Annotated in this window: 54 protein-coding genes and 2 pseudogenes (1 of these 56 cut by a window edge); 38 read left to right on the forward strand and 18 right to left on the reverse strand. The window is 73.9% G+C overall.

The genetic code is table 11. The annotated features are described in order from the left end of the window. Window positions 1–124: 124 nt before the first annotated feature. Window positions 125–298: a CsbD family protein gene (locus ACZ3YL_RS36610; RefSeq protein ID WP_465661794.1), complete on the reverse strand. Its 174-nt coding sequence runs from the start codon at window positions 296–298 to the stop codon at window positions 125–127. A 125-nt stretch (window positions 299–423) separates the two neighbouring features. Between ACZ3YL_RS36610 and ACZ3YL_RS36615 the strand changes: the two genes are divergently transcribed. Together ACZ3YL_RS36615 and ACZ3YL_RS36620 are read left to right on the forward strand one after the other, a co-directional pair. Then, a complete protein-coding gene (locus ACZ3YL_RS36615) occupies window positions 424–594 on the forward strand; it encodes a hydrophobic protein (RefSeq protein WP_465661796.1) in 171 nt (56 codons plus the stop codon). 215 nt (window positions 595–809) lie between these two features. Beyond that, window positions 810–1,940, forward strand: coding sequence for an AI-2E family transporter (locus tag ACZ3YL_RS36620; protein ID WP_188308168.1), 1,131 nt, complete (start codon window positions 810–812; stop codon window positions 1,938–1,940). Between the two features lie 171 nt (window positions 1,941–2,111). On the opposite strand, the pseudogene ACZ3YL_RS36625 reads toward ACZ3YL_RS36620, so the two are convergent. After that, window positions 2,112–2,909, reverse strand: a pseudogene (locus ACZ3YL_RS36625) (ATP-binding protein); the annotation flags it as partial. Between ACZ3YL_RS36625 and ACZ3YL_RS36630 the strand changes: the two are divergent. Beyond that, window positions 2,908–3,933, forward strand: coding sequence for a YihY/virulence factor BrkB family protein (locus ACZ3YL_RS36630; RefSeq protein WP_188308166.1), 1,026 nt, complete (start codon window positions 2,908–2,910; stop codon window positions 3,931–3,933). The pseudogene ACZ3YL_RS36625 and the gene ACZ3YL_RS36630 overlap by 2 nt on opposite strands. A gap of 171 nt (window positions 3,934–4,104) precedes the next feature. Here the strand turns inward: ACZ3YL_RS36630 and ACZ3YL_RS36635 are convergent, their stop codons facing one another. Both ACZ3YL_RS36635 and ACZ3YL_RS36640 read right to left on the reverse strand, forming a co-directional pair. Beyond that, window positions 4,105–4,755 (reverse strand): response regulator, encoded by a 651-nt coding sequence (locus ACZ3YL_RS36635; RefSeq protein WP_188308165.1) that lies wholly within the window; start codon window positions 4,753–4,755, stop codon window positions 4,105–4,107. Next, window positions 4,752–5,903, reverse strand: a complete 1,152-nt coding sequence (locus tag ACZ3YL_RS36640) for a sensor histidine kinase (RefSeq protein WP_188308179.1) — start codon at window positions 5,901–5,903, stop codon at window positions 4,752–4,754. Before ACZ3YL_RS36640 ends, ACZ3YL_RS36635 begins: the two co-directional genes overlap by 4 nt. Before the next feature lie 134 nt (window positions 5,904–6,037). On the opposite strand from ACZ3YL_RS36640, the gene ACZ3YL_RS36645 reads away from it, so the two are divergent. From ACZ3YL_RS36645 to ACZ3YL_RS36720, 16 genes are all read left to right on the forward strand, one after another. Beyond that, window positions 6,038–6,775, forward strand: coding sequence for a class I SAM-dependent methyltransferase (locus ACZ3YL_RS36645; RefSeq protein ID WP_465661798.1), 738 nt, complete (start codon window positions 6,038–6,040; stop codon window positions 6,773–6,775). After that, window positions 6,776–7,423 (forward strand): DedA family protein, encoded by a 648-nt coding sequence (locus ACZ3YL_RS36650; RefSeq protein ID WP_188308163.1) that lies wholly within the window; start codon window positions 6,776–6,778, stop codon window positions 7,421–7,423. Between the two features lie 181 nt (window positions 7,424–7,604). Beyond that, entirely contained in the window at window positions 7,605–9,389 is a 1,785-nt protein-coding gene (locus ACZ3YL_RS36655; protein ID WP_188308162.1) for a thiamine pyrophosphate-requiring protein, read from the forward strand. Beyond that, complete coding sequence (locus ACZ3YL_RS36660) at window positions 9,386–12,466, forward strand: FAD-binding and (Fe-S)-binding domain-containing protein (RefSeq protein WP_465661876.1); 3,081 nt, start codon at window positions 9,386–9,388, stop codon at window positions 12,464–12,466. Before ACZ3YL_RS36655 ends, ACZ3YL_RS36660 begins: the two co-directional genes overlap by 4 nt. Continuing rightward, complete coding sequence (locus ACZ3YL_RS36665; protein WP_465661800.1) at window positions 12,463–12,978, forward strand: DUF1360 domain-containing protein; 516 nt, start codon at window positions 12,463–12,465, stop codon at window positions 12,976–12,978. Before ACZ3YL_RS36660 ends, ACZ3YL_RS36665 begins: the two co-directional genes overlap by 4 nt. A gap of 11 nt (window positions 12,979–12,989) precedes the next feature. After that, entirely contained in the window at window positions 12,990–14,111 is a 1,122-nt protein-coding gene (locus ACZ3YL_RS36670) for an enolase C-terminal domain-like protein (RefSeq protein ID WP_188308160.1), read from the forward strand. Between the two features lie 56 nt (window positions 14,112–14,167). Further along, window positions 14,168–15,931: a glycoside hydrolase family 15 protein gene (locus ACZ3YL_RS36675; protein ID WP_465661802.1), complete on the forward strand. Its 1,764-nt coding sequence runs from the start codon at window positions 14,168–14,170 to the stop codon at window positions 15,929–15,931. 615 nt (window positions 15,932–16,546) lie between these two features. Further along, entirely contained in the window at window positions 16,547–17,632 is a 1,086-nt protein-coding gene (locus ACZ3YL_RS36680) for an SDR family oxidoreductase (RefSeq protein ID WP_465661804.1), read from the forward strand. Beyond that, window positions 17,632–17,955, forward strand: coding sequence for a plasmid stabilization protein (locus ACZ3YL_RS36685; protein ID WP_188308158.1), 324 nt, complete (start codon window positions 17,632–17,634; stop codon window positions 17,953–17,955). The genes ACZ3YL_RS36680 and ACZ3YL_RS36685 overlap by 1 nt, the downstream gene beginning before the upstream one ends. Before the next feature lie 414 nt (window positions 17,956–18,369). Beyond that, window positions 18,370–18,837 carry a hypothetical protein gene (locus ACZ3YL_RS36690; RefSeq protein WP_465661806.1) on the forward strand — a complete coding sequence of 156 codons (468 nt, stop codon included), beginning with the start codon at window positions 18,370–18,372 and terminating at the stop codon, window positions 18,835–18,837. Further along, window positions 18,834–19,127: a monovalent cation/H+ antiporter complex subunit F gene (locus ACZ3YL_RS36695; RefSeq protein ID WP_465661808.1), complete on the forward strand. Its 294-nt coding sequence runs from the start codon at window positions 18,834–18,836 to the stop codon at window positions 19,125–19,127. Before ACZ3YL_RS36690 ends, ACZ3YL_RS36695 begins: the two co-directional genes overlap by 4 nt. Then, window positions 19,124–19,420 (forward strand): cation:proton antiporter, encoded by a 297-nt coding sequence (locus tag ACZ3YL_RS36700; protein ID WP_188308156.1) that lies wholly within the window; start codon window positions 19,124–19,126, stop codon window positions 19,418–19,420. The genes ACZ3YL_RS36695 and ACZ3YL_RS36700 overlap by 4 nt, the downstream gene beginning before the upstream one ends. Beyond that, on the forward strand, window positions 19,417–19,695 hold the full coding sequence (locus tag ACZ3YL_RS36705; protein ID WP_465661810.1) for a Na(+)/H(+) antiporter subunit B: 279 nt from the start codon (window positions 19,417–19,419) through the stop codon (window positions 19,693–19,695). The genes ACZ3YL_RS36700 and ACZ3YL_RS36705 overlap by 4 nt, the downstream gene beginning before the upstream one ends. After that, window positions 19,692–20,438, forward strand: coding sequence for an MnhB domain-containing protein (locus ACZ3YL_RS36710; protein WP_465661812.1), 747 nt, complete (start codon window positions 19,692–19,694; stop codon window positions 20,436–20,438). The genes ACZ3YL_RS36705 and ACZ3YL_RS36710 overlap by 4 nt, the downstream gene beginning before the upstream one ends. A gap of 2 nt (window positions 20,439–20,440) precedes the next feature. Further along, window positions 20,441–20,788 (forward strand): sodium:proton antiporter, encoded by a 348-nt coding sequence (locus ACZ3YL_RS36715; protein ID WP_188308153.1) that lies wholly within the window; start codon window positions 20,441–20,443, stop codon window positions 20,786–20,788. Between the two features lie 3 nt (window positions 20,789–20,791). Next, the gene (locus tag ACZ3YL_RS36720) at window positions 20,792–22,597 is read left to right on the forward strand and encodes a complex I subunit 5 family protein (protein WP_465661814.1); all 1,806 of its coding nucleotides are present in this window, start codon (window positions 20,792–20,794) and stop codon (window positions 22,595–22,597) included. 46 nt (window positions 22,598–22,643) lie between these two features. Here the strand turns inward: ACZ3YL_RS36720 and ACZ3YL_RS36725 are convergent, their stop codons facing one another. Continuing rightward, a complete protein-coding gene (locus tag ACZ3YL_RS36725) occupies window positions 22,644–23,015 on the reverse strand; it encodes a low affinity iron permease family protein (protein ID WP_188308151.1) in 372 nt (123 codons plus the stop codon). A 117-nt stretch (window positions 23,016–23,132) separates the two neighbouring features. On the opposite strand from ACZ3YL_RS36725, the gene ACZ3YL_RS36730 reads away from it, so the two are divergent. After that, window positions 23,133–23,306, forward strand: a complete 174-nt coding sequence (locus tag ACZ3YL_RS36730; RefSeq protein ID WP_262986087.1) for a hypothetical protein — start codon at window positions 23,133–23,135, stop codon at window positions 23,304–23,306. A 17-nt stretch (window positions 23,307–23,323) separates the two neighbouring features. Here the strand turns inward: ACZ3YL_RS36730 and ACZ3YL_RS36735 are convergent. From ACZ3YL_RS36735 to ACZ3YL_RS36750, 4 genes and pseudogenes are all read right to left on the reverse strand, one after another. Beyond that, window positions 23,324–23,680: pseudogene (locus ACZ3YL_RS36735) on the reverse strand (glutamate-cysteine ligase family protein); the annotation flags it as partial. A gap of 243 nt (window positions 23,681–23,923) precedes the next feature. After that, window positions 23,924–24,142 carry a hypothetical protein gene (locus tag ACZ3YL_RS36740; RefSeq protein WP_188308149.1) on the reverse strand — a complete coding sequence of 73 codons (219 nt, stop codon included), beginning with the start codon at window positions 24,140–24,142 and terminating at the stop codon, window positions 23,924–23,926. A gap of 30 nt (window positions 24,143–24,172) precedes the next feature. After that, window positions 24,173–24,433 carry a DUF4235 domain-containing protein gene (locus ACZ3YL_RS36745; protein ID WP_188308148.1) on the reverse strand — a complete coding sequence of 87 codons (261 nt, stop codon included), beginning with the start codon at window positions 24,431–24,433 and terminating at the stop codon, window positions 24,173–24,175. A gap of 194 nt (window positions 24,434–24,627) precedes the next feature. After that, complete coding sequence (locus tag ACZ3YL_RS36750) at window positions 24,628–25,137, reverse strand: hypothetical protein (RefSeq protein ID WP_465661816.1); 510 nt, start codon at window positions 25,135–25,137, stop codon at window positions 24,628–24,630. Window positions 25,138–25,621: 484 nt separating this feature from the next. Here ACZ3YL_RS36750 and ACZ3YL_RS36755 point away from each other — a divergent pair, with 484 nt between their 5' ends. The 3 genes from ACZ3YL_RS36755 to ACZ3YL_RS36765 are packed head-to-tail and all read left to right on the forward strand — an operon-like array spanning window position 25,622 to window position 26,588. After that, entirely contained in the window at window positions 25,622–25,747 is a 126-nt protein-coding gene (locus ACZ3YL_RS36755) for a hypothetical protein (RefSeq protein WP_262986086.1), read from the forward strand. Between the two features lie 30 nt (window positions 25,748–25,777). Then, window positions 25,778–26,257 (forward strand): flavin reductase family protein, encoded by a 480-nt coding sequence (locus ACZ3YL_RS36760; RefSeq protein ID WP_188308146.1) that lies wholly within the window; start codon window positions 25,778–25,780, stop codon window positions 26,255–26,257. 46 nt (window positions 26,258–26,303) lie between these two features. Next, complete coding sequence (locus tag ACZ3YL_RS36765; protein ID WP_465661818.1) at window positions 26,304–26,588, forward strand: DUF6328 family protein; 285 nt, start codon at window positions 26,304–26,306, stop codon at window positions 26,586–26,588. Here ACZ3YL_RS36765 and ACZ3YL_RS36770 read toward each other — a convergent pair. The 6 genes from ACZ3YL_RS36770 to ACZ3YL_RS36795 all read right to left on the reverse strand — a co-directional run bounded on the left by ACZ3YL_RS36770 (window position 26,563) and on the right by ACZ3YL_RS36795 (window position 30,417). Further along, entirely contained in the window at window positions 26,563–26,730 is a 168-nt protein-coding gene (locus ACZ3YL_RS36770; protein ID WP_465661820.1) for a hypothetical protein, read from the reverse strand. The genes ACZ3YL_RS36765 and ACZ3YL_RS36770 overlap by 26 nt on opposite strands. A gap of 139 nt (window positions 26,731–26,869) precedes the next feature. Continuing rightward, on the reverse strand, window positions 26,870–27,268 hold the full coding sequence (locus tag ACZ3YL_RS36775; protein ID WP_188308144.1) for a hypothetical protein: 399 nt from the start codon (window positions 27,266–27,268) through the stop codon (window positions 26,870–26,872). A 124-nt stretch (window positions 27,269–27,392) separates the two neighbouring features. After that, window positions 27,393–27,968, reverse strand: a complete 576-nt coding sequence (locus ACZ3YL_RS36780) for a DUF6817 domain-containing protein (protein ID WP_465661822.1) — start codon at window positions 27,966–27,968, stop codon at window positions 27,393–27,395. A gap of 141 nt (window positions 27,969–28,109) precedes the next feature. Continuing rightward, entirely contained in the window at window positions 28,110–28,982 is an 873-nt protein-coding gene (locus ACZ3YL_RS36785) for a ketopantoate reductase family protein (protein ID WP_465661824.1), read from the reverse strand. Window positions 28,983–29,125: 143 nt separating this feature from the next. Then, complete coding sequence (locus ACZ3YL_RS36790) at window positions 29,126–29,902, reverse strand: hypothetical protein (protein ID WP_465661826.1); 777 nt, start codon at window positions 29,900–29,902, stop codon at window positions 29,126–29,128. Continuing rightward, window positions 29,899–30,417 carry a hypothetical protein gene (locus ACZ3YL_RS36795; protein WP_465661828.1) on the reverse strand — a complete coding sequence of 173 codons (519 nt, stop codon included), beginning with the start codon at window positions 30,415–30,417 and terminating at the stop codon, window positions 29,899–29,901. Before ACZ3YL_RS36795 ends, ACZ3YL_RS36790 begins: the two co-directional genes overlap by 4 nt. Before the next feature lie 451 nt (window positions 30,418–30,868). On the opposite strand from ACZ3YL_RS36795, the gene ACZ3YL_RS36800 reads away from it, so the two are divergent. From ACZ3YL_RS36800 to ACZ3YL_RS36810, 3 genes are all read left to right on the forward strand, one after another. Further along, window positions 30,869–31,642: an ABC transporter ATP-binding protein gene (locus ACZ3YL_RS36800; protein WP_465661830.1), complete on the forward strand. Its 774-nt coding sequence runs from the start codon at window positions 30,869–30,871 to the stop codon at window positions 31,640–31,642. A 5-nt stretch (window positions 31,643–31,647) separates the two neighbouring features. Then, on the forward strand, window positions 31,648–33,039 hold the full coding sequence (locus ACZ3YL_RS36805; protein WP_465661832.1) for an FtsX-like permease family protein: 1,392 nt from the start codon (window positions 31,648–31,650) through the stop codon (window positions 33,037–33,039). Between the two features lie 130 nt (window positions 33,040–33,169). After that, on the forward strand, window positions 33,170–34,390 hold the full coding sequence (locus ACZ3YL_RS36810; RefSeq protein WP_465661834.1) for a sensor histidine kinase: 1,221 nt from the start codon (window positions 33,170–33,172) through the stop codon (window positions 34,388–34,390). Window positions 34,391–34,490: 100 nt separating this feature from the next. Here ACZ3YL_RS36810 and ACZ3YL_RS36815 read toward each other — a convergent pair whose 3' ends face one another. Further along, the gene (locus tag ACZ3YL_RS36815; protein ID WP_188308139.1) at window positions 34,491–35,156 is read right to left on the reverse strand and encodes a response regulator transcription factor; all 666 of its coding nucleotides are present in this window, start codon (window positions 35,154–35,156) and stop codon (window positions 34,491–34,493) included. An 81-nt stretch (window positions 35,157–35,237) separates the two neighbouring features. Between ACZ3YL_RS36815 and ACZ3YL_RS36820 the strand changes: the two genes are divergently transcribed. Together ACZ3YL_RS36820 and ACZ3YL_RS36825 are read left to right on the forward strand one after the other, a co-directional pair. Then, window positions 35,238–35,780, forward strand: coding sequence for a MarR family transcriptional regulator (locus ACZ3YL_RS36820; protein WP_465661836.1), 543 nt, complete (start codon window positions 35,238–35,240; stop codon window positions 35,778–35,780). Further along, complete coding sequence (locus ACZ3YL_RS36825; protein ID WP_465661838.1) at window positions 35,777–37,270, forward strand: MFS transporter; 1,494 nt, start codon at window positions 35,777–35,779, stop codon at window positions 37,268–37,270. Before ACZ3YL_RS36820 ends, ACZ3YL_RS36825 begins: the two co-directional genes overlap by 4 nt. 491 nt (window positions 37,271–37,761) lie before the next feature. On the opposite strand, the gene ACZ3YL_RS36830 is transcribed toward ACZ3YL_RS36825, so the two are convergent. Continuing rightward, window positions 37,762–38,595, reverse strand: coding sequence for a TioE family transcriptional regulator (locus tag ACZ3YL_RS36830; protein WP_465661840.1), 834 nt, complete (start codon window positions 38,593–38,595; stop codon window positions 37,762–37,764). 93 nt (window positions 38,596–38,688) lie between these two features. Between ACZ3YL_RS36830 and ACZ3YL_RS36835 the strand changes: the two genes are divergently transcribed. Then, window positions 38,689–39,834 (forward strand): erythromycin esterase family protein, encoded by a 1,146-nt coding sequence (locus ACZ3YL_RS36835; RefSeq protein WP_465661842.1) that lies wholly within the window; start codon window positions 38,689–38,691, stop codon window positions 39,832–39,834. A 260-nt stretch (window positions 39,835–40,094) separates the two neighbouring features. Continuing rightward, on the forward strand, window positions 40,095–40,742 hold the full coding sequence (locus ACZ3YL_RS36840) for a maleylpyruvate isomerase family mycothiol-dependent enzyme (RefSeq protein ID WP_188308135.1): 648 nt from the start codon (window positions 40,095–40,097) through the stop codon (window positions 40,740–40,742). A 136-nt stretch (window positions 40,743–40,878) separates the two neighbouring features. Here ACZ3YL_RS36840 and ACZ3YL_RS36845 read toward each other — a convergent pair whose 3' ends face one another. Continuing rightward, on the reverse strand, window positions 40,879–41,331 hold the full coding sequence (locus ACZ3YL_RS36845) for a peptidoglycan-binding domain-containing protein (protein WP_188308134.1): 453 nt from the start codon (window positions 41,329–41,331) through the stop codon (window positions 40,879–40,881). Between the two features lie 397 nt (window positions 41,332–41,728). Between ACZ3YL_RS36845 and ACZ3YL_RS36850 the strand changes: the two genes are divergently transcribed. The 8 genes from ACZ3YL_RS36850 to ACZ3YL_RS36885 form a co-directional block, all read left to right on the forward strand. Next, window positions 41,729–42,853, forward strand: a complete 1,125-nt coding sequence (locus ACZ3YL_RS36850) for a PP2C family protein-serine/threonine phosphatase (protein WP_465661844.1) — start codon at window positions 41,729–41,731, stop codon at window positions 42,851–42,853. Window positions 42,854–43,272: 419 nt separating this feature from the next. After that, window positions 43,273–44,631, forward strand: a complete 1,359-nt coding sequence (locus tag ACZ3YL_RS36855; RefSeq protein ID WP_465661846.1) for an MFS transporter — start codon at window positions 43,273–43,275, stop codon at window positions 44,629–44,631. Between the two features lie 42 nt (window positions 44,632–44,673). Then, window positions 44,674–45,930 (forward strand): condensation domain-containing protein, encoded by a 1,257-nt coding sequence (locus ACZ3YL_RS36860; protein ID WP_465661848.1) that lies wholly within the window; start codon window positions 44,674–44,676, stop codon window positions 45,928–45,930. 249 nt (window positions 45,931–46,179) lie between these two features. Further along, window positions 46,180–49,266 carry a non-ribosomal peptide synthetase gene (locus tag ACZ3YL_RS36865; RefSeq protein ID WP_188305995.1) on the forward strand — a complete coding sequence of 1,029 codons (3,087 nt, stop codon included), beginning with the start codon at window positions 46,180–46,182 and terminating at the stop codon, window positions 49,264–49,266. Continuing rightward, the gene (locus ACZ3YL_RS36870) at window positions 49,263–50,438 is read left to right on the forward strand and encodes an acyl-CoA dehydrogenase family protein (protein ID WP_188305996.1); all 1,176 of its coding nucleotides are present in this window, start codon (window positions 49,263–49,265) and stop codon (window positions 50,436–50,438) included. The genes ACZ3YL_RS36865 and ACZ3YL_RS36870 overlap by 4 nt, the downstream gene beginning before the upstream one ends. Before the next feature lie 29 nt (window positions 50,439–50,467). Then, complete coding sequence (locus ACZ3YL_RS36875) at window positions 50,468–52,261, forward strand: non-ribosomal peptide synthetase (protein WP_465661850.1); 1,794 nt, start codon at window positions 50,468–50,470, stop codon at window positions 52,259–52,261. A gap of 143 nt (window positions 52,262–52,404) precedes the next feature. After that, complete coding sequence (locus tag ACZ3YL_RS36880; RefSeq protein WP_465661852.1) at window positions 52,405–54,189, forward strand: non-ribosomal peptide synthetase; 1,785 nt, start codon at window positions 52,405–52,407, stop codon at window positions 54,187–54,189. Beyond that, window positions 54,186–55,498 carry the start of a condensation domain-containing protein gene (locus ACZ3YL_RS36885; RefSeq protein WP_465661854.1) on the forward strand. It continues 1,540 nt past the right edge of the window, so 1,313 of the gene's 2,853 nt are visible here — the first part of the coding sequence; the start codon lies at window positions 54,186–54,188; the stop codon falls past the right edge of the window. The genes ACZ3YL_RS36880 and ACZ3YL_RS36885 overlap by 4 nt, the downstream gene beginning before the upstream one ends.

The raw sequence follows: 55,498 nt of genomic DNA on the forward strand, positions 1-55,498 counted from the left end.
GGGGGGGGCCCGGCGGGGGGGGGGGGGGGGTGGCTCCCCCGGGGGGGGGGGGGGGGCTTTACAGGGGGGGGGGGGGGCCCCCCCCCCGGGGGGGGCCCCACCGCCACAGGGCCAGGAAGCCGCGTCAGCCCTTGAAGGCGTCCTTGACGTGCTCGCCTGCCTGCTTGACGTCGCCCTTGGCCTTGTCGGCCTTACCCTCGGCCTCCAGGCGCTTGTTGCCGGTCACCTTGCCGGCGCCTTCCTTGACCACGCCCTTGGCCTTGTCGGCGGCGTTCTCGATCTTGTCACTGGCACTCATGTCGGCCTCCGGTTCGTCGAAGCTGTGCTGGCAACCCGTCTGCCCCCGATCGGCCGGAAGATTCACCGGCATATGTGCCGCGGCTGCGGGCAAGCGGATGTCCGACACTGACGACGGAGGTCGAGATGGTTCCCCTTCTTCTTGTGCTGCTGCTGGCCCTGATCCTGTTCGGTGTCGGCTTCGCGCTGAAGGCCCTGTGGTGGGTCGCGGTCGTGGTCCTGGTGGTGTGGCTGCTCGGATTCGTGGCCCGCGGCACCAGCGCCTCCGGCAGCCGCAGCCGCTGGTACCGCTGGTAGGCGCTCCGGCGCGCAGCCGGAAGGGCCGGGACAGCAAGGGGGCACGCACCACGGCGGCGTGCCCCCTCGTCATCTCCGGTCCTGTCACCGGCAGGCCCTGTTCCCGCGGCGCGAGGTTTCTCCCCGGCGGGCACTGCCGTCGATACCAAGAAGGCAGACGGCGCAGAGCGATCCGGAACCGTGGCTACCCCCGTACAAGGGCTGGAGGAGAACCGATGAATCCCGAAACGCCCGCAGGAAGCCCCGGCCGCGACCTGCCCCCGGCCCGCCGGGCCGGCGGCCCCCGCACCCGGATTCAGATCCCCGGCCGCGCCGCGCTTCAGGTCACCTCGTGGTTCCGCGCAGGCTTCGGCCTCAGCGTCGGCGCGCTGCTGGCCTGGCACCTGACGGACGCAGTACTCCAGCTCACCTCGCTGCTCACCCTGTTGCTCCTCGCCGTGTTCATCGCGGTGAGCCTGGAGCCCGTGGTCGCATGGCTGGAACGCCACGGTCTGCGCCGCGCCTGGTCGGTGGCGCTCGTGGTGATGGGGCTGGCCGTGCTGCTGACCGCCCTGCTCGCCGTGGTCGTCCCGCCGGTCGGCATCGAGGTGAGTGCCCTGGTCGGCGCTGTCCCGGGCTGGCTCCAGCAGCTGCACGACCACCAGTCGACACTCGGCCGGATCGAGGACCACTATCACCTGGTCGAGCGCGCCAAGGAGCAGCTGGGCCACGGCGGCTTCGGCGCCGGTGCGTTCGGTGGCGTGCTCGGCGCGGGCCAGCTCCTCCTCAGTACGGTGACGTCGACCGTGATCGTCGTGAGCGTCGCCCTGTACGTCATGGCGGCCCTGCCGGTGATCAAGGCGTTCTGCTACCGCTTCGTGCCGCGCAGCCGGCGCCAGGAAGTGGAGGAGATCACCGAGGAGATCTTGGCCCGGACGGGCCGCTACATGCTGGGCAACGTGCTGACCTCCGCCGTCGCCGGCCTGGCGACCTTCGCCTGGTGCGCGGCCACCGGCGTGCCGTACGCGGGGGCGCTGGGGGTGTTCGTCGCGTTGATGGACCTGGTCCCCATGGTCGGCTCGACCATCGGCGGCGTGGTCGTCAGCCTGGTCGCGTTGTCGGTGTCCCTGCCGGTGGCTCTCGCCACCGCCGGCTTCTACATCGCCTTCCGGCTCCTCGAGGACTACCTGATCATGCCGCGGGCCATGAAATTCGTGGTGGACGTGCACCCGGTCGTCACCGTGGTCGCGGTGCTTCTGGGGGGTGCGCTCCTGGGCCTGGTGGGAGCGCTGGTCGCGGTGCCGGCCGCCGTCGCCCTCGGGCTGGTCCTCGACGCGTACGTCTTCCCCCGCACCGACAACGCCTGAGGCGCAGCCGGCCGGCGCGCACCCGGCAGGGCAGCCCGCTTGGGCGAAACGGCCGGTCCGCTGGTGGGCCTGGCCTGGCCTGGCCGGGGCGTGGCGTCCGTGGCGCGGGTCCGCCGGCAGCTGCGGGGTGCCTCGGCTCCAGGGGCAGGGGGTCATGTGCAGTCGCAGGGGCAGGCCGCCTTCAGTGGCGCGGATTTCGACGAGGTCGCAGAGCTGGTGGATCATCCACAGGCCGCGGCCCCCGTCGGTGGAGGCGAGGCGGGGGCGATGGCGGCCGGTGAGCGGGTCGCTCAGGTGCCCGTCGTCGTGGATCTCCGCGATCACCGCTGCGTTCTCCCCGGTCCACAGGCGCAGGGTGCCGCTGCCGTCGCCGTGGGCCAGGGAGTTGGCGGTCGCTTCGCTGATGGCGAGCAGCAGGTCGCCCTGGCGCGCAGGTGTCAGGGCGGTGCTCCGAGCCCAGGCTTCGGCGTGGTGGCGGACCTGCGCCAACTGCCCGGTGCTGTAGGCGTCCGCGACGACGCTCATCGGCAGCGCGGTGACGTCGTAGGGGCACAGGATACGTGGTAGTGGTTGCGGCGGCCGTGGCGGGTGCGGGTAGCCGGCGTTCTCCAGATCGCTCACAATCGCGCGTACGGCCCGCTCGGTCATCCCGCCCGCCACTGCGACATCCCGCAGGCGCACGTCGGCGTCCCGGGCGACCATCAGCAGCACGCGGGCGTGCTGCGTCAGGAACGTCCAGCTGCTGCGCGGCTCCTGGGCTCCGGCCATAAATTCATCATATGAACCAGAATGCCGGTTTTTGGCAAGCCTGTTTTCCTTCACCTGTCCACCGGTGACCCCCGGGCCCGCGTGTCCGGCCCGTCCGGGGCCGTCGTCCCGGCCGGCAGGCGGTGAGCTGTCCGCTTCCCGGGCACACGCCCCACCAAGGGTGCATACGGCCCGATCCATCGGGCGAAGGGAGCTGAGCATGAATCCCCTCGAGCGGGCACTGCGAGCCGTCGACCGCACGCAGCGGCACCACAGGCTGCCGGCGGCGGCGGTGGGGGTGGTCAAGAAGTACGGCGACGACCGCGGCGGCCTGCTCGCCGCCTTGATCACCTACTACGGGTTCGTCGCGCTGATCCCATTGCTGCTCCTGCTCTCCACCGCGCTCGGGTTCGTCCTGCACGGCCATCCCGGCGCGCAGAAGGCCGTGGTGGACTCCGCGCTCGCCGACTTCCCGATCATCGGCGACCAGCTGCGCCAGAACGTCCACTCCGTGCAGGGCAGCGGCCTCGCCCTGGTCATCGGCGTCCTCGGCCTGCTGTACGGGGCGCTGGGCATCGCGCAGGTCCTGCAGCACGCTATGGCCGAGGTATGGAACGTCCCCGGTGTCCAACGGCCCGGTTACTGGCCGCGCTTGGCCCGCAGCCTACTGCTGTTCGTCGTCCTTGCCGCCGGTATGCTGCTGGCCACCGCCGCCGCCACCCTGGTCGGCACCGCGCTGGCCGGACTGCCCGCCCGTATCGGCGCGCTGGTGCTGTCGGCCCTCATCAACTCGGCTCTGCTCCTGGCCTGCTTCCGCATTCTCACCCCCGCCGAGGTCCCCGTTCGGGCGCTGGTGCCGGGCTGCGTGATCGCCGGACCGCTGTTCACCGTGCTGCAGGCGTTCGGAGCGGTCCTGGTCTCCCACCAGCTGCGGCACGCCACCGCGGTGTACGGGTTCTTCGCAACCGTGATCGGCCTGCTGGGCTGGCTGGCCCTGGCCGCGCAGATCACCCTCTACGCGGCGGAGACGAACGTGGTGCTTCACCGGCGCCTGTGGCCTCGCAGCCTGATGCAGCCGCCGCTGACGGGCGCCGACGAGGAGGTCCTAGCGGCTTTGGCCCGGCAGGAGGAACGCCGCCCCGAGCAGCAGGTCGACGTCGCCTTCACCGACGAGGGCGATGAGGCTCAGCGGCCTGAACGGCGTGATCCGCCCGGCACCGGCGGCGAGTCCGCATCGGACCGCTAAGAAGCCGCGCAGATAGGCATCGAGGGCTGGGTGAACAAGTGGGCGAAGGAGGAGAGTTCCGGGGCCTTCGCGGCTCTGGTCGTCGTCACCCTGTGCTTCGGCGACTGCGAGACCGTCGCCGCCTTTGACGAGGTCCTCGTCCCAACGTCCTTCAGCACGCTGCCCTCTTGGTCAGGTGGGCAGTCCCGCGTCGCGGGCCAGGAGGGCGGCCTGAACGCGGTTGGTGACGCCCAGGGCCGTGAGGATACGGCTGACGTGGGCTTTGACGGTGCTTTCCCGCATCGCGAGGCGGGTGGCGATGTCGGCGTTGGTCTCGCCCTGGGCGAGCAGGGCCAGCACGTCCAGCTCCCGGGGGGTGAGCCGCTCAAGCCGTTCCCGCGCGGCGGTGGCCTTCGGCTGGTTTCCGGCGTGGTAGCGGTCGATGAGTCGGCGGGCCGCGGCGGGGTGGAGCATGGCGGAGCCGGCTGCCACCAGGTGGACGGCACGCAGGATCTCGGCGGGATCGGTGTCCTTGAGCAGGAACCCGTCGGCTCCTGCGGCGAGCGCGTTGTAGACGTACTCGTCGAGGTCGAAGGTGGTGAGGGTGATCACTTTCGGCGGGTGGGGAAGGGCCCGTAGCCGGGCGGTCGCGGTGATGCCGTCCATGCGCGGCATGCGCACGTCGACCAGGGCCACGTCGACGTGGTGGGCGCCGGCCTGCTCGACGGCGTCCAGGCCGTCCACGGCCTGGGCGACGACCTGGATGCCCGGGTCGCCGTCGAGGAGGTCGGTCAGGCCGAGGCGGACCAGGGCGTCGTCGTCGACGATCATGGCGCGGATCATGTGCGGGTGCCGTTCTGTGCGATGCCGGCGGGGTGGGGGATGCGTGCGGCCAGTCGCCATGCGCCTGCGCCGGCGGGTCCTGCGTCCAGGTGGCCGCCCAGCGCGCTGACGCGCTCGCGCAGGCCGACGAGCCCGTATCCGGACTCGACGGCGCCCGTGCCGGAAGTGCCGGGGACGCCGGGGGTGTTGGTGACGTCGATCAGGGTGGCGGGCGGGCGGTAGTCGACCCGTACGGTCACCGCGGCGCCGCCCGCGTGCTTGCGGACGTTGGTCAGTGCCTCCTGGACGATGCGGTACGCGGCCAGCCGGTGGGTCGTGGGAGCCTGCTCGGGAACGCCGTCGACGGTCAGTTCGACGTGCTGCCCGGCGGCGCGTGCCTCCGCGGCCAGCTCCCGTACGTCTCGTATCGCGGGTGCGAGCGCCGCGCCCTGCGCCGCGTCCGGTTCGCGCAGGGCGCCGAGGACGTCGCGCAGGTCGGCCAGGGCCTCGGCGGAGGTGGCACGCAGCAGCGCCAGGCGTTCGACGACCGGCGCGGGCAGGCCGTCGGCCCTGGTGGCCAGCACTCCGGTGTGCAGGGCGATCAGGCTCAGACGGTGGGCCAGCACGTCGTGCATCTCCGCGGCGATGCGGGAGCGTTCGGCGACCCGGGCCGTTTCCTCCCGCAGCCGCGCCTCCGTGCGCAGGTGCTCGACCTCGGAGGCCAGCGCCTTCACCAGCCGCCGCCGGTTGCCCTGCCACAGGCCGACCACGAACCCGAACAGCAGGACGAACAGGGCCGACACCCATCGCCGGTCGGCCCACAGCGACGTGGCCTGGGCACCGAGCAGGTTGGCGCCCAGCGCCACGACGACACAACCGAGGGCGACCCGCATCCGACGGGCCACGGCCAGGTCGAACAGCGAAACGGCCAGCAGCGGAGCCAGCAGCCACCCCCACCACGCCGTGCCCGCCGCGACCACCCACGGCGCGGCAGACCACCGCAGCCGGGGCACCACCAGCGCCACCGCACACACCAGCGCGGCAGCCGTCACCGGCACCACGTATCGGCCGCCGGAGAGCAGCGCAGCATTCACCGCGGCGCCCGCGACCAGGAAGGCCAGCAACCCCGCACGCCCGACCGCCGCCCACACCGGGCCCTTCCACCACATCACCTGGCCATGCTAGGCAGTCCACCGCGATCGCCGGACTGACGAAATGCCATGCCGACCCCCTACTTTCGTCGGCCAAGCCCGTCGCAGAACGGAGGATCTCAAGGGCGACGCCGCTCCGTAGCGTCGAAACCATGAACGACTGGACGACCTCGCACCAGCGCGCCACCGCGCAGCGCCATGCCGAAGGCTGGATGTTCCTCATCGAAGCCGCCCGCGACCTGCGCACCACCGGCGCCATCGCCCCCAGCGGCAAGGCCCTCGCCCACGCCCTGACCGAGCCCGTCCGCGCCCGCTCGCCCCGCCCGCTGGCCGTCCTGGAAGCAGGCGCCGGCACCGGCGCCGTCACCCGCCACCTGATCCCTCGCCTTCCCCGCGGCAGCCGCCTCGACATCGTCGAGGCCAATCCCCGCTTCGCCGACGGGCTACGCGTCCTCGCTGCCACCCACCCCCGCACGACGTCCCGGTCCGCGGACCTCACCGTCCACCAGAGCCTCATCGAGGACCTCGACACCGACCGACGCTACGACGTGATCGTCTCCGGGCTGCCGCTGACCAATTTCGCCCCCCACACCGTGGAACGGATCATGAGCCGCTACATGGAGCTGCTCCACCCCGGCGGAACCCTCACCTACTTCGCCTACCTCGGCACCCGACGCGCCCGCACCCTGCTCGCCTCCCCCTCCGAAGCACGCCGGCACGCCGCCGTGGACCACGTCATGACCGCCTACCAGCGCCGCTACGCCACCGCCCGCTGGAGCGTATGGGCCAACCTGCCACCCGCCCACGTCTGGCACCTGCAACACCCCCCAGTGCCTTCCCAGCCCTGCGCCGACGGTCGGCAGCACCACCCGGACCGGGTGAGTCAGTAGATGCACGTCCTGACCGACCTCCTCGCCCACCTCCCGGCGCCGGCCGCCTACGGGGTGCTGGCCCTGGCCGTGCTGGCCGAGTCGATCCTCCTGGTCGGCGCCTTCATCCCGACCCTCACCCTCATGCTGACCACCGGCGCGCTGGCCCGCACCGGCCACATCAGCCTCCCCCTCGTCATCGCCACCGCGGCCGGCGCCGTCATCGCCGGCGACCTCCTCGCCCACCGCACCGGCCGCATCCTCGGTCAGCGGCTCCGCACCGGCCGCGCGGCCCGCCGCATCCCCGCCCCCCTCTGGCAACGCGCCGAGGCCCTCACCGCCCGCCACGGCGGCCGAGCCATCCTGCTGGCCCGCTTCATTCCCGTCGTACGCACCCTCGCCCCCCACTTCGCAGGCGCCACCCGCCTGTCCTACCGCCGCATCGCCCCCTACAGCGCCACCGCCGCCTGCCTGTGGGCCACCGCCGAAGCCGGCACCGGCTACGGCGCCGCCGCGTCCCTGAAGCGAATCATCACCCTCGGCGGACCCGCCCTTGCCATCGCCGGCCTGGTCACAGCCGGGTGCGCGGCCTTGTGGATGAAGAAGCGCCGCCGCTTCCCGCACCCGAACCCGCACGACGTCAGCCCCGTCCGGCGCGGACGTGACTGACCGACAACCGGTACCTCCAACGCCACACAGAGCACAGGGCCACGACCCACGCACTCAACCGTTGCGCCGAGCAGCTGACGGCGAGCGGGTTTGGCGCCCGCCGCCAGCGGTTAGCCGCGCTTGCGGGAGCGCATCCCGCCCGCGCCCCGACGGCCGGCCTCGGAACCAGGAGGAACAGACCATGAAGGTTGCCGACTACCTGCTGCAGCGCCTGCGGGAGTGGGACATCGAGTACGTCTTCGCCTATCCCGGGGACGGCATCAACGGGTTGCTCGCCGCCTGGGGCCGCGCCGAGGACCAACCTCGCTTCATCCAGGCCCGGCACGAGGAGATGGCCGCTTTCCAGGCCGTCGGCTACGCGAAATTCTCCGGCCGCACCGGCGTGTGTGCGGCCACCTCGGGCCCGGGCGCGATCCATCTCCTGAACGGCCTGTACGACGCCAAGCTCGACCACGTGCCGGTGGTCGCGATCGTCGGGCAGACCGACCGCACCGCTATGGGCGGCTCCTACCAGCAGGAAGTCGACCTCCTGTCGCTGTACAAGGACGTGGCGTCGGAGTTCTGCGAGATGGTCACCGTCCCCGAGCAGTTGCCCAACGTGCTGGACCGGGCGATGCGCATCGCCGCCACCCGCCGTACCGTGACCGCGCTGATCGTTCCCGCCGACGTGCAGGAGCTCGACTACGAGCCACCGGCCCACGCCTTCAAGCAGGTCCCCTCCAGCCTCGGCACCCCCCACTACGCGCCCGTCCCCGTCGACGAGGACCTGGCGCGAGCGGCGGAGATCCTCAACGCGGGCGAGAAGGTCGCCGTGCTGATCGGCCAGGGCGCCCGCCAGGCGCGCGCCGAGGTCGAGCAGATCGCCGACCTGCTCGGTGCCGGCGTCGCGAAGGCCCTGCTCGGCAAGGACGCCCTCCCGGACACCCTGCCGTTCGTGACGGGCTCGATCGGCCTGCTCGGCACCCGGCCGTCGTACGAGATGATGCGCGACTGCGACACCCTGCTCGTGGTGGGATCCAGCTTCCCGTACAGCAACTTCCTGCCCGACTTCGACCAGGCCAGGGCGGTGCAGATCGACCTGGACCCGTCCATGATCGGGCTGCGCTACCCGTTCGAGGTGAACCTCGTCGGCGACGCCGCCCAGACCCTGCGCCGCCTGCTCCCGCTGCTGGAACGCAAGACGGACGGCGCCTGGCGCAAGACGATCGAGGACAACACGGCCCGCTGGTGGGAGGTCATGCAGCGCCGCGCCGAGGTGGCCGCCGAGCCGGTCAACCCCGAGTACGTCGTCCACGCACTGGACGCGCTGCTGCCCGAGGACGTGATGCTGGCCGCCGACTCGGGGTCGGCCGCGAACTGGTACGCCCGCCATCTGCGGATGCGCGGCACCATGCGCGGCTCACTCTCGGGCACGCTGGCCACCATGGGGCCCGGGGTGCCGTATGTGATCGGCGCGAAGTTCGCCCACCCCGACCGGCCGGCGATCGCGATCGTCGGTGACGGCGCGATGCAGATGAACGGCCTGGCGGAATTGATCACTGCCGCGAAGTACTACCGGGAGTGGTCGGATCCGCGCCTGGTGGTGGCGGTGCTGAACAACCAGGACCTGAATCAGGTCACTTGGGAGATGCGGGCGATGCAGGGCGCCCCGCAGTTCGAGCCCTCCCAAGCCCTGCCCGACGTGCGCTACGCCGACATCGCCCAGTCCTTCGGCCTGGACGGCGTGCGGGTCGAGCGGCCCGAGGACGTCGGCCCGGCGTGGACCCGGGCGCTGGCCGCGCAGCGTCCGTTCGTCATCGACTTCCGCACCGACCCGGCGGTGCCACCGATCCCGCCGCACGCCACCTGGGACCAGATCAAGGCCGCCGCCTCCGCTGTGCTGCGCGGCGACAGCGATCGCGGCTCCGTCATCCGCCAAGGCGTGAAAGCCAAGGTCCAGGAGTTCCTGCCCGGCAGCGGGAGCTGACCGTGGCCGCAGACGACAGCAGGGAGGACGTTGACCTCGCGGCCCTGGAACGCGCGCTGCGCGCCGAGGTGGATGGTGAGGTCCGCTTCGACGCGGGCAGCCGCGGCGCGTATGCCACCGACGGCTCCAACTACCGGCAGGTCCCGCTCGGCGTGGTGGTGCCCCGCACGATCGAAGCCGGTGCCGCGGCTGTCGCGGTGTGCTCGCGGTTCGCCGCGCCGGTGCTCTCCCGCGGCGGCGGCACCAGCCTGGGCGGGCAGTGCACCAACACCGCCGTGGTCATCGACTGGACGAAGTACTGCAACCGGCTGCAGTCCGTCGACGCCGAGGGGCGGACCTGTGTCGTCGAGCCGGGCATCGTGCTGGACGAGCTGAACCGGCAACTCGCCCCGCATGGGCTGATGTTCGGGCCCAAGCCCTCCACGCACACCCACTGTGCGCTGGGCGGGATGATCGGGAACAACAGCTGCGGCGCCTCCGCCCAGGCTTACGGCAAGACCGCTGACAACGTCAGCCGGCTGGAAGTACTCACCTACGACGGAACCCGCTTCTGGGCCGGCCCCACCAGCGACGAGGAGTACGCGCAGGTCGTGGCCGACGGCGGGCCCCGGGCCCGCCTGTACCAGGAACTGAAGGGCATCACCGGCCGCCATCTGGCCGAGATCAGGCGCGGTTACCCGAAGATCCCCCGCCGCGTCTCCGGCTACAACCTGGATTCCCTGTTGCCGGAGAACGGTTTCGACGTGGCGAAGGCCCTGGTCGGCAGCGAAGGCACCCTGGTCACCGTCCTGCGCGCCGAACTGAAGCTGGTCGAGGTCCCCGCCGCCGAGGCCCTGCTGGTACTCGGCTTCGACGACATCTACCAGGCGGCCGACGCCGTGCCCGACCTGCTCAAGCACAGCCGGCCCGCCCAACTGGAGGCCATCGACGGGCGCATGGCCCAGCTGATGCGCGAGGAACACGCCTACCTCGACTCCCTGGAACAGTTGCCCGAGGGCGACAGCTGGCTGCTGCTCCAGTTCACCGACGACACCAAGGAACAGGCCGACGCGCAGGCCCGCGAGCTGCTGCGCGCCATCGGCCGCGACGAGGGCGATGCGTCGGTGGCGTTCTCCGACGACCCACCACGCGAGCACGAGATGCTCAAGGCCCGCGAGGCCGGCCTGGGCGTGACCGCGCGCCCGCCGGACGGCTCCGAGACCTGGGAAGGCTGGGAGGACTCCGCCGTCGCACCCGAACGGCTGGGCGACTACCTCCGCGACCTGGAGTGGCTCTTCGATCGCTACGGCTATCAACAGGCCTCCCTCTACGGTCACTTCGGCCAGGGCTGCGTCCACACCCGGATCCCGTTCGAACTGCGCGACGGCAAGGGCATCGAATCCTTCCGGGCGTTCCTGCACGACGCGGCCGACCTGGTCGCCTCCTACGGCGGCTCGCTGTCGGGGGAGCACGGTGATGGGCAGGCCCGCGGCGAACTGCTACCCCGCATGTTCGGCCAACCGCTCGTCGACGCGATGGGCGAGGTCAAGGCGCTGTTCGACCCCGGCAACCGGATGAACCCCGGCAAGGTCGTCCACCCCCACCGGGTCGACCAGAACCTGCGCCTGGGCGCCGGGTGGCGGCCCGAGCCGCAGCAGGCCACACACTTCGCCTACTCCGACGACAACGGCGACTTCGGACAGGCCGTCATGCGCTGCGTCGGAATCGGCAACTGCCGCACCCACCAGGGCGGGGTGATGTGTCCCTCCTACCGCGCCACGCTGGAGGAGGAGCACTCCACCCGCGGCCGGGCCCGCCTGCTGTTCGAGATGCTCGGCGGCCACCAGGACTCGCCCGTCACCCAGGGCTGGCGCTCCACCGAGGTCCGCGACGCCCTCGACCTGTGCCTGGCCTGCAAGGGCTGCAAGTCCGACTGCCCGGTCGGGGTGGACATGGCCACCTACAAGGCCGAGTTCCTCGCTCACCACTACCAGCACCGCTTGCGTCCGGCCGCCCACTACGCGATGGGCTGGCTCCCGCTGTGGGCCCGGCTCGCGGGCCTCGCTCCGGCACTCGCCAACGCCGTCCTGCACGCCCCGGGCCTGGCCCGGCTGGGCAAGCTGATCACCGGGATCGACCCACGCCGCGACGCACCCATATTCGCGCCCGAGAGCTTCCAGGACGCCTGGCGCGGGTCCGGGCGGCCGCAGCCGGACCCGGGTGATCCGCGCACCGTGCTGATCTGGCCTGACACGTTCACCAACCATTTCCATCCCCACATCGCCCGCGCCGCGGTCCGGGTGCTGGAGGATGCCGGCTTCCACGTCGCCGTCCCCGAGGGACCGGTGTGCTGCGGCCTGACCTGGATCTCCACCGGCCAACTCGCGACCGCCCGCCGCGTCCTGAAACGCACCAGCCAGGTGCTGCGCCCCTGGCTGGAGGCCGGCACCCCGATCATCGGACTGGAACCCTCGTGCACGGCCGTGTTCCGCACCGACGCCCCGGACCTGCTTCCCGGTGACCAGGACATCGTCCGGCTGGCCGCGCAGACGCGCACGTTCGCCGAGCAGCTCGTCAACCACGCCCCCGACGGCTGGCAGCCGCCGCAGGCAAACCGGGCGGCGACCGTCCAGACCCACTGCCACCAGCACGCCGTCCTCGGAACCGACCCCGACCGCGAACTGATGCGCCGCGCCGGCCTGGACGCGAACGTACTGGACGAAGGCTGCTGCGGCCTGGCCGGCAACTTCGGCTTCGAGCAAGGCCATTACGACCTGTCGCAGACGATCGCCGAGCAAGGCGTACTGCCCGCCGTCCGCGACACCGCACCAAGCGCCTTCGTCGTGGCGGACGGCTTCAGCTGCCGCACCCAGATCGAACAGGCCGGCACCGGACGCCAGGCCGTGCACCTGGCCGAAGCCCTCGCCATCGCCCTCGACGGGCCGGCACCCGCCGGACGCCCCGAGAAGGCCGTCGCGCGCCCGCGACCCCGACCCGCAGCAGCCCGTCTCCTGACCGCGGCCACCATCGGCGCGCTGACCGGCCTGGCCGCAGGGGCCGTGCTGGCCGTCCGCCACCGCGTGAGGAGAACGCCGTGACCACCCTTCACGAACGAATGCACCGCCAGGCCCGTGCCTACGCCGGTGACGCCGACCGTCCGCTGGCCTCCTACACCGGCCTCATGGCCGTCTACGCCACCACCGTTGCGGGTATCTCCATCACCGCTCGCGCGACTGCCCGTGAACTGCCGGATCCGAAACCATGGGACGTCGCGTTGAACGCGCTGGCCACCCATCAGCTGGGCCGCCTGATCGCCAAGGACCCCGTCACCAGCCCGCTGCGCGCACCGTTCACTCACTTCGAAGGCACCACGGGACCGGCCGAACTCAAGGAGGGGGTCCGCGGCACCGGCGCCCGCAAGGCGATCGGCGAACTGCTCAGCTGCCCCTTCTGCACCGGCCTGTGGATCGCCACCGGCATCACCGCCGGCACCGTGTTCGCACCCCGCGCCACGCGCCTGGCCACCACGACCCTGTCCGCCCTGGCCGCGGCCGACTTCCTGCAGTTCGCCCGAACGGCCCTCCAGCGCGCGGCCGGCGAGACCTCATGACCGTCCGGTCGATGCCGACCGTCGACGGCCTGCGGGTGTGGGTCCTCGACTTCCCCACCGACGTCCCCGAGGCCGACGGCACCGCCACCTGGACCAGCACCACCATGGTCCTCGTCCGGGCACGCTCCGGCGCCTCCCACGGCTACGGCTGGACCTACGGTGCTGCGGCCTGCGCCGGCGTGATCACCGACCTGCTCGCCGAACACGCCATCGGCCGTAGCGTCTTCGACGTGCCCGCCGCCAACGAGGCCATGCACCGTGCGCTGCGCAACGCAGGACGTCCCGGCATCGGCGGCTACGCCCTGTCCGCCGTCGACATCGCCCTGTGGGACCTCAAGTCCCGACTGCTCGGCCTGCCGCTGGCCGACCTGCTCGGACGCGCCCGCGACACGGTCCCGGTCTACGGCAGCGGCGGCTTCACCACCTACACCGACCAGCAGGCGCGCGAGCAGCTGCGCGGATGGACCGAGCAGCAGGCGATCCCCCGCGTGAAGATCAAGATCGGGGAGGAGTGGGGCACCCGCGAGGACCGGGACCTGGCCCGCGTCGAGCAGGCCCGCGCCATCATCGGACCGGGCGTCGAGCTGTACGTGGACGCCAACGGCGGCTACACCGCCAAGCAGGCGATCCGCCTCGCCCGCCGCTTCGAGGAGTACGGCGTGCGCTGGTTCGAGGAACCGGTCTCCTCTGACGACCTTGCCGGCCTCGCCCGGGTCCGCGCCGCCACCGGCATCGAGGTCGCCGCGGGCGAGTACGGGTTCACGCTGCCCTACTTCGCCGCCATGGCCCCGTCCGTGGACTGCCTGCAGGCCGACGCCACCCGCTGCGGCGGAATCACCGTCTGGCTGCGCGCCGCCGCCCTCGCCCAGGCCCACGGCCTGGAACTCTCCGGCCACTGCGCCCCGCACGTCCACGCCCACGCCGCGGCCGCCCTGCCCAACCTGCGCCACCTGGAGTGGTTTCACGACCACATCCGCATCGAGAACCTCCTCTTCGACGGAACCCTCGACCCCACCGGCGGCGCACTGCACCCCGGCCGCAGCGACGCCCCGGGCATGGGACTGACGCCCCGCCCGGACGTCCTCGAACGCCACACACGCACCACCGCCACCGCCCCGGCCGCCAGCCCGTAGCCGTCGGCTGCGGCTTCGGCTGCCACGGACCGTCCCCGAACCGGAGGAGAGACCGAGTGCCGAAGAGCCCCGATCCACCGCCCCCGCACGCGCTGCGCGACTACGCCCTGCTCGCCGACGGACACCGCGGCGCCCTCGTCGGCCCGCGCGGCGACATCGCGTGGATGTGCGCACCCCACTGGAACAGCGACGCCGTCTTCGCGGCTCTGATCGGCGGGCCCGGCTGGTTCACCGTCACCCCCGCCGGACGCTTCGTGTGGGGCGGCTACTACGAGGACGGCACACTGATCTGGCGTAGCCGATGGGTCACCACCACCGGAATCATCGAGTGCCGCGAGGCCCTCGCCTACCCCGGGCAGGCCCACCGCGCCGTTGTGCTGCGCCGCATCACGGCCGTCGACGGCCCGGCCGAAGTGACAGTGCGCCTCCAGGTGGCCCCCGGCTTCGGCGAGCACCGACTGCGGAAGGTCACGCACGAGGAGGACGGAAGCTGGACGGCCCGGGCCGCAGGCTCGCACCTGCGCCTGAGCGGCCTGCCGGACGCGAAGACGAACGATGCCGGTGACCGCCCGCAGCTGAGGGCACGGCTGCGCCTGGAGCCCGGGGAGCAGCACGACCTCGTCCTGGAGATCTCCGACCAACCGCTCACCCGGCTCCACGACCCTGACCGGCTGTGGCGGGCGACCGAGGTGGCCTGGGCAGAGCGGGTACCCGAGCTCGCCGGGGTGCTGGGCCGGCGGGACGCCCGGCACTCGTACGCGGTGCTCCTCGGCATGACCGGCCCCGGTGGCGGAACCGTCGCCGCCGCGACGACGAGCCTGCCGGAGCGAGCGGAGCAGGGCCGCAACTACGACTACCGCTACGTGTGGATCCGCGACCAGGCCTACATCGGCCAGGCCGCGGCCGCCGCAGGCTGCGATGCGCTGCTGGACGACTCGGTCCGTTTCGTCACGGCTCGCCTCCTCGACCACGGCCCCCGCCTGGCGCCCGCCTACACCGCCGCCGGCGGCGCCGTCCCCGACCCGCGCACGCTCGACCTGCCCGGCTACCCGGGGGGCTTCGACGTCATCGGCAACCGGGTCAACCACCAGTTCCAACTCGACGGCTTCGGCGAGAGCCTGCTGCTGCTCGCCGCCGCCGCCCGCCGGGGCAGGCTCGATGCCGACGGCTGGCGCGCCGCCACGGTCGCCGTCGACGCGATCACCGCCCGCCACCGGGAGAAGGACGCCGGCATCTGGGAGCTCCACCCGGGCCGCTGGACGCACAGCCGACTGACGTGCGCGGCCGGACTGCGCGCCATCGCCACCGCCCACCCGGCAGCAGGGTCCGGCCGCGCCGCCGCCTGGGAGGCCCTGGCCGACCAGGTCATCGCCGAGGCCGACCACGACTGCCTGCACCCCGCCGGCCGCTGGCAGCGCTCACCCACCGAGGCGGGCGTGGACGCCGCCCTGCTCCTGCCCGCGCTGCGCGGCGCCGTCCCGGCCGACGACCCCCGCACCCGCGCCACCCTGCACGCCGTCCTCACCGACCTGTGCGAGGACCACTACTGCTACCGCTTCCGCCACGACCAGCGCCCCCTGCAGGACGCGGAAGGCGCGTTCCTGCTGTGCGGATTCGTTGTCGCCCTCGCCCATCACCAGCAGGGCGACGAGCGGGAGGCGCTGCGCTGGTTCGAACGCAACCGCGCCGCCTGCGGACCGCCGGGCCTGTACGCGGAGGAGTTCGACGTCGCCCAGCGCCAGCTGCGCGGCAACCTGCCCCAGGCCTTCGTCCACGCCCTCCTGCTCGAAACCGCCCATCGCCTGGCATCCGGCCACTGATCCGTGGCAGCGACAGCGCGGCGGGTGTCGGGGGCGGCCCAACCGGGCAGCCGCTCAGTGGTCCGCTATCGGGCGGCCGTGAGGTGCGCAGATGTCCGGGAACGACGAACACACGCACCTCCTGTCCTGCGAGGAGTTCACCCCCGCAGAGCTTCTGGACCAGGCCCGGCGCGCGAAGGACACCGGTTTCACCAGGCTGGCGATCTCCGATCACTTCCACCCGTGGAACGACGGCCTCGCCCCACGGCACCGGGCGGGGGCGGCCAGGATGCTGCGGTCCCGGCGGGCCAGAAGGGCGTCTGCGTCGGCGGGTACCTCGATGGCGCCGGCTCTGCGCAGGACTTCTTCTCCGAACCCGGCGGACAGCACCGCCACGCACGGGACGCCTGCGCGCGCTGGCGTGCACGTGCCAGGGGGGTGTCGCCGACGAACACCGCCTCGCCGGGCTCGGCGCGGGCCGCACCGTGGCCGGTGCCGTCGCCCTTCGCCTTCCCCGCCTCGTCGTCCACGGGGTCACCGGCACCCGCCCTGCCTGCCAGGCGGGACGGGGTGTCCGGCCGGCGGACCGGGAGAGCCGGGAGGTTTGCCTCGCCCGGCCGGGGTTAGCCGCAGGATATGAGACGTCAACTCCAGACACCGCGCACCGTGGTGGTCACCGGGGCCAGCGGCGGCATCGGCCGGGCGAGCGCTCTCGCCTTCGCCGCCCGCGGGGACCGGCTCGCGCTGATCGCCCGCGGCCGGGCCGGACTCCAGGGCGCGGTCCGCGAGGCCGAGCAGGCGGGTGCGGAGAAGGTCCTCGCCATCGAGACGGACGTCGCCGACCCGGAGGCGATCGCGGCGGCCGCGCAGCGGGTAGAGGACGAGTTCGGGCCGATCGACGTGTGGGTCAACGACGCGTTCGCGTCCGTGTTCGCGCCGTTCACCGAGATCACCCCGCAGGAGTTCCGGCGGGTCACCGAGGTCTCCTACCTGGGCTACGTGTACGCCACCCGGGCGGCGCTGGCCCGGATGCTGCCCCGCAACCGCGGCGTGCTCGTCCACGTCGGCTCCGCGATCGCCTACCGCGGCATCCCGCTGCAGAGCGCCTACAGCGGCGCCAAGCACGCCATCCAGGGCTGGCACGAAGCACTGCGCTGCGAACTGCTCGCCTCCGGCACCGCCGTGCGCACCACGATGGTGCAGATGCCGGCGGTCAACACCCCGCAGTTCGACTGGGTCCGCTCCCGCCTGCCCGAGCGCGCCCAGCCCGTGCCGCCGATCTACCAGCCGGAGGTGGCCGCCCGCGCCGTACTGTTCGCCGCCGACCACCCCGATCGGCGGGAGTACTGGGTCGGTGCCAGCACGGTGGCCACCCTGCTCGCGAACGCCATCGTGCCCGGGCTGCTGGACCGCTACCTGGCGCGCACCGGCTTCGACTCGCAGCAGAGCGGTGAGCGGCGCCGCTCCGGCGATCCGGACAACCTCTTCGAGCCGGTCGACACCGGGGAGGACTTCGGGGCGCACGGGCGCTTCGACGGTCGGGCCCGCGCCCGCAGCTCCCAGCAGCTGGCCGCCCACGGCCTCGCCTCCGCCGTGGCAGGGGTGCGGCGGGCGGCCGACCGGGTGCGGGCCGGTCTGACGTACGGGCCGTGCGGGTTCGCATCCGGGCGGCGGGGCAGACGCATCCCACCGACCGGAACCCGTGAGACAAGGAGCATGTGATGCCACGCGGATCAAGCCCGAAGCGGGAACGCCAGTACGAGCACATCAAGGACAGCGCGCTGGAGCGCGGGGAGAGCCCGAAGCGGGCCGAGGAGATCGCCGCCCGCACCGTGAACAAGGAACGCGCCCGCCACGGCGAGTCGAAGACCGCCAGCCGCAGCTCCCTCAAGGACATCTCCTCCAGCCGGCGCGGCGGCCTGCGCTCCCACAGCGGCTCGCAGGGCCCGACGAAGGAACAGCTGTACAACGAGGCCAGGCAGCGCAACATCCACGGCCGCTCGAAGATGAACAAGAAGCAGCTCGCCGACGCACTCGGCCACTAGCGAGCAGGTACGCGATGGCATCGATCCCCGTCCCACCGGACCCCGACCTCACCCCGGTACCCCCGTACCGCCCCGACCGCCCGAGCCCCCACAGCCACCCGACCCGGTGCCGCCTGATCCGCCGAAGCCACCCGGATCGCCTGAACCACCACCCGATCCACCGCTGCCCGGCCGTCCCGGCAGCCCTGGACCTCAACCTCCGGCGGATCCGCAACCGCCGTCATCCGAAGAACCCCGTCCGCACGAGCCACCGGACTGAACCACGCCGCGAACGGCCGATGACCCGGACAGGGGCAGGTTGCTGCGTACGGGTGGCCGACGGCGCGCCGACCGGCCTCGTCGGGCGTCGCCCTGTGGGGCACCGAACAATGACCGTGAATCAGAACGATCGGTCCGGGCGAGGGAGGGGTGGGCGTGCGCGGCGCGGTGCTGGAGATCACGGCATGGTTCAGCGTGCTCGTGGGGGTGACGGTCGTATCGATCAGTTCCCTCTCGCCGGTCGAGCTGCTGGTGGCCGCCGTCGCCGCACTCGGCGGCGCGTTCGCGGCCAGGCGCCTGCGTCTGGCCGCGAACGTCACCCCGGGCGGGACCCGGGGAGCCGTCCGGGCGGTCGTGCGGCTGCCGGGCGCCATTCTCAGGGGCAGCGCCGTCCTGGCCGCTGCGCTGCTCGACCGGCCGCAGACAGCCGGCTTGCGCCGACTGCGGCTGCTCCCGGGAGTCGGCGCGGGATGGGCGCCGGTGCTGCTCGCCGCGTCACCGGACACCTGCGTTCTGGAGATCGACCGGCCTGACGCGGTGGACGAGGTCTTGGTGCACGCGCTCGGCCGCGGGCCGGGGCCGGTGGAGCGCGTAGTCGCCGCCAAGGGTGAAGGGGAGCCGTGAGCGTGTGGGCCGCGGCGGCGCTGGTCCTGTTGGCGGCTGCGGCGCCGGTGTGCCTGTGGGTGGCGTCGCGCGGCAGCACGGTGCGCCGCCTGGCCGGGATGTGTCTGCTGTCGAACGTCGTGGGTGCCGTGTTCCTGCTGCTGCCCCAGGCCTACCAGCGCTCTTCCTACCAGGACCTCGCCCTGGTGCTCGCGGTGCTGGCCCCGGCGGGCACGCTCGTCTTCACCCGCTTCGCCGCCGGCCCACGCCGGGCACCCGACGACGCCGAACGAGAAGGCAGCGACACATGACGGCCGGTCACATCCTGGTGCTGGTCCTGCTGTGGGCCGGGGTCGCCTTCGTGCTGCTGTCCGTGGCGGCGCTGGTCCGCTTCACGGACACGTTCACGCGGTTGCACGCGCTCGCCCCGGCCGCGTGCGTCGGGGTGCCGTTGATCGCGGCGGCGGTGGCCCTCGACCAGGGCGGCGGGCGCGGGGCGGCGAAGACGCTGCTGATCGGCCTGCTGTTCGGGGTCGGCGGCACGGTGACGACGATCGCGCTCGGCAAGTCCAGCTGGCACTCAGAGGGGAAGGACGGCACGTGAACGAGTGGTTGATCGGTGTGGCGGTCGCGTTCGTCGTGGCCGCGGCGACGGTGGCGGTGCTGTGCCGGGACCCGGCCCGCCAAGCCGTCGTCCTGGCCGTCCTGGGGCTGGGACTGTCGGTACTGTTCGCCGTCCTCCAGGCCCCCGACGTGGCCCTGTCCCAGCTGGCGGTGGGCACCGCGCTGACGCCGCTGCTGATCCTCCTGACCGTCCGCAAGGTCACCCGCCGCCCCACCCGCGACGACCGCCGAGACGACCAGGGGAGCGGCCGGTGACGGCCCGCACCCGGCTGATCGTGTTCCTCGCCTCGGCGGCCGTGATCGCCGCGTTCTTCACCACCGCCTGCACAGGCCTGCCGCGCTTCGGCTCCGACCTCCACCCCTACGGCGACCGGGCAGTCGCCGCGGCCCTCGCGCACCGCACCGCCAACGTGGTGTCCTCCGTCAACTTCGACATCCGCGCGTTCGACACCCTCGGCGAGGAGTCCATCCTCTTCACCACCGTGCTCGGTGCCACCCTGCTGCTGCGCCTGGCCCGGGACGAACGCCAGCACCGGCCGACCGCCGAGCGGGTCCTCCCCACCACCGGCCTGTTCGGCGCCGTCCTCATGCCGGTCACGCTCGCCGTGGGGGTGTACATCATCGCCCACGGCCAGCTGTCGCCCGGCGGCGGTTTCCAGGGCGGCGTCGTGCTGGCCACCGCCCTGCACCTGGCCTACGTGGCCGCCGACTACCGCATCCTGAAGAAGGTCCGGCCGCTGACCGTCCTGGACGTCGCCGACTCCCTGGCCGCAGCCTCCTTCACGATCATCGGGCTGGCCGCCCTGATCACCGGAGGCGCGTTCCTGAAGAACGTCCTGCCACTGGGCACCTTCAACACGATCACCTCCGGCGGCACCGTCCCCGTCCTCAACGCCGCCGTCGGCATCGAGGTCGCTTCCGCCCTGATCGTGCTGCTCGCCCACTTCCTCGACCAAGCCGTCGAGATCACCGACCCCGACGAGCAGGAGACCACCTGAACATGGGCACCCTCGTCTACCTCGCCGCCGGATGGGTCCTGCTCATCGCCCTCTACGGCCTCGTCACCAGCCGCAACCTCATCCACGCCATCGGCTGCCTCGCCGTCGCCCAGTCCTCCACCTACCTGCTGCTCCTGGCCGTCGGCTACCGGCACGGCGCCACCGCCCCGGTGTTCTCCGACCTCACCCCCGGCACACGCCCGCTCGTCGACCCCGTCGTCCAGGCCCTCGCCCTGACCGACGTCGTCGTCGGCGCCACCGTCACCGCCCTGCTGCTCGCCCTGACCATCCAGCTGCGCAAACGCCACCACACCGTCGACCCGCAGGCCCTCACCGGACTCAAGGGCTGAACCGTGACCGCACAGGACCTGCTGCCGCTCGCCATCGCCGTCCCACTGCTCGGCTCCGTCCTGCTCGCTGTGGCGGGCCGACGCATGCCCCGGCTGAGCTGCGACATCCTCGCCACCGCGATCGCGGCCCTGGAGGTAGCGGTACTGGTCGTGCTCTGGACCAGGAGCGGCAGCATCGCCACCGCCGCCCTCGGCGGCTGGCCCGCCCGCGTGGGCATCGTGCTGGCCGCCGACCCGCTCGGTGCCGGCCTCGCGCTGCTGGTCGGCGTCCTCGTACTCGCGGTGATCATCTACTCCTGGCGGTACTTCGACGAACCCACGGGCGAGCGCGCCGGCGTCTTCCCCGCGCTGATCCTGCTGTTCGAGGCCGGCATGGCCGGCTTCGCCCTCACCGGCGACCTGTTCAACGCCTTCGTCTTCTTCGAACTCATGGGCGCCGCCGCCTACGCCCTCACCGGCTACCGCATCGAAGACCCCCGCCCCCTGCACGGAGCCCTCACCTTCGGCATCGTCACCTCCTTCGCCGCCTACTGCTCCCTGCTCGGCATCGGCCTGCTCTACGCCCGCACCGGCGAACTCAACCTCGCCCGCCTCGGGCAGCAGCTCGCCACCCACCACACCGACGCACTCACCGTCATCGCCTTCGTCCTGGTGTGCACGGCACTACTGGTGAAGGCCGCCGCGGTGCCGTTCCACTTCTGGCTCCCCGACGCCCACGCCGTCGCGCCCACCCCCGTGTGCATGCTGATGTCCGGCGTCATGGTCGAACTCGGCGTCTACGGCACCGCCCGCATCTACTGGACCGTCTTCGCCGGGCCCGGCGGCATCCCCCACGCCGCGTTCCGCACCACCTTCTCCGCCCTCGGCATCGTGACCGCGCTACTGGGCGCCGTGATGTGCTGGCAGCAGCGGCACCTCAAGCGCCTGCTCGCCTTCTCCACCATCAGCCACATCGGCCTGTTCCTCATCGGCATCGCCCTGCTCACCCCCGACGGCGCCGCCGGCACCGCCCTCTACGTCGCCGCCCACGGCCTGGTCAAAGCCGCCCTGTTCGGCCTCACCGGCGTCCTGCTGGACCGCTACGGATCCGTCGACGAACACGGCCTGCACGGCAGAGCCCGCTCCCTGCGCACCGTCGGCGTCCTGTTCACCGTCGGCGCGTTGGCGCTCGCCGGGATGCCGCCGTTCGGCACCGGACTGGGCAAGGCCCTGACCGAGGACGCCGCCGGCCACCTCCAGCCCTGGCTGCCCACCGTGTTCGTCCTCGCCTCCGCCGCCACCGGCGGCGCCGCCCTGCGCGCTGCCCTGCGGATCTTCTTCGGCCTCGGACCGGTCCCCGCCACCCGCCCCGGGGAGGAGGAGACCACCGGCGAAGGCGAGGAACCCGAGATCCGCGAACCGCAGCGGCGCCTGCCGCCCGCCATGCTGGCCGTGCCCGCCGTCCTCCTCGCCGGCGCCCTGCTGCTGGGCTGCGCGCCCGCCGTCGCCACCGCAGTCGCCCGGGGCGCACAGACCTTCACCGACCCCGCCCGCTACACCTCCGCAGTCGCCACCCCGCTCGGCACCACCGCGACGAGCCCGGCCACGAGCACCGGCTGGACCGGAACCGGCATCGGCCTCGGGCTGCTCTCCGCCGCCCTGGCCTGCGCTCTGGCCGTCACAGCGGCCCGGCGCCGAACGCCCTCCGGCGCCGCCAGGGCCGCCGTACGAGTACTGCGCCGTATGCACTCCGGACACCTCGGCGACTACCTCGCCTTCCTCGCCCTTGGAGTGGCCCTGCTCTGCACCGCCATCGCCGCCCAGACCTGATCTCCCAGGCCGGCCGCCGCCAGCCGAGGAAGTGGGAACGGTGCGGTCAAAGGCGCTCCTCCATCCGGATCGCCTCCTTCAAATGCTCGTGCGCCTTCCCCCGCTTGCCCTCCTGCTGCTCCAGCAGCGCGGCGGCGATCGCATCGAGCTTGCGCTGAATGGCGTGCTCGGCCCGGCGCTCCGCGTTCTTCAACAGCGCCAGCAGCAGCAGCGTGACCGCGCTCATCGCATCCCCGACCAGCAACTGCCAGCCAGCGGACCACCCGGCGACATGGGCCGCGACGAACAGGGTGACCAAGCCCAGGCACAGAACGGCGAACAGAGGCGAGCTGGTGAAGTTCGACGCCAGTTCTGCGGCCTTCTCGAACCGGCCCCGTCGCCCGTCGTCACGCTTCTGCGCGGGATGCTGAAAAGTCATGACCAGTTCCTCCAGTCGGCCAACCGGCCAGTTGCCACGGCCGCCGCCCGTCCCACCGGATCCGCGGTCACCCGGCGCTCGGTCGCTGCCGCACCTCGACCCGAGGACACGGTCTACGTGAGGCCCAGCGACGGAGACGTGCACGGCGAACATCTCATCCGCGCCGGTCGCTTCCAGCAGGCGCAGCATCTGGTCGGCGGGCGCCGCCAGGCCCAGGCGCCCACCGGCGCCTGGGCCCGGGTCAGATCGCCGATGTGGACGTGGCAGCCGCACAGCTCCCCGCCGATCTGACCAGCCGCCGCAGGAGCGTGAGCTGCCATCCGCCGGTATCGCGGTGTCTGCGTCACGGGTAGCGGGTGCCGGCTGGGCAGCACCGCCGTGCCCGACGCGACCAGGCGGCAGCCGGCCCGTTCGGCCGCAGCAACGGTGGCCCGGCGCGCACGGCCCGGTTCCGAGCGCAGGTCAGCCGATGTCCGCACCGGATTTGTGCAGTGCTCGACCTGGGTCCGGAAGAACTCGGGCTGCGCCCGGTCTCCCAGCGCCAGGGCAAGACCCGGGTCGGTCAGGACCGCCGCGGCCCGAGCCGTCGTCGCCCGGCGCTCGGGGTCGACCAGGAGGAACTCCTCCTCCACACCGAAGCGCAGCGTTGTGCCAGTAGGGGTCATCGCGCTGCCTCCGTTTGCCCGGATCAGTCTGCGGAATGCCGAGCGCCCTCAACCCGCGTATTGCCGCCGGGCCGGGATCCAATCCAAACCGGCTCGTGGCCGCCGTGCACGAGCGCTTCGGCCCCGTGGACGTGCTGGTCAACAACGCGGGCGTGATCCAGGCCGGCTGCCGGGAAACCTCCGTCCGCGGACGCAGCCGCCTCGTGACCACCGGCTCGCCACCCACGGGCTGCGCGCAGCCCGTCAGCTTTCGCGACGGGCCTGCTCGGTGCCGACTGGATCACCCCGTCGGGGCCCCTGCGGCCGCTGAACGGCTTCCGTCTCCGGACCCGTGCAGCCCGTGGGGTCCTCGTCCTGCTGGGCGCGCTTGATGTGCTCGGTGTTCTTCTCGGCGACGTCGTCCTTGAGGTGGGACAAGTTCTCCGCTTTCCGATGGGCCTGCTCCCGGTCAAACTCGCTCATGGGCTGCCTTCCTACGTCGGCGCGGCGCCGTCAGTCGGGCCAGGTCCCCGTCAGGCGGCGGGTGCCGACGGCTCCGCTGCGGTCGACCACCGCCTTGACGAGGGCGAAGACCGCCCCTTGCAGGGCAGCGGCAGTCAGCACCTCCTTCCAGGTGCGGTCCTCGTCGGTGGCCTGCGGCGCACTGCCCTGGTGACCAAGGACAGCCCACAGGCGCCGGAAGACGGCGCCCGCGATCACCCCGCCAAGGGCGCCGAACAGCAAGCCGAGCGGCTTGTAGAGGATCTTCACCATTGCGGTCTCCTCCGTTGGCGTGACCACCGTGGCCTGGCGGCTCTCCTCTGCGTCTGTCCGCGCCGCGGACAACCAATCCTTCCGGACCCCACCCGAGCGATTGCATGTCCAGCGCTACCGGCCGGCTCAGGCCCGTACAACCATGGGTGTCTGAGCGCCGGTCGACGCCTCTCGCCCCGCCTTGCGCCCTCCGGTCACAGGGACGGCGAGCCGCCGCCCCTGTGAGACGTGGCGCCGCTGCCGGGAAGGACCTCGCTGCTGACCGACCGGTGCCAGCCTTTCAGCGTGCGTGTCTGGTCCCGTGCCCGCTCGATGAGGCGATCCAGGTCGTCCGGGTCCAAGCGCGGGTCGGTGTCGGCGATGGCGCGAAGCGCCTGCCACAGCGCGGTCTTGCCTTCGATGCCAGTGCGCATCGCTTCCAGTTCGAGCAGGTCGCTCAGCGGGGAGCGGCGCACCAGCGACCCGTTGGGCTTGAGTCGCGCGATCCGCTCGCCTGCCAGGCCCAGCCAGGTTCGATAGTGGCGCACGGGCACCCCGAGGCTGTTCATGATCCGGACCAGGTCGTCGCGGTCTTCCTCCACATCGCGGACCAGGCGGCGCAGGTCGGCCGCGCGGCGACTGTCCGGATGGCTGTCGGCCATGCGCCGGGTCAGCGCGGCACCACCGAACGCACCGGTCAGGTGGTCGTTCAGGTAGATGCTCAACGGTTCCGCCAGGAGTCGGGGAGACATCACGCGTCCTTCGAGAATGTGGCCGACAGTGCGGCCTGACCTGGGCGGCCCGCAGGAGCCGGAGATGTACAGCAGCGCGGGAGTGTTCTTCCATCGTGCCCTCCACCGCCGACGCACGCCGCCCGACGCGGCCGCCCGCGATCGGTGCGCGGCCGCCACAGGACGCCACCGGCCCCGGCCCCAGCCCGGAGGCGGCAGAGGGCCGGTGGACGTAACTTGCCGACATGAGCACACACGAGGCGACCACGCCGGCGGTAGGGGCACGGGGCTGGACAAGGTACTCGACCAGGGCATCCGACCGTCCGCCCTCACCGTGCGCCGGCCTCGAACACGGCGCGTAGGCCGTCTACCGGTGGGCCGCCGGAACCCAGCCCAAAGCCCCAGTGACCGCTGCCCCGCTGCCCCGGACCGTGATGCCCAACCGTGCGCAGCTCCTCGTCGAATGCCGAGCGCCGCCGTGAAACTGCGCGCAGCCGCGCACGACGGCGCTGACGCCGACTACGTCCTCGGGTTCTACCAGGCGCTGGCCTGGCTCTGCCGGGCACCACGACCGGCCGCGAGGTCGCGCAACTGCCTGCGATAGCTCGCCAGCTCCGAGGGAAGAAGCAGCACCATGGGCCAATTCGATTCGTTCGCCGCCTTGTTGGACTACCCGGTGTATGTCGTCACCGCGACGACCGGACGGGAGCACGCGGGGTGTCTGGTCGGCTTCGCCGGCCAGTGCTCGATCCAGCCGCTCCGCTTCGCCGTCTGGATTTCCAAGGCGAACCGGACCTATGCCGTCGCGTCGCGCTCGCCGGTGCTGGTGGTCCACCTGCTCCCGACGCGCCGACATGATCTCGCCGAGCTGTTCGGCGGCCGCACAGGTGACGACGTCGACAAGTTCGCGGTCGCCGCGTGGGAAGTGGGACCCTACGGAGTCCCGGTGCTGGAAGGCGCCGTGGCCTGGTTCGCCGGCCGTGTCCTCGACCGGGTGGACTGGGGCGACCACGTGGGCTTCCTCCTGGAACCGATCGACACCGAAGCCGCGTCGAGCGGCGGCTCACTGACCTTCCAGGACGTCCAGGACATCGACGCCGGACACCCGGCGTGAAGAGGGACAGGCCCCGGCGGCGGCGAGGCGAGACAGGAGACGACCAGTGACATCGAGGAGCCGCGGGGACGCGTCCGGGAGCGGCCGCGACGAGACGCCGCAGGAACGGGCGGACCGGCTGTGGAGCGAGATGCTCCAAGAGGTCCGCGTGTGTCAGACCGGTGCACAGATCCTGTTCGGCTTCCTGCTCAGCGTCGCCTTCACCCCCCGTTTCGCCGGCCTGTCCGACTTCGACAAGAACCTCTACGACGCAACCGTAGTCCTGGGCGCGATCGCCACCGGCCTGGTCACACTGGCCCTGACGATCACCGCCGCCCTTCTGCTGTGGTGATCCGGTGCTGTTGGGCGGCGAGGTCGGCCACTGCGGTGAGCGGGGCGGTGCCATGGGCGAGCGCGGTGACCAGGGCGGGGGCGGCGTCGCCGGCCAACTCGGCGCGCAGCTGGTGGATCTGGTGGAGGATCGGGTGGTTCACCGGTGCCTCCGGGGCGGGGTTCGGGCCGGTGCCCGTTCCTACCGCCTTGGGGGCGTCGGGGCGGTGGCGACAGGCCGGGAGCGCCGGATCGGCCGGCGCTCCCGGGCCCACGTGGTGGCGGTGCCGGGGTGTCGGGGCGTCAGGCTCCGGCGCAGGCCTTGGTCAGCTCGCCGGCCGCGTCGCCGATCGGTCCGAAGTCGGGCTCCTTGCCCTTGGAGACGGCGGTCTGGGCGTTGTCGACGGCCTTGGACAGTTTGTCGGCGGCGGCGTCGACCTTGCCGTCGCCGTCCTTGCGGATCTGCTTGATGTCGTCGCTGACCTTCTTGAGGGCCGCGACGGTGTGTTTGCGCCGACTCTCGTCGGTGATCTGGCCGACGTTGAGCGCCGAGTCGGTGAGGTCCTGGACATCGCCGGTGAGGCTGATCGCCCGTTTTCCGCAGTCGAGGGCCTGGTCGGCGTTCTTGCAGGCGGTGAACAAGGGCGCCGCCACGAGCAGTGCGATCGTGGCGGCGGCGAGGCGGTACGGTCTGGTTGTCATGTCTGTATCCCTCCCGCCTTCGAGAACGTCCGGTCCCCGTACGGTGGTTCCGACATGACACGTGAACGGTCGGCAAATTGTCTTCTGCCGGTTGATGGTTGACGAACAGTCAGATGTGCCGCTTTCAGGCCCGTGTTGGCCCGGCCTGCCATGCCCGCCAGGCCTGCCAGCCGGCGGCCGGCAGCAACTCACGGGTGCGGGACAACAGTTCGTACAGGCCTGGCCCGTAGCGGGCGGCGAGTTCGGCGTTGTGGCGGAGCACGTCGAGTTCGTTGGCGGCGGTGATGGCGAGGAAGGCCCGCAGGTCCTCCTCCGGCGGGGTGTGGTCCTCCCCGGTGAACCGGTCGTGGAACAGCGGCTCGTCGTCCCGGCCCAGGCGCGGGTAGACGGCGGCCCGGCCGCAGCTCGCGTACAGGTAGACGAGCGCCTCGGCGCGCTCGCCGACGAGGGCGGCCAGCGCGTCCCGTTCGTCCAGTGCCAGCAGGGCGCCGTCGAAGCCGTCGGTCCCGTACGCGGCGTGGCAGAGCCCGGCGACCTGGACGGCGGCATCGGTGCCCCAGTCCGCCAACAGGGCTGCCACCCGGGCCAGGTGCTCCAGCAGGGTGCCGCCCGGGTGCGGGATCCGGTCGGCCTCGTGGGCGCGCAGGAACTCCTCGACGTGGCTCCACGCGGGAGCGGTGCGGTGGTCGGCTGATGTCACCCGAGGAGTTCTACTCCTGTGGCCGACCGCCCCGCAAGCACGGTCGGCCGTTCCGCCGGGCCCGCCCTCGAACTTCCGCCGTCGGTCCACCTGGATGTTCGACGGCGGGAGTTCGCGGACGGGGGCGGGGGAGGGGTGCGGCTAGGAGAGTTCGCGCACCAGTCGGGCGATGGTCGGGGTGGGCACGGAGTGCGCCTCGGCGGCCCGCAGCACCGCGCCGCCGATGGCGTCGAGTTCGGTCGGCCGGCCCGCTTCGACGTCGCGCTGCATCGAGGACCTCATCGCCCCGGGGATCCGGTCGAAGGCGGCGAGCAGCGTCGGAAGGTCGGCCGGGGCTCCGATCGCCGCGGTGACGGCGGTGATCTCGTCCAGGACGGCGAGGAGTTCATCCCGGTGCTCGGTGCGCACGACGCCGATCCCGTCGGCGTGCCGGGTGGTCAGCAGGGCGAAGGGCGCGAGGAAGGACAGCTTGCTCCAGAGCATCGCCGTCTCGTCCTCGCGCAGCGTGACGTCGAGCCCGGTGCGGCGCAGCTGCTCGGCGAACTCCTCCACCGGCGCGGCGAGTTCGATGGCCGCGAACGGGCTGGTGTGCTCGATCCGGCCGGGTGCGGTACGGGTGGCCTCGACCCGGATCGTCCCGGCCACCACCCGCCCGGCCGGGTAGCGCTCGCGCAGCACCGCCATGTGGTCCAGGCCGTTGAGCAGGGGCACCACGATGCCGGTGCCGAGGGACTGCGGCGGCATCCGGTCGAGCGCGTCGGCCAGGGCCGTCTCCTTGACGGTCACGAAGGCGGCGTCCACCGGCTCGCGCAGCTCGGTGACGGCCTCCACCGGGGCGGTGAACTCGCCGAACTGGGTACTGCGCACGTGCAGTCCGTCCCGGGCGAGGACGGCCGCGGTCTGCTCGCCGGCCAGGCAGATGACGCGGTGGCCGTCGCGCGCCAGCAGGCCGGCGATCAGGCCGCCGACGCCGCCGGGGCCGAGGACGGCGACGGTGAGGGGGGTGGTGGTCATGCGGACTCCTCGTGGGGTCGGGAGGGGGCGGTGGGCGGGGCTTCGGGGGTGGGGCGGTGGGGTCGTCGGGTGCGGGGTCGTCGGGTGTGGGGTCGTCGGGTGTGGGGTCGTCGGGGGTGGGGCCGTCGGGGGTGGGGCCGGCGCTACGGGATCTCCCAGCAGAAGCGGCCCTCGAGGCCGTCCGGGCTGAGGAAGCCGCTGCCGACGCCGTAGCCGAAGTTCAGGAAGTACGGGTCGTCGTCGTCCGGTGCGTCGGAGAACGAGAAGAGGTACCGCCAGGGCGCGGGCACCCGGGCCTCGCCGTTGGGGAAGGAGGGGAGGCCGCCGAGGTGGTCGAAGACGTGACCGCCGTCCGGGAACCGGACCTCGGGGCCCTCGTGGCGCAAGTACCGCTGGAACGCCGCCCGTTCGTCCATCGACCGGTCCAGCTCGGCCGACAGCGGCAGCAGATCGAGGTGGAACTCGACCGGCGTCGTCGCCGCGCTCCCGGGCTCGCGGCGCCAGAGCGTGCGGCCCCGGGTGCCGGGCGGGCCGATCACGGCGAAGGAAGGGATCCGGCCGCCCGGTTGGACGAGCAGCACGCCGTCCCCGGCGTCCGGAGCCATGCCGCCCATGATCTGCTCGACCTCCGCCAGGAAGAGGTACGCCAACCGCAACTCCTCACCGGGGACGGGGAACTGGCCGATGAAGACCAGGGGTTCTCCGGTCTCGGGCGAGAGCGGCCAGGCGGGCTCGGCCAGCCAGCAGGGCTCGCCGCCGAGCTTGGGCACCGGTTCGGTGATCGGCCGCTCGGCCGGGCGCGCGGAGAGCTCCAGGCGGGGGAGGAAGGCGGCGTCGTACGGGCCGGTGGCGACGTCGGTCGGGTGCGGGGCCGGGCACGGGGCGGGGGTCGGGGTCGGGGACGGTTCCTGCGGGGTCATCGGGTGGCCTCGGGAGCGGTGTGGTGGAGGGAGACGAAGTCGAAGTGGTAGGGCGCCTCGTGGCGCGGCTTGCGGCCGGGGGCCGGGCGGGGAGGGCGCCCGGCATCCGCGCGGAGATGGACCGGGCCGTGACGCAGGTTGCCGTGGGCCGGGTCGGGCACGGGCAGGCCCTGGGCACGCAGAGCCCCGGCCAACTCCTGGGCCGGCCAGCCGAACACGTCGATCCCGAGGTAGCCGACCGGGCAGGCGGGCCGGTCGTCGTGCGGGTTCCGGTTCACCCAGACTGCCGTCAGGGCGTCGCCGTCGTGCGCGGAGAGCGTGACGTTCACACCGGGGAGCCGGAAGCCCAGAGCCCACCGGGTGCCGCAGACGAAGGTCGGGCGCACCCCGTCCGGCAGTAGCGCGCCGTGCGGGGCCAGCAGCGCGAGTACCGCTGCCTCGGCGAGGCCGAAGCGCAGTTCGGGCAGCGGGGCCGGCAGGCGGACGCCGTGGCCGGGCAGCAGGTCGATGGTCACCTGATCATGATTCCTCCTCGGGAGCCCGGATGGGAGGCCGTTTTCCGTGGTGGGCATCACGTGCCCCGGTCGGGCTGTCGGTCCGGCTGCGCGGGGGGAGCGGGAGAGGGGGGAGGGGGTGCGGATGGCGGCGGATCAAGTCCCGGCGGATGCCCGGCTCGTGGCGGCGGACGCGGTCGGTGGGCGCGTACGGGCGCGTACGGGCTCCTGTGGCTTCGTGTCGGCTCGTGCGGTCCGGACGATCCGGGGACGGCGGCGGCGATCGACCGGGTCGGACCGCTCCCGTGGCCGGAGTACGAGCACGACTCCTGGGCGCACGCGATCCGGCGGTGGCTGGCGCGGATGTCGGGCGACGGGGCGTAGCACCATCTGCGGGGTTCGGTTTTCCGAACCCCGGATTGGGGTGTCAGCACAATCGACCCGGCGGTTCCGGATGCCCAGGATTGGGGGCATGAACGGGATGACGAAAGCCGCCGTCGGGGCGGCGCACGACGGAGTGACGGGTGCGGCGCTCAGCGGCGAGGGGCTGCACCGCGAGTACGGGCGCGGCACGACCGCCGTCCGGGCGCTGCGCGGGGTCTCGGTGGCCTTCGCACCGGGCACCTTCACGGCGGTGATGGGGCCCTCGGGCTCGGGCAAGACCACCCTGCTGCACTGCCTGGCCGGGATGGACCGCCCCACCCGGGGCACCGTCCGCTGGGGCGGCACCGAGGTGTCCGGCCTGCCCGAACGGCGGTTGGCGGAGCTGCGGCGCACCAGGGTGGGGTTCGTCTTCCAGGCCTTCAACCTGATGCCCGCGATGACGGTCGCGCAGAACGTCGCACTGCCCGGGCGGCTGGCCGGGCACCCACCGGAGCGGGCCCGGGTGCGGGAGGCACTCGCCCGGGTCGGGCTGGCCGGGCGGGAGCGCGACCGGCCGGGCCGGCTCTCCGGCGGCCAGCAGCAACGGGTGGCGATCGCCCGCGCCCTGGCCGCCCGGCCCGAGGTGCTGTTCGCCGACGAGCCCACCGGCGCGCTCGACCGGGCGACCGGGCACGACATCCTCGACCTGCTGCGCGCGGGCGTGGACGAGGACGGCCGGACGTGTGTGATGGTCACCCACGATCCGGTGGCCGCCGGCTACGCGGACCGGGTGCTGCTGCTCGCCGACGGCACGCTGGTCGACGAACTGGTCCGGCCGACGGCCGCGCAGGTCGGCGAGCGGCTGAGCAGGCTGGGCGGGTGAGGGCGATGAGTGGTTCCGTACCGGCCCTGGCGGTCGGTCAGATCGGACGTCGACCGGCGGCCTTCGCCGGGCTCGCGACGGCGCTGTTCCTGGCGGTGGGGGCGGTGACCCTGTTCGGCTCCCTGGTCGCCGCCCAGCTCACGGCCCCGGCCACGGTGGCGCGGGCCGCGGTGGCCGGGCCGGGGCTGATGGTGATCGCGGGGGCGTTCGGTGAGATCGCCGTCCTGGTCGCGCTGTTCGTCGTGGTCAACGCGCTCGGCTTCACCCTCCGGCAGCAGCACCGCGACCTGGCCCTGCTGCGGACGGTCGCGGCGACGCCCCGCCAGATACGCCGGCTGGTGCGCCTCCAGGTCGCGGCGACCGTCCTGCTGGCGGCCGTCCCCGGCGGTGCGGTGGGCCTGCTCGCCGCCCGGGCCTTCCTCGACGCGCTGCAACGGCGCGGGATGGCCGCGCCCGGCCTGCGGATACCGGTGACGCCGGTGCCGACGCTGATCGCGCTCGCGGTGGCGCTGCTGGTCGGCCTGGCGGCCACCGCGCTCACCGTCCGGCGGATCACCCGGCCCGCCCCGGCCGCTGCGATGACCGACAGCGCGGCCGGTCAGGCCCGGACGGGCGTGGTGCGACTGCTGGCCGGTGCGGCGGTGCTGGCGGGCGGTGTCCTGCTGCTGCGGCTGGCCGCCGGCCGACCGGCCGGGGAACTGGACAAGGCGGGGCAGGCGGCCCTGCTCGGTTCGCTGGTGCTGCTGGTCGCGGTCGCCCTGCTGGGGCCGGTGGCGGCCCGAGTGCTGGCGACCCTGCTCGGCGCCCCGGCCCGGGTGCTCCTGCCCAGGGTCGGCTGGCTCGCGGACGCCAACCTGCGCGGCTACGCGGCCCGGCTCTCCTCGGCGGTGGTCCCGGTCGCCCTGCTGGTCGGGCTCTCGACCACGATGCTGATCATGACCAGCACGGCGGAGCGGGCGGCCCGGGCGAGCGGCGCCGCGACCAGCGTCACCAAGGCGAGCGACGTCTGGCTGCGGCAGGCGGAACTCGGCCTGCTGGTCTGCTTCGCGGCGGTCTCCACCGTCAACACCCTGGTCGCGCTGACCGCCGACCGGCGCCGCGAGTTCGCCCTGCTGCGGCTGGTCGGGGCGACGCGACGGCAGCTGCTGCGGATGCTCGCCGTCGAGGCCGCCCTGACCACGGCCGTCGGCGTGCTGCTCGGCGCGGCCGTGGCGGGCGCGGCGACCGGGGCGTTCAGCCAGGCGGTCACCGGGTCGGTGGTGCCGGTGATGCCGTGGGCGGCGTGCGGCTGGGTGGTGGCGGGGGCGGTGGTGCTGACGGTGCCGGGGATCGTGGGCACGGGGCTCTGGGCGATCGGCGGTCGTGCGGTGGAGGAGGTGGCCGGGGAGCGGGGCTGAGGTGGGGCGCGGGAGGTGATGGGTGGTTCGGGCGAGCGGCGGTTCCGGTGGTCACTGGGGGATGCTGGGGGCCGGTTGATCGGTGGATTGGGTGAGGCGCGTGGTGGGTCGATGGCGGCAGGGGCTGTCGGTGCGGGGCGGTGAAGTGGCGTTCGCCGTCCTCGGGCTGCCGCTCGGAGTGCTCGGCGGGGTCTACGCCGTGGCAGTGCTCTACGCGGGGGCCCTGCTCTCGCTCACCGTGCTGGGGCTGCCCTTCGTCGCCGCCGCCCTGGCCGGGGCCCGAGGGATCGGCGGGCTGCACCGGCGGCTGGTCGGGCGGCTGCTGGGCGAACAGGTCGCCGCACCATCGCCGTTGGCGCGCCCTTCGGGGCCGCTGGCGCGGGGGCTGGCGGTACTGACCGACCCGGTCGCCTGGCGGGCGCTGCTCTACCTCCTCCTCCGGCTGCCGCTCGGAGTGCTCGGTTTCCTGGCCGCCGTAGGGCTGCCGCTCAGCTCGGTGTGGCTGGCGGGATTCCCGTTCTGGGTACGGCTGTTGGAGCCGGGCCCACGAACGGTCGACTGGCTGGACGTGGCCGGGCTCCCGGTCGGCCTGGCGGTGCTGGCCGCCGTACCGGCCGGGCTGCGCGCCCTGAGCCGGGCCAACCGGGCGCTGGCCCGGGCGCTGCTCGGGCCGGTGCGCTCGCAGCAGCGGGTGCGCGAGCTGGAGAACGCCCGCATCACGCTGCTGGCTGACGGCACGGACCGGCTGCGACGCCTCGAACGCGACCTGCACGACGGCACCCAGGCGCAGCTGGTCGCGCTCGCCATCACCCTCTCCCTGGCGGACGACGCCCTCGGCGACCCGGCCGCGTCCGGGCCTGGGGCGGACGCCGGCCCCGACCTCGGACGGCTGCGCGCCCTGGTCGACCGGGCGCGCGGGCAGACCGACGACACCATCACCGGGCTGCGCCGCCTGACCCGGGGCATCCACCCGGTGGCGCTGGACGCCGGGCTGGCCGAGGCGCTGCCCGGGTTGACCGCCACCTCACCGGTGCCGGTGGCGCTCCGGCTGGACCTGCGGGAGCGGCCCGCGGAGGTGATCGAGCGGGCCGTGTACTTCTGCGCGGCCGAACTGCTCACCAACGTGGCCAAGCACAGCGGCGCGCAGGCCGTCGAGCTGACCGCGAGCGCGGGTGACGGGAGCGTCCGGCTGATGGTCCGCGACGACGGGCACGGCGGCGCCGCGGTCGGCGCGGGCACCGGGTTGGCGGGGCTGGCCGAGCGGCTCGCGGCGGTGGACGGGGTGCTGCGAGTGGACAGCCCGCGCGGCGGGCCGACGGTCGTCACGGCGGAGCTGCCGAGCAGGTTGTGACGGGGGCTGGGAGGGGGCTGGGCGGGGGCTGGGGCTGAGCCGGGGCCGGGGCCGGAGCTGGGGAAGGTGCGTCAGGTCTCGTGGTCGGGGTGCGAGGCGTTCAGGAACCGGTCTCCGCGAGGTAGGCCAGGACGGCCTTGACCCGTCGGTTGTCGGCGTCCGTCGCGGGCAGGTCGAACTTGCCGAAGACGGCCGCCACGTGCTTCTCCACCGCCCGCTCCGAGACCACCAGCCGGCCGGCGATCGAGCGGTTGGAGTGGCCCTGGGCCATCAGCTCCAGGACCTCGCGTTCGCGGGCGGTGAGGGAGTCCACCCGGCTGCGCCGGCCGCCGTGGAGCAGTCCGTTGACGATCTCCGGGTCGAGCGCCGTGCCGCCCGCCGCGACCCGGTGCAGGGCGTCCACGAACTCGGAGGTGCGGGCCACCCGTTCCTTGAGCAGGTAGCCGATGCCGGCGGCGCCGCCGGCCAGCAGCCGGGCCGTCCAGGCGGTCTCCACGTGTTGGGAGAAGACCAGGATCCCGACCTCCGGCGTGACGGCCCGGATCTCGACCGCGGCCCGGATGCCCTCGTCGGTGTGGGTGGGCGGCATCCGGATGTCCACCACGGCGACCTCGGGCCGGTGCTCGGTGACGGCGGCGACCAGTTCGGGGGCCGTACCGGCGGTGGCGACCACCGCGCACCCACGGGCGGTCAGGAGTTCGACCATCCCCTCGCGGAGGATCACCGAGTCCTCGGCGAGGACGACGCGGAGCTGCTTGTCGATCATGACGCCATTATCGGGGTGGGCGGAAGAACTGGATGTACAGCAAGGCTGGACAGTCTGGACTGATGAAATTACCGTGGAGTGGTGACCGAGAAGCGAACCGCCCCAGCGATCCCCGAAGGCCCGGCCGAGCCGGCCGAGCCGGTCGACCCGGCCGGTCCGGCCGATTCCGCCGGCCCGAATGACACCGCCGGCCCCGCTGACTCCGCCGCGCTGGCCGCCCGAGAGCTCCGTGCCGTCTTCAGCCGACTGCGCCGGACCCTCCAGGAGAAGGGGCAGGGGTCCAGCGGACTCACCCCCTCCCAGACCGCGGTGCTCAACCGGCTGATCGTCGACGGGGCCGCCTCCGCAAGCGCGCTGGCCGCTGCCGAGCGGGTCCGTCCGCAGTCGATGGCCGCCACGCTGGCGGCGTTGGAGGGGCACGGGCTGGTCGGTCGCCGCCCCGACCCCGAGGACAGGCGCCGACAACTGGTCGACCTGAGCGCGACCGGGCTGGAGTGGATCGCGGACAGCCGTCGGGCCAGGGAGGAGTGGCTGGCCCGGGCGCTGCAGGACGGCCTCACCGAGGCCGAACGCGCCACCGTGCTGGCGGCACTGCCCCTGATAGACCGGCTGAACCGGCGATGACCGGTCCGTCGACGCTGCTGGCACGGCTCCGGTCCCGCCGCCAGGAAGCACAGGCGCAGCAGGGGGACCGGGGGGACCGGGGGCCGGGGCGGCAGGGGCGGCAGGCGCCGCGGGACCGGCAGGAGCCGGCCGGCAGCGGGTTCAACCGCCGGCTGCTCGCCCCGATGGTGCTGGGCTCGGTACTCAACCCGATCAACTCCTCGATGATCGCGGTGGCCCTGGTGCCCATCGGCACCGCCTTCGGCGCTCCGCCCGCCGAGACCGCCTGGCTGGTGAGCGCGCTCTACCTCGCCACCGCCGTCGGCCAGCCGGTGATCGGTCGGCTGGTGGACACCTACGGTCCGCGCCGGCTCTATCTGACCGGGACGGCCGTGGTCGGTCTGGCCGGGCTGGTCGGCGCGCTCGCGCCCACGTTCGGGCTGCTGATCCTCGCCCGGGTGCTGCTCGGGATCGGCACCTCCGCCGCGTACCCGGCGGCGATGCACCTCACCCGCAGTGAGGCCGAGCGGACCGGCCGGAGCAGTCCGACCGGGGTGCTGACCGTGCTCGCGGTGGCCAACCAGACCATCGCCGTGGTCGGGCCCACGCTCGGCGGCCTGTTGATCGGGCTGGGCGGCTGGCGGTCGATCTTCGCCGTCAACGTCCCGCTGTCGCTGGCCTGTCTGGTGCTCGGGGCCGTCCGGCTGCCCGCCTCGGTGCCGCGCCGGGAGGACGGGGAGCGGCTCGACCACGCGGGGATCACGCTGTTCGCGGTCTTCCTGCTGGCGCTGATGCTGTTCGTGATGAAGCCCGGCTCCGGGCTCTGGTACCTGCCGGTGCTCGCCGTGCTGGCCGGCGCCGGGTTCGCGGTCCGGGAGGCCAGGGCCCGCAGCCCGTTCATCGACCTGCGGGCGCTGGCCCGCAACCGTCCGCTGGTCGCCACCTATCTGCGCCAGTTGCTCGGCTACACCGCCGTCTACGCCTTCCTCTACGGCTACACCCAGTGGCTGGAGGAGGGGCGTGGCCTGAGCGCCGCCTCCGCCGGACTGGTGCTGCTCCCGCTGTCGCTCACCGCGCTCACGGTCTCCGGTGTGACCGGTCGCAGTCCGGCGGTGCGCGGCAAGCTGGTGGTCGGTGCGGTGGTCCAAATGGCCGCCTGTGCCGCCCTGTTGGTGGCCGGTCCGACGAGCCCCCTGGCGCTGCTGATCGGGGTCGGGGTGCTGGCGGGCATCCCGCAGGGGCTGATCGGGCTCGGCAACCAGACCGCGCTCTACCACCAGGCCGACCCGGCCGCCATCGCCGCTGCGGCCGGGCTGCTGCGCACCTTCATGTACTTCGGGGCGATGGCGGCCTCGGCCGCGAACGCGGCCTTCTTCCCGCACGGCGCCACCACGGGCGGGCTGCACCACCTCGCGCTGTTCATGCTCGGCGGCGCGGCCCTGCTCTTCCTCCTGGTCCTGCCGGACCGCTCGCTGGGTTGGCTGGAAGCTGCTTCTGTTGAACGAAGTTGACGATCCAGCAGGACATCGACCGGCCGGATCAGGCCGTCCGGTCGTCGCCGGGCGGCCGGACGGCCTGATCCGGTCGTCGCCGGACGGCCGGCCGGGCCAGACGTCGACGCCGGGGGCGACCTCGACCGCCTCGACGGAGTAGGTGTCGCGGACGAGCAGGAGCTGCCCGGAGCGGGCGCGGGCCAGGCTCCGGGCTCCACCGACTCCCGGCTGAGCCGGGTCGGCTGACGGCAGGGGCGGCGGCCGGGAGACGGCAGGGGGTGGGCACGGGCGCTCGGCACAGTCCGGCACCCGGTGGCGCGGGACCATCGGGTGCACTGGGGCGGCCGCTCGTACGCTCTCGACTCGTGGGCGAGATCCGGCCCGAGGCCGATCCCGCGAGCGCGGCGGAGGTCGCGGCGCTGTTCGGCGAACCGGAGCCGGAGCTGGAACCGGAGCCGGAGCCGTCCGGGGTCCGGGCGTCGAGCTGGAGTCCCCGGCCCGCTCGCCCGTCACCCGGAACGGGACTGGCGCCGTGTGCCCGGCACATTCCGGTCCGGCGCACCCTGGTCCGGCGAGAGGTAGGCGTCGAGCCTCGCGGCTGCGGTGAGCATCGCCCGGCCCCGGGCGGTGAGCCGCCGTTGCCAGCCGTCGAGGGCCTCGGCGAGGGAGTCCGTGCCGCCCGCCGTGCGGACCTGCCGGATCACGGTGGCGATGTGGTCCAGCGGGTAGCCGCCGCGCCGCAGCAGGTGGGCGAGTTCGGCGTCGCGGGTGTCGTCGGGATGGTAGAGCCGCCGCCCGCCGGGGCGTTCGCGGGCCGGGGTGAGGATCCCGGCGGTCTCCCAGGTGCGCAGGGTGGCGGGGGTGAGGCCGAGCCGGTGGGCGAGTTCGCCGATGCTGAGCGGGCCGGGGATCGAGCGACGGGCGTCGGCGCGCGCGGACTGATGGTCCGAGGTCTGCTGCTCCGAAGTCTGCTGCTCCGAGGTCTGATGGTCCGAGGCCTGTCGGCCTGAGGTCCGGTGCTCCGAGGTCAGGTGGTCGACGGCCCGGCGGACGGTGGCCAGCGTCTCCCGGTCGCGCAGTAGCTGGGCGTGGCCCCGGTCGACGGCGGTCAGCGCCTCGTCCGGCCGGTCGGTGTGCAGGGCGGCCATCACCAGGCCCGCGGTCGCGTGCCCGAACGCCGGGACGAGGGTGAGGAAGGCCCGCAGGGCCGCGGCGTGCCGCTCGGTGTAGATCCGGTACCCGCTGGGGGTGCGCTCGGCGGGCGGGAGGAAGCCGTCGCGCTCGTAGTTGCGCACGGCCTGGGTCGAGATGCCGTGTTCGCGGGCGAGGTCGGCGGGGCGCACGGCGGATCCCTCCGGTTTGAGACTTCTGGTCGAAAATGTCGAGCCGAGACGCTGAAAGTCTCAACCGTTCTTTCAAGGATACGCTTGAGGTCCATGAGTCAGGACATCCGAGACTTCCTCACCCCCTCCTGCGAACTGCTGGCGCTCGGCGAACCGACGCACCAGGAACCGGCCTTCGGGCTGGTCCGCAACCGGCTGTTCGCCCAACTCGTGGAACACGGCTTCCGCTCGATCGCCCTGGAAACCGACCGGGTGGCCGCGTTCGTCGTGGACGACTACGTCCGGCACGGCGCGGGCACCCTCGACGCGGCACTGGTCGAAGGCTTCACCCACGGCTTCGGCGCCCAGCCGGGAAACCGCCGACTCCTCGCCTGGATGCGGGAGTTCAACCGCGACCGGGACGCCGGGGAGCAACTGGCCTTCCACGGCTTCGACATCCCGACCGAGAACACGACGGCCCCCAGCCCGCGCCGCTACCTCGAACACGCCCGCGACTATCTGCGACTCGACCTGGACATCGCCGCCCTGGCGGGCGAGGACCGGCGCTGGGAGCGCGAGGAGGCGATCCTGGACGCTGCCACGTCTCCCGGAGCCACCCCCGAGGCCGAACTGCTGCGCCGCACCGCCGACGACCTGCTCAACCGACTCTACGTCCAGGCACCGGACGTGATCGCGGCAAGCTCGCACGTCGAGTGGCTCCGGGCCCGGACCCACCTGCAGGCCGGACTCGGACTGCTGCGCTACCACGCGCAGTCGGCGGTCCAGGGTCTTGGGACGAGCGCCCGGATCTCCGGACTGATCAGGATGCGGGACGCCCTGATGGCGCAGAACCTGTTCGACATCCGCGCCGTCGAGGCCCGGCGCGGGCCGACCCTGGTGTTCGCCCACAACCGGCACCTCCAGCGGAACCCGAGCGCCTGGTCGCAGGGGGAACTGGACTGCGGCTGGAACGGCGCGGGCCACATCGCCGGCTCGCTGCTGGAGGAGCGCTACGTCTTCGTCGCCGGGAGCCTCGGTCGCAGCGCGGCGCTCGGACTGGGCGAGCCGGCCCCGGGGACGTACGAGGCGCCGTTGCAAACACAGCCCGGCGCTTGGCAGTTGGTGACCCCGCCGGCCTCTGGCACAGCCGTGACCCGCACCGACACCACCCCGCGCCAGGGCTACTTCCCGCTCGACCCGGAGACCCTCGACGGCGCGGCCGTGCTACTGCACATCGCGGACGGAGGAGCCGTGGAGTAGCGGACCGTCATGTCCCCCGGGTGGGCGGCCCGCAGGTGGCCGACCAGGCCGACCAGGACGATCACGGCGGCCAAGGCAACCAAGGCGACCAAGGCGACCAAGGCGACGGCCGGCGGTTTCCGGCGCCCGCCCGGGTGAAGCCGCCATGCCGGGCAACGGTGGCGACGTACTGGACCTGCCGGAGTCCATCACCGCTGATCATAGGTGGCAGAACAACCCGTTCTTGGACGCGCGGGCGACTCCGGCCGCAGGCTGGGGGCATGGACAGTGTGCAGCAGGACCAGGGCGTCGAGTGGGTCCGCGAACAGATCGCGGCGGAACGGCGGGAACTCGCCGAGGTATTCGCCGGCCTCACCGCCGAACAGTGGAACTCGCCTTCGCTGTGTGCGGGTTGGCGGGTGCGCGAGGTGGTCGCGCACATGGGAACCGGCTTCCGGTACTCCACCGCCCGGACTGTCTGGGAACTCGCCCGCTCCGGCGGCAACCTTCACCGGATGGCCGACCGGATCGCCCGCCGCGACGCCGCCGCCGGCACAGAGGCCCAACTCGCCGCCGCCCTGGCGGAGAACGCCGACCACCCCTGGCGGCCCCCGGTCGGCGGCCGGATCGCGGCCCTCGCCCACGACGCCGTCCACGGCCTCGACATCACCGTCGCCCTCGCCCTGCCCCCGCGCCTGCCACTGCCCCGGGCCGCCGCCCTGCTGGGTGCGGTCTCGGCCCGCAGCCTGCGCTTCTTCGGTGCCCGGCTGGAGGGCGTACGGCTGAGCGCGACGGACCTGGACTGGTCGTACGGGCAGGGGCCGTTGACGGTGGCGGGGCGGGCGGAGCACCTGCTGCTGGTGGCGTACGGGCGGCGGCTGCCGACCGGCCTGCTGACCGGGGCGGGGGCGGAGCGCTTCACCCGCTGAAGGATCGGGTGGCGGGGCCGGTGGCGGGGTCGGTGACGGGGCCGGACCGCCGGTGACGGGGCCGGACCGGCCGCTGACTCCGGGACTCCGGCCGGTCCGGCCCCGGCGGGTGGTCAGCCCCCGAGGGGAGCGGACGTCACAGCGAGTCGCAGTACCGCGCGAAGGCGGCCTCGGTGCCGGCCCCGGCGATGCCGTCGATCGCTCCGGTGTAGCCCCAGTTGCTCTTCAGCCAGCGCTGCAGGGCCTCCACGGTGTGGGCCCCGACGATGCCGTCGATGGAGTCGGTGTAGCCCCAGTCCGCGCGCAGGAACCGTTGCATGGCCTGCCAGCTGCCGGTGCCGAGCCGGCCGTCGATGGCGCCGGTGTAGCCCCAGTAGGTCCGCAGCGGGACCTGGAGCTTCTGCGCCTGGGAGACGCTCAGCCCGAGGTTGACCACCGCGGCCTGCGCTGTGGGCGTGGAAGCGGCTTCCTGGTGAACGCCGGGCGGCGTGGCCGCGAAGGCGGCGCCGGCGCCGGCCAGGCTGCCGACGGCGAGTCCGACCACGGCCGTGGCGCCGACGAGTGTCTTCACCAGTGCGTTCGATCGCATGGGTTACCCCCTTCCGGCACCCGCGGGGCGGGTGACGTGTACGGACACCGTCACTCTGGCAGGGGTGTCGTCGCGCACGGACGGAACGGCGGCGGATGGCCGGTACTCGGCCACCGCTGGCCGACCGGCGGACGTTCGAACCCGAACCTCCGCCTCCGCCGGGAGTACTCGCCCCGCAGGGCCCGCGGCGCCGTCACGGCCGTCACGGCTGTCATGACAGCGAGTGCGGGGCGGCCGCAGGACGCGGCCGGCGGGGGCCCAGCCGGACCGCTCGGACACCGCGCGTGACGACGGCATCGGCCCGGACCGGCTGTCCTGCACCCACCGCCCTGCGCCCCGCCGCCGCCCGTGCCTACGATCGGTCCAGGGCGGGGGCGAGACGGAAGCCAGGTGGCCGATGGCGTCGAGGTCCGAGCAGTGGCCGTCGTATGTGCGGGTCGCGCCGTGGTTGCTGATCGTCGGTGGCCTGGTGTGGAACTCGTTGGATCCGGCCGACTACTGGGGCGATCCGCTGCTGGCGGCCGCCGCCGTGCTGTCGGGGGCGCTGCTGTCGCTGCGGGACACCGTGGCGGTGGCGCTGGCGAACGTGACCGGGATCCTGGTGCTGGCGGTGCGGGACGGGTCGATCGGGACCCAGGACGGCTATCTGGAGCTGGTGAACACCGCTTTCGCCGCGTTGCTCGGGATCGGGGTGAACCGGGTGGTGGCCTGGCAGGGGCGGCGGCTGGCGCGGGTGCGGTCGGTGGCGGAGGCGGCGCAGCGGGCGGTGCTGCCGGAGCCGCCGGGGCGGGTGGCGGGGCTGGATGTCGCGGCCTGCTACCGGGCGGCCCAGGACGAGGCGCTGATCGGCGGGGACGCGTACGCGCTGCAGGTCACTCCGTACGGGGTGCGGGTGCTGATCGCGGACGTGCGGGGCAAGGGGCTGCACGCGGTGGGGGCGGTGTCGGTGCTGCTGGGGGCGTTCCGGGAGGACGCGCACCGGGAGCCGGATCTCGGCGCGCTCGCGGACGCGCTGGAGCGCACGCTGGCCCGGGAGAGCGGGCAGCTGAGCGAGGAGTTGCGGCTGGAGGGGTTCATCACGGCGCTGCTGGTGGAGTTCCCGCCGGGGGAGGCGGTGGCCCGCACCCTGGACTGCGGGCACCCCGGGCCGTACCTGCTGGGCGGTGGCGGGCCGGGGGTGTGCCGGTGGGACGCGGCCGATCCGGGGCTGCCGCTGGGGATGGGCGGGCTGGGGGTGCCGCGCCCGGGAGTGGAGGCCAGGCCGTTCCCGCCGGGGTGCACGCTGCTGCTGGTGACCGACGGGGTGACGGAGGCGCGGGACGCCGCGGGGGAGTTCTACGACCCGGTGCGCGGGCTGGCCCCGCTCGGGCCGTTCGCCGGGGCGCGGGAGGCGGTGGAGGCGCTGGTGGCGGACGTGGCCCGGTGGACGGGCGGGCCGCGGGACGACGACATGGCGGTGCTCGCGGTGACCCGGCGCGGGGGCGGCGGGGGGAGCGGAAGGGTGGGCGACGAGGGGGTGTGAGGTGGCCGCCGGACCGGTTGCGGTGCGTGGCCGACCGGCCACCGGGGGCGGCCCCGCGGAGCCCGGCCACGGCTCTGTACGGTCACGCCGATATCACGGTGGGGTTACGGAAGGCATGTACTCCATGGATTCCGGCCAAGTTGAGGGGTTCGCTCCGGTGGCCGGAAAGCAGGCGTCCGGATATCGGACGGCGAAATGGACTCCCTGGTCGCGGGTCCGCCCGGACATCCCGGTGGGCCGTGATGCCTTGGCGGACGGGCCGGGGCGGGCGCGCGCCGGATCGGCGCCGGGGCACAAGGGCCCGTAAGGGAGGCGGAAGGGGCCGTCCCGGCGGTGGCGGGATCCGGCCGACCCGAGGTTCGTCCGGAAACGGACCAGGTGCTTGCCCTGTGTCGAATGGGTGACCGAGAGTCGCATCGATGAACGAGAAGCCTCACCCCCGCCAGGCCCGTCTGTTCGGCCACCGCGACTTCCGGCTCCTGCTGACCGGAGCCGCGGCGGCCCAGACGGGCAGTCAGGTCACCCTGGTAGCCCTTCCGCTGGTGGCGGTGGTGGTGCTGGACGCCACCCCGTTCGAGGTCGGCCTGCTGACCGCGGCCGAGACCGCCGCCTTCCTGCTGGTCGGCCTGCCGGCCGGCGCCTGGCTGGACCGGATGCGCAAGCTCCCGGTGCTGATCCGCGCGGACGTGGTGCGCTGCCTCGCGGTGGGATCGATCCCGCCGGCGGCGGCGTTCGGCGTGCTGACCATGCCGCAGCTCTACCTGGTCGCGCTGGTCACCGGGGTGGCCACGGTGTTCTTCGACGTGGCCCACCAGTCCTTCCTGCCCGCCGTCCTGCCGCGCGAGCAACTGGTGGCCGGAAACGGGGCGCTGGAGACGGTCCGGTCCTCGGCGCAGATCGCCGGGCCGGGCCTGGGCGGCGGGCTGGTCCAACTGCTCGGCGCACCGCTGGCCATCGTGGCCGACGCCTGCGGCTACCTCGCCTCGGCCCTGCTGCTCGCCCGGATCCGGGGCGACGAGGCGCTGCCCGAGCCGGTGCCCGGGCGCTCGCTGCGCGCCGAGGTGGCCGAGGGCGTGCGCTTCGTGCTCGGACACCCGCTGCTGCGGGCGATCGCCGCCGCCACCGCGACGTCCAACCTGTTCGCCGCCGTGCTGATGGCCGTCCAGACGGTGTTCTGGGTGCGGGTGCTCGACCTGTCGCCCGGGGCCATCGGCGCCCTGCTGTCGGCCTCCGCCGTCGGCGGGCTGGCGGGGGCGCTGTGCGCCGGGCAGCTGTCCCGCTGGGTCGGACAGGCCCGGCTGATCTGGCTGGCCACCGTGGTGAGCGCGCCGTTCGCGCTGCTGTGGCCGCTGTCCGGCGGCGGCGCGGGCGCCCTGCTGTTCGGCCTCGCCTCGGGCGTGGTGCTGTTCGGCGCGGTCGCCTACAACGTCGCCCAGGTGAGCTTCCGGCAGAGCGTCTGCCCGCCCGAACTGCTCGGGCGGATGAACGCCACCATGCGCTTCCTGGTGTGGGGCACCCTGCCGATCGGCGCCCTCGGCGGCGGGCTCGTCGCCGAGTGGGCCGGCCCGCGTGCCGCGCTGTGGCTGTGCGCGGTGGGCTTCCTGCTGGTGCCGGTGCCCCTGCTGCTCTCGCCGCTGCGCGGGATGCGCGACCTGCCCACGGCGCCGGCCGAACCCCGGGCCGGGGGCGGCGAGGACGCCCTCGATGCCGTCGACGCCCTCGACGCCGAGGACACCCGCGACGCCGAGCACCCCGCCGCGAGCCCCACCACCCCCTGACCCCCCAGACCCGAGCCGACACTGGAAACCGGAGACCGTTCCGTGCACGCCAGCATCACCGCCGCCTACCTCGCCCGGTACCGCTCCGCCGCCGCCGACTCCCCGGTGGAGCTGCTCCCGCTGACCGGCGCCCAGCGACGGTTCCTGATCACCCGCCGACTCGCGCCACAGACCCGCTCCGACATCGCCCCGCTGTTCTTCGCCTACCCGGGCGGCACCCTCGACCTGGCCCGGCTGGGCCGCGCCGCCGCCTCCGTCGCGGCCGGCCACCCGGCACTGTGCGGCGCCTTCGCGATCGTGCGCGGCACACCCGTGCTGCGCACCGGCGGCCCCTCGGTGGAGGTCGCCCGGATCGCCGTGGCCCCCGGCGGCAGCACCCACACGGCGCTGCGCGAGGCGCTGCTGGACTGGCCCGTCGACGGGCCCGCGCTGCGCCTGCTGGTGGCCCGGGAGCCGGACGGCGGCGAGGAGTTGCTCGCCCTCGCGCTGGACCACGCGGCCTGCGACGAGCAGTCGCTCGGGGTGCTGGTCGGCGAGCTCACCGACGCCTACCGGCGCGACCGGGAGCCCGCGCCGGGCCCCGGCCCGCAGGCCGTCGCCGACTTCCGGGAGGCCGTGGAACTCCAGCTGGCCGCCGAGGAGTCCGCCGCCGGGCCCGCCGCCCAGGCCCACTGGGGGCGCCGGCTCGGCAGCATGGTCGGGGCGGGCGGCGGCGCCGCCGCGGTCACCGGCATGCTCACCGAGCGGCTGCCCGCCGTCGAGGCCGCCGCCCGCGGCGCCGTCTTCCCCGCCCTGCTGGACGCCGTCGGCGCCGCCGCCCGGCGACTGCACCGCGTGGACGGCCCGCTGGCGCTCGGCTACCCGTGGGGCGGCCGCCCGCCCGGCGCGCCCGCCGTGCTCGGCTGCTTCCTCAACACCCTGGTGCACGCCGTCCCCACCCACCCGGTCGCCGACCTGGAGGCGCTCTGCGACGACTGGTGGGACGACCTCGACCACGCCGGCACGCCCTTCGACGAGGTGGTCCGGGCCGCCCGCACCGCCGGGTCCCCCTGGTCGGGCGCGCTGGACGCGATGCTCACCTTCGAGGACCTCCAGCGCCGCCCGGCGCTGGTGCTCGGCGGGGTGCCCGGCCGGGAGGTCCACCTCGCCGGGCGTCCGCTCGCCGCGCCGATGGCCGTCTCCGCCTCCCACGGCGACGAGCTGACGGTGCGCCTGGCCTGGGACGGCGAGCGCTTCCCGGCCGCCGACGCCGAGGCCGCCTTCGCCGAGCTGCTCGCCGTGCTGCGCCGTCACCTCTAGGACCCGGCCCGCCCCCGACTCCGGCCGCCCCCGACTTCGGCCGCCCAGGACCCCCACCGCCCAGGCCCCCCGTCGCCCCAAGACCCCGTCCCCCCGGTGCCGTCGTCCCCCGACGGCCCCGCTCCCCGAAGCCCCCGGCCGCACCCTCACCCCGGTGCGGTCCGGTCCCCACCGGCCGTACCGGGACCACCCCACGCCCGCACCCGGCCACCGTCGTGCCGACACGCCCACCACACAAGGGAATCATCCATGTTCGCACTCTCTCCGTCGCAGGAGATCGTCTGGCTGCACGAGCAGATGCAGCCGGGCAGCCGCGCCTACAACTTCACCGGCGTCCTCGACCTGTGGGGCACCCTCGACCGGGACGCCCTGCACACCGGCCTCGCCGCCACCCTGGCCCAGCACCCCGGCCTGCGGCTGGAGTTGGTGGCCCGGCCGGAGGGCCTCCCGGGCCAGCGGGTCGCCGAGGACTGCCCGCCGGAGCTGCGCCACAGCGACTTCTCCGCCGAGGAGGACCCGGAGGCCACCTTCCGCCGGCTGCTCGCCGCCGAGGCCGAGGAGCCGCTCGACACCGAGCGGGCCCCGCTGCTGCGCTGGCACCTGGTCCGGCTCGCCGACAACCACCACCGGCTGATCCACGTCGAGCACCACCTCGTCCACGACGGCCACTCCTTCGCGATCTTCCTGCGCGACCTGTTCACCGTCTACCGCGCCCGCGTCCTCGGCGAGCCCTACGAGCTGGGCACCGCCCCCTCGTACGAGCAGCACGCCCGCACCGAGGTCGACCCGCAGGCCCGCGAGCGCGCCCTCGCCTTCTGGACCAAGGAGCTGGCCGACGCCCCGCGCGAGGTCACCCTGCCCGGACTGGCCCGGCCGGGCGTCGAGCGCCGCCACCGCGGCGGACAGCTCCGCCAGGCGATCGGCGCCGACCTCGCCGAGCGGCTGCGCGAGCGCAGCAAGTCCGACGGCCACACCCCGTTCAGCACCCTGCTCGCCCTGTTCGCCGAGCTGCTGCGCCGGCACAGCGGCCACCACGAGGTGACCGTCGGCACCGCCGTCGGCAACCGCCCGGAGGGCTTCGAGGGCACCGTCGGCATGTTCGTCAACACCGTGCCGCTGCGACTGCGGCTGGACCCGGCCGCCTCCGGCACCGACGCCGTGGACGAGGTGACCGACGTCCTGATGCGCGCCCTGCCGTACCAGGACCTGCCGGTCCAGGAGCTCACCCGCCGCCTCGGACTGCACACCAGCGGCGCCGACAACCCGCTGTTCAACGTGATGTTCAGCGCCCACGACGCCGCGCTGCCCGACGTCCAGGCGCCCGGGCTCGACGTCTCGCTGTACGAGGGCTTCAACACCGGCACCACCCGCTTCGACCTGGACCTGGTGCTGCTGCCGGACGACCGCCGGGTGGTCGGCGAGAAGCACGCCGCCGCCGGGATGACCCTGATCTGGGACTACGACGTCGACCTGTTCGGCGAGGCCAGGGCCGTGCTGCTGTCCGAGCGCCTGCTGGACCTGCTGCGCCACTACCTCGACCGCCCGGAGACGGTGCTCGCCGAGCTGGCCCCCGCGCCCGAGGCCGAGCCGGCCAGCCCGGTCGTCCCGGCCGGACTCGACCCGGCCGCCGCCCACGACCCGACCGCGCTCGCCCTGCTGGCCGGCACCGAGCGGATCAGCTACGGCGAACTCGACCGCCGGGTCGGCGAGTTGGTCGACCGGATGCGCGCCGCCGGAGTCACCGCCGGCCAGCCGGTGGCCGCCGTGCTGCCGCGCGGCACCGACAGCGTGGTCGCCCTGCTGGCGTGCCTGCGGCTGGGCGCCGTCCACGCGCCGCTGTCCACCGAGGACCCGGCCGCCCGGCTCGGTCTGCTGCTGGAGCGGCTCGCCCCCGCGCTCGTCCTCGCCACCCGGCAGAGCGCGCTCGCGCTGCCGGCCGAGGGCGTCACCCCGGCGCTGCTGGACGGCCCCGCCTTCCCGAAGGCCGAGCCCGCCGCCGCCCTGGAGGGCGGCGCGTACATCATCCACACCTCCGGCTCCACCGGCGTGCCCAAGCCCGTCCTGGTCGGCCGCGAGGCGCTCGCCGGGTACGTCGCCGCGATCGCCGCCCGTTACGAACTCACCGCCGCCGACCGGGTGCTGCTGTTCGCCCGGCCGTCCTTCGACGTCTCGCTGGAGGAGGTGCTGCCCGCCCTCGCGGTCGGCGCCGCGCTGGTGGTGCCGCAGCGCGAGGTGCCCACCGGGCCCGAGCTGGTCGCCGTGCTCGCCGCCCGCGGCGTCACCGTCGCCAACCTGCCCACCAGCTACCTGCTCGCCGTCCGCGAGGACCTGCGCGAGGCGCTGCGCGACGGCCGCTGGTCGCCGCGACTGCTCGTCCTCGGCGGCGAGCGGCTGCCCGCCCGGGCGCTGGCCGGGCTGACCGAGGCCACCACGGTGCTCAACGCCTACGGCGTCACCGAGGCCACCGTCACCTCCACCGTCCACCAGGTCACCGCGGCCGACGTCGACGCGGACGGCGAGATCCCGCTCGGCACCGAACTCGACGGCGTGCGCCTGCACGTCCTGGACGAGACGCTGCGCCCGCTCCCGTACGGCTGCGTCGGCGAACTCGCCGTCAGCGGCGACCTGTTGGCGGAGGGCTACATCGGCCTGCCGGAGCCCACCGCGGCCCGGTTCGTCACCGTCCCCGCGCTCGGCGGCGCCCGGGTCTACCGCACCGGCGACCGCGGCTACCGCGACACCGAGGGCCGGCTGTGCTTCCTCGGCCGCGCCGACAACCAGGTCAAGCTGCGCGGTCACCGGATCGAACTGGAGGAGATCGAGGCCGCCGCCTCGGCCGAACTCGGCGGCCGCTCCTGTGCGGTGGTGCTGCACACCGACCCGCAGACCGGCCCCCGCCTGGTCGGCTTCCTGGAGGGCGCCGAGCGCCCCGACCAGACCGCGCTGCACGCCGCACTCGCCCGCCGGCTGCCCGGCGGACTCGTCCCGGCGAGCTGGACGGCCGTCGAGGCGATGCCCACCCTGCCCGGCGGCAAGCCCGACCGGGCCGCCCTGGCCCGGCTGGTCCAGGAGGTCCCGGCGGAGCCGGAGAGCGCACCCAGCACCTTCGACGACCCCGGCCAGGAGCTGATCGCCGCCGCCTGGCGCGAGGTCCTCGGCCACGACCGCTTCGGCGCGGACTCGCACTTCTTCGAGGTCGGCGGCCACTCGCTGCTCGCCGCCCAGCTCGCCGCCTTCCTGGAGCCGCACCTGGGCAGCCGCCCGCCGCTGCGCACCCTGTTCCGCCACGCCGTGCTGGCCGACCAGGCCCGCGTCCTCACCGGGGAGAGCAAGTGACCGCCCCCTCCGCTGTCCTGGAGGACGGCCACCGCGAGATCGTCGAGGCCTTCGAGAGCTTCATCCGCCGCGAACTCGTGCCGCTCGCCGCCGAGTTGCCCGAGACGGCCGACCAGGTCCCGAGCGACCTGCGGGCCTACGTCCGCAAGCGCTCCGCCGCGCTCGGCTTCTACGCCGGCGACTACCCGGAGGAACTCGGCGGCGCCGACATGCCGTTCCTCGCCGTCGTGCTGCTGCACCACGCCGCCGGGCGCAGCGGCTGCGTGCTCGCCCCCTACGCGCTGGCCGGCTCCGACGGGCCCAGCCCGCTGCTGCGGCACGGCACCCCGGAGCAGATCGAGCGGCACCTGATCCCGCTGGTGCGCGGTGAGCAGACCCGCTGCCTGGCGCTCACCGAGCCGCAGGCCGGCTCGGACGCCTTCCACCTCACCACCACCGCCGTGCGCACCGGCGACGGCTGGGTGCTGAACGGGCGCAAGACCTTCGTCAGCAACGCCGAACACGCCGGGATCGCCCTGGTGGTCGCCGCCACCGACCTCGGCGACGGCAAGGGCCCGAGCGCCGGGGCCACCGCCTTCGTGCTGCCGATGGACCAGCCCGGTCTGCGGATCGGCCAGCGCTACGAGGGGATGTCCGGCGAGCCGCTGTTCGAGCTGCTGCTCGACCAGGTCACCGTCGGCCCGGAGGCCGTCATCGGCGGCGAGGAGGGCATCGCCGCGGCCACCGCCCTCGCCATGGACAGCCTCTCCCGCGGCCGCCTGGTGGTCGCCGCGATGTGCAACGGCATCGCCGAGTACGCGCTGCGGGCCGGCGTCGAGTACGCCCGCGAGCGGCGCGCCTTCGGCAAGGTCATCGGCGAGTACCAGCACATCCAGGAGCACCTGGTGGCCACCCGCGCCGAGGTGGAGTCCGCCAAGCTGCTCACCCTCGCCTGCGCCCGGCTGGTGGACGAGGGCACCGAGGCGCCCGAGAACGCGGCGCTCGCCAAGCTCGTCGCCTCCGAGACCGCCGTGCGCGCGGTGGACCGCTCGCTCCAGGTCCACGGCGCCACCGGCTGGGTGCGCGGCCACCCGCTGGAATTCCTGTACCGCTACGTCCGGATGACCACGATCATCGAGGGGACCTCCGAGGTCCAGAAGGTGATCATCGCCCGTTCCATGGGCCTGAACTGACGGTTTCTCGTACGTATTTGGAGACTTTGATGGAATCCCTGAGCATCGGCTACGGTCGTCCCCACCAGGACGGCGCGGTCCTCGACCTGTTCACCAGCTGGGCGCACCGCACCCCGCAGGCGCCCGCCCTGATCGACGGCGAGCACAGCTACGACTACGCGGAGCTCGACCGCCTCGCCGAGACCGTGGCCACCGCGCTGCGCGGCAAGGTCGGCCCGGGCGACCTGGTCGGCGTCTGCCTCGGCCACTCGGCGGCGCTGGTCGCCGTCACCCTCGGCATAGCCAAGCTGGGCGCCGTCCACCTGCCGCTCGGCCCGCGCCCCGGCGAGAAGCGGCTGCAGGCCGTCGCCGAGCAGCTGCGCCCGGTCTGCCTGGTCGGCGAGGCCGCCGTGCTGCCGCCCGGCGGCGAGCGGCTGGAACTGGACCTGCCCACGTCGGACCTGTCCACCGCCGGGGTGCTGGCCGCCCTGACGCCCGGCGAGCAGATCAGCGTGCCCGCCGGCACCCACTACGCCGTCCTCACCTCCGGCTCCACCGGCACCCCCAAGGCCGTCGCCGCCACCGAACCGGCGCTCGGCGCGCTGCTGCACTGGTACCGGGAGCTGTCCGGCCTCGGCCCCGGCGAGCGGCACAGCCTGCTGATCGGGGTGTCCTTCGACCCGCACGTCATGGAGCTGTGGGCCACCCTCACCTCCGGCGCCGCGCTTGTCGTCGCGCCCGAGGCCGTCCGCTGGGACTCGGGCGCGCTCACCGAATGGCTGGGCGAGTCCCGCATCACCGTCACCCTGCTGCCCACCCCGCTGGCCGAGCCGATCCTCAACCGGCCCTGGCCCGCCGGGCTGGCCCTGCGCCACGTGGTGATCGGCGGCGACCGGCTGCGCCGCGCCCCCGGACCGGACGTCACCGCGACCGTCCACAACGCCTACGGCCCCGCCGAGGCGACCGTCGCCACCACCGTGCACACCATGGCGCCCGGCGGCGACCACGGCGCCGGCGCGCCGCCGATCGGCCTGCCGATCCCCGGCGCCGTCCTGCTGGTCACCGACGAGCAGGGCCGCCCGGTGCCCAGAGGCACGGCCGGCGAGCTGCGGATCGGCGGCCGGGGCCTGGCCGCCGGATACCTCGACCCCGAGCTGACCGCCCGCCGCTTCGTCGAGGTGCCGCCCGGCGTGGACGGCATCGACCGGGTCTACCGCACCGGCGACCGGGTGGTGATGCGCGCCGACGGCGTGCTGGAGTTCCACGGCCGGCTGGACGACCAGGTCAAGGTCAGCGGGGTGCGGATCGAACCCGCCGAGGTCGAGGCCGCCTTCGAGCGCGACCCCCGGGTGCGCCGGGCCGTGGTCGCCGCCGAGACGGCGGAGACCGGCGGCGTCCGGCTGCTGGCCTTCGTGCAGACCGGGGCGGACGCCGATCCCGCGAGCCTGCTGGACGCCGTACGGCCCTGGCTGCCCGAGCAGGCCGTGCCCTCGGCCGTCCGGCTGGTCGACACCTTCCCGCTGGACGCCAACGGCAAGGTGGACCGCGCGGCGCTGCTCGCCGCGGAGCCTCCCGTCCCGGTGGCCGTGGGCGAGGAGGGCGAGACGCCGGTCGAGCGCACCGTGCTGAAGCTCTGCCGGGAGCTGGTCGGCCGCGCCGACCTCGGCCCGGGCGACAACTTCCTCGCCTCGGGCGGCAACTCGCTCGCCGCGGCCCGGCTGCTGGAGTCCCTGGAGGGGGAGTACGGCGTGCGGCTGCGCGCGCCCCTGCTGCTGCGCCAGCCCGACCTGCGGGCGATCGCGCGGCTGGTGGAGGAGCGGATGCCCAGCGCGTCCCTCGCGTAGCGGTCCGTCCCTCGTGTAGGGCCCGTACCCCGGGCGGGGCCCGGTCCGGCTTCGGCCCCGGCCCCGCCCCCCCCGCCCCCGCCTCCTGTCCTGAACAGCGGCTTCCCGGCCTCAGCGCCGGGGCGCCCGGAAGGGAACCAGTCATGACGCCCGTCCGCCCCACCCTCCCCGCCCTGGTCGCCCGGCAGGCCGAGCAGCACCCGACCGCGCTCGCCCTGACCGACGGCGCCACCTACCTCACCTACCGTGAACTCCTGGACGCCTCCGGCCGGTTGGCCGCCGTGCTGGCCGCGCGCGGAGTCGGCCCCGGCAGCGCCGTCGGCCTGCTGTGCGCCCGCTCCGCCAGGTTCGCGGTGGCCCAGCTCGCCGTCTGGCGGGCCGGCGCCCTGGTCGTCCCGCTCGACCCGGCCTACCCGCGCCCGCGCATCGCCGAGATGACCGAGGACGCGGACGTGCGGCTCGTCCTCGGCGACAAGGCGCTGCTCGCCGACGCCGGGCTGCCCGCCGAACGCACCCTGGTGCTCACCGAGCGCGGCACCGAGGAGAGCGGGGGTGCGGTGCCCGACGCCGCCGAACCGGACGCGCCCGCCCTGCTCTACTACACCTCCGGCTCCACCGGCCGCCCCAAGGGCGTGCTCGTCCCGCACCGCGCCGTCGCCGACCTGGTCACCGCCCCCGACGGGCTCCCCCTCTTCCCGCGCGACCGGGTGCTCTTCCACTCCACCCCCTCCTTCGACGCCGCCACCTTCGAACTCTGGGCCCCGCTCGCCCGCGGCGCGGCCGTCGCCGTCTCGCCGGCCGAGCGGCCCAGCGCCGAGGAACTCGTCCGCGACATCGAGCGGTTCGGCGCCACCACCGCCTTCATCACCACCGCGCTCTTCCACCACCTGGCCGCCAAGCAGTCCCGGATCTTCGGCGTGCTGCGCACCCTGGCCGTCGGCGGCGAGGCCCTCGCCCCCGAGTACGCCGGGGCGGTGCTGCGCGCCTTCCCCTGGCTGGAGCTGTACAACGTCTACGGGCCCACCGAGGCCACCACCTTCACCACCGCCCACCGGATCGCCCCGGCCGACTGCGAGGGCGGCCCGGTCCCGATCGGACGGCCCTTCGGCGGCGCCAGCGCCCTCGTCCTGGACGAGCGGCTCGCGCCGGTCGAGCCCGGTACGGTCGGCGAGCTCTGGATCGGCGGCGGGCGGCTCGCCCAGGGCTACCTCGACCGGCCGGAACTGACCGACGAGCGCTTCCGCGACCTCCCGGGCAGCGGCCGCGCCTACCGCAGCGGCGACCTGGTGCGCCAACGCCCCGACGGCGCCCTGGAGTTCCACGGCCGCACCGACGACCAGGTCAAGGTCCGGGGCTTCCGGATCGAGCCGGGCGAGGTCGAGCAGGCGCTGCTGCGGTTCGCCGAGGTCGCCGAGGCGGCCGTGGTGGTCCGCCGGGCCGGACAGCCCGACGCCGCGCTCACCGCCTGCGTCGTCCTCGCCGAGGGCGCCGGGGTGGCCGTCGAGACCCTGCGCACCCGGCTCGCCGAACGCCTGCCCGCCCACCTGGTGCCCACCGCCTGGGCCGTCCTCGCCGAGCTGCCGCTCACCGGCAGCGGCAAGGTCGACCGGCGGTCGCTCGCCACCGCCCCGGACCCCTCGGCGGACCGCACGACGGCCGAGGCCGAACTCACCCCGATCCAGCAGGTCGTGGCCGAGGCCTGGAGCCGCGCCCTGGAACGCCCGATCACCGACCCGGCCGCCGACTTCCTCGCCGAGGGCGGCCACTCACTGCTTGCCATGTGGGTCGTCGACGACCTGCGCGAGGACCTCGGCGTCGAACTCTCCCTCGCCGACTTCCTCGGCCACCCCACCGTGGCCGGCCAGGCCGAACTGCTCGAGCGCGCCCTGCGGGCCGCCGACGACACCCCGGGAGCACCCCAGCGATGACCAGCGACCAGAACGACCTGCTCCGCCGCGCCCGCAACCGCCGCACCGCCCCCGCCGCCACGCCGGAGCGCCCGACGGCCGCCGACACCGGCCCGGCCCCGCTCTCCCACGCCCAGCAGCGGATGTGGCTGATGGACCACCTCGGCCAGGGCGGCGCCCTCTACAACGTCCCGATCGCCACCCGGCTGCGCGGACCGCTCGACCCGGAGGCCCTGGCCACCGCGCTCACCGGCCTCACCGAGCGGCACGCCGTGCTGCGCACCCGCTACCCGCGCCGAGGCGAGCAGCCCTACCAGCACATCGATCCGGCCGGGCCGGTGCCGCTGCCGGTCGTGGACGCCTCCTCCGAAGACGCCTCTCACGTCTCCTCCGACGGTTCGGAGCGGTTGGCGGCCGAGGCCGCCCGCCCCTTCGACCTCACCGAGGGGCCGGTGCTGCGCGCCCTGCTGCTGCGGCACGCACCCGAGGACCACACCCTGTTGCTGACGATCCATCACATCGCCGTCGACGGCGGCTCGTTGCCCGTCCTCGCCGCCGACCTCGCCGAGCTGTACGCCGCCGCCCGCGACGGCGTCGAGCCCCGGCTGCCGCAGCCCGGCCTGCCGTACGCCGAGTACGCCCGCCAAGAGCGCGCCCGCGACACCGAACTCACCGCGACCGCCGACGCCCTCGCCGCCCAGCTGGCCGGCGCCCGACCGCTGCCGCTGCTGCGGCCCGTCGCCCCCGGCGTCCGCGACCGCCGCGCCGGGCTGCACGCCGTACCGCTCGACGCCGCCACCGTCGAGGAGCTGCGGCAGCTCGGCGCCCGGCACGGCGCCACCCTGTTCGCCGTCGTCCTCGCCGCCGCCTTCGCCACCCTGCGCACCGCCGCCGGACAGGACGACCTCACCCTCGGCTGCGCCAGCGGCCACCGCGCCCGGCCAGAGCTGCGCCGTACGGTCGGCCTGGGCGTCAACACCCTCGCGGTGCGGGCCGAACTGGCCGGGGAGGAGTCCTTCGCCGAGGCGCTCGCCCTGGTGCGCGGCGCCCTGCTGGAGGCCCAGCAGCACCACCAGGTGCCCTTCGACCTGGTGGTCGAGCGGCTCGGCGCGGCGGCCCGCGGCGCCGACGGCACCCCGCTGCTGTCGGTCAGCTGCGACCTCGTCCAGCCCGCCACCGCGCTGACGCTGCCCGGGCTCGACGCCGAACACGTCGAACTCGACCTGGAACTCGCCAAGTTCGACCTCACCCTGGTGCTGGAGGAGGGCCCGCAGCCGCGCTGCCTGGTCCAGCACGACCAGGCGGCGCTGGACGAGGCCACGGCCGCCCG

The organism is Kitasatospora sp. NPDC023176 (genome assembly GCF_055560495.1).

What these genes read in the sequence shown, in the direction of transcription:
- ACZ3YL_RS36610 (WP_465661794.1), bottom strand. Translation starts at nt 298, where the DNA reads ATGAGTGCCAGTGACAAGATCGAGAACGCCGCCGACAAGGCCAAGGGC.
- ACZ3YL_RS36635 (WP_188308165.1), bottom strand. Translation starts at nt 4,755, where the DNA reads ATGATCCGCGCCATGATCGTCGACGACGACGCCCTGGTCCGCCTCGGC.
- ACZ3YL_RS36680 (WP_465661804.1), top strand. Translation starts at nt 16,547, where the DNA reads ATGAGACGTCAACTCCAGACACCGCGCACCGTGGTGGTCACCGGGGCC.
- ACZ3YL_RS36745 (WP_188308148.1), bottom strand. Translation starts at nt 24,433, where the DNA reads ATGGTGAAGATCCTCTACAAGCCGCTCGGCTTGCTGTTCGGCGCCCTT.
- ACZ3YL_RS36855 (WP_465661846.1), top strand. Translation starts at nt 43,273, where the DNA reads ATGAACGAGAAGCCTCACCCCCGCCAGGCCCGTCTGTTCGGCCACCGC.
- ACZ3YL_RS36655 (WP_188308162.1), top strand. Translation starts at nt 7,605, where the DNA reads ATGAAGGTTGCCGACTACCTGCTGCAGCGCCTGCGGGAGTGGGACATC.
- ACZ3YL_RS36800 (WP_465661830.1), top strand. Translation starts at nt 30,869, where the DNA reads ATGAACGGGATGACGAAAGCCGCCGTCGGGGCGGCGCACGACGGAGTG.
- ACZ3YL_RS36875 (WP_465661850.1), top strand. Translation starts at nt 50,468, where the DNA reads ATGGAATCCCTGAGCATCGGCTACGGTCGTCCCCACCAGGACGGCGCG.
- ACZ3YL_RS36700 (WP_188308156.1), top strand. Translation starts at nt 19,124, where the DNA reads ATGACGGCCGGTCACATCCTGGTGCTGGTCCTGCTGTGGGCCGGGGTC.
- ACZ3YL_RS36865 (WP_188305995.1), top strand. Translation starts at nt 46,180, where the DNA reads ATGTTCGCACTCTCTCCGTCGCAGGAGATCGTCTGGCTGCACGAGCAG.
- ACZ3YL_RS36840 (WP_188308135.1), top strand. Translation starts at nt 40,095, where the DNA reads ATGGACAGTGTGCAGCAGGACCAGGGCGTCGAGTGGGTCCGCGAACAG.
- ACZ3YL_RS36790 (WP_465661826.1), bottom strand. Translation starts at nt 29,902, where the DNA reads ATGACCCCGCAGGAACCGTCCCCGACCCCGACCCCCGCCCCGTGCCCG.
- ACZ3YL_RS36805 (WP_465661832.1), top strand. Translation starts at nt 31,648, where the DNA reads ATGAGTGGTTCCGTACCGGCCCTGGCGGTCGGTCAGATCGGACGTCGA.
- ACZ3YL_RS36785 (WP_465661824.1), bottom strand. Translation starts at nt 28,982, where the DNA reads ATGACCACCACCCCCCTCACCGTCGCCGTCCTCGGCCCCGGCGGCGTC.
- ACZ3YL_RS36630 (WP_188308166.1), top strand. Translation starts at nt 2,908, where the DNA reads ATGAATCCCCTCGAGCGGGCACTGCGAGCCGTCGACCGCACGCAGCGG.
- ACZ3YL_RS36685 (WP_188308158.1), top strand. Translation starts at nt 17,632, where the DNA reads ATGCCACGCGGATCAAGCCCGAAGCGGGAACGCCAGTACGAGCACATC.
- ACZ3YL_RS36620 (WP_188308168.1), top strand. Translation starts at nt 810, where the DNA reads ATGAATCCCGAAACGCCCGCAGGAAGCCCCGGCCGCGACCTGCCCCCG.
- ACZ3YL_RS36640 (WP_188308179.1), bottom strand. Translation starts at nt 5,903, where the DNA reads ATGTGGTGGAAGGGCCCGGTGTGGGCGGCGGTCGGGCGTGCGGGGTTG.
- ACZ3YL_RS36670 (WP_188308160.1), top strand. Translation starts at nt 12,990, where the DNA reads ATGCCGACCGTCGACGGCCTGCGGGTGTGGGTCCTCGACTTCCCCACC.
- ACZ3YL_RS36645 (WP_465661798.1), top strand. Translation starts at nt 6,038, where the DNA reads ATGAACGACTGGACGACCTCGCACCAGCGCGCCACCGCGCAGCGCCAT.
- ACZ3YL_RS36615 (WP_465661796.1), top strand. Translation starts at nt 424, where the DNA reads ATGGTTCCCCTTCTTCTTGTGCTGCTGCTGGCCCTGATCCTGTTCGGT.
- ACZ3YL_RS36815 (WP_188308139.1), bottom strand. Translation starts at nt 35,156, where the DNA reads ATGATCGACAAGCAGCTCCGCGTCGTCCTCGCCGAGGACTCGGTGATC.
- ACZ3YL_RS36850 (WP_465661844.1), top strand. Translation starts at nt 41,729, where the DNA reads ATGGCGTCGAGGTCCGAGCAGTGGCCGTCGTATGTGCGGGTCGCGCCG.
- ACZ3YL_RS36845 (WP_188308134.1), bottom strand. Translation starts at nt 41,331, where the DNA reads ATGCGATCGAACGCACTGGTGAAGACACTCGTCGGCGCCACGGCCGTG.
- ACZ3YL_RS36760 (WP_188308146.1), top strand. Translation starts at nt 25,778, where the DNA reads ATGGGCCAATTCGATTCGTTCGCCGCCTTGTTGGACTACCCGGTGTAT.
- ACZ3YL_RS36775 (WP_188308144.1), bottom strand. Translation starts at nt 27,268, where the DNA reads ATGACAACCAGACCGTACCGCCTCGCCGCCGCCACGATCGCACTGCTC.
- ACZ3YL_RS36650 (WP_188308163.1), top strand. Translation starts at nt 6,776, where the DNA reads ATGCACGTCCTGACCGACCTCCTCGCCCACCTCCCGGCGCCGGCCGCC.
- ACZ3YL_RS36715 (WP_188308153.1), top strand. Translation starts at nt 20,441, where the DNA reads ATGGGCACCCTCGTCTACCTCGCCGCCGGATGGGTCCTGCTCATCGCC.
- ACZ3YL_RS36825 (WP_465661838.1), top strand. Translation starts at nt 35,777, where the DNA reads ATGACCGGTCCGTCGACGCTGCTGGCACGGCTCCGGTCCCGCCGCCAG.
- ACZ3YL_RS36835 (WP_465661842.1), top strand. Translation starts at nt 38,689, where the DNA reads ATGAGTCAGGACATCCGAGACTTCCTCACCCCCTCCTGCGAACTGCTG.
- ACZ3YL_RS36740 (WP_188308149.1), bottom strand. Translation starts at nt 24,142, where the DNA reads ATGAGCGAGTTTGACCGGGAGCAGGCCCATCGGAAAGCGGAGAACTTG.
- ACZ3YL_RS36880 (WP_465661852.1), top strand. Translation starts at nt 52,405, where the DNA reads ATGACGCCCGTCCGCCCCACCCTCCCCGCCCTGGTCGCCCGGCAGGCC.
- ACZ3YL_RS36725 (WP_188308151.1), bottom strand. Translation starts at nt 23,015, where the DNA reads ATGACTTTTCAGCATCCCGCGCAGAAGCGTGACGACGGGCGACGGGGC.